Origin of the sequence: uncultured Parabacteroides sp. (assembly GCF_902493135.1) — a bacterium.
Lineage (GTDB): Bacteria > Bacteroidota > Bacteroidia > Bacteroidales > Tannerellaceae > Parabacteroides.
Window position 1 is genome coordinate 1 of the sequence record NZ_CABUOD010000029.1, and the last position, 55,053, is coordinate 55,053.

General features: G+C 46.9%; 33 protein-coding genes and 1 pseudogene. 25 read left to right on the forward strand and 9 right to left on the reverse strand.

The genetic code is table 11. The features are described 5' to 3' along the window. Nucleotides 1-290: 290 nt before the first annotated feature. The 7 genes from RDN79_RS13135 (at nucleotide 291) to RDN79_RS13165 (ending at nucleotide 14,605) form a co-directional block, all read left to right on the forward strand. On the forward strand, nucleotides 291-5,132 hold the full coding sequence (locus RDN79_RS13135; RefSeq protein ID WP_298552901.1) for a RecQ family ATP-dependent DNA helicase: 4,842 nt from the start codon (nucleotides 291-293) through the stop codon (nucleotides 5,130-5,132). Nucleotides 5,133-5,396: 264 nt separating this feature from the next. Further along, entirely contained in the window at nucleotides 5,397-7,292 is a 1,896-nt protein-coding gene (locus tag RDN79_RS13140) for an amidophosphoribosyltransferase (RefSeq protein WP_298552902.1), read from the forward strand. Nucleotides 7,293-7,294: 2 nt separating this feature from the next. Next, nucleotides 7,295-8,464 (forward strand): glutamine-hydrolyzing carbamoyl-phosphate synthase small subunit, encoded by a 1,170-nt coding sequence (gene carA, locus RDN79_RS13145; RefSeq protein WP_298552903.1) that lies wholly within the window; start codon nucleotides 7,295-7,297, stop codon nucleotides 8,462-8,464. A gap of 105 nt (nucleotides 8,465-8,569) precedes the next feature. Then, the gene (carB, locus tag RDN79_RS13150; protein WP_298552904.1) at nucleotides 8,570-11,809 is read left to right on the forward strand and encodes a carbamoyl-phosphate synthase (glutamine-hydrolyzing) large subunit; all 3,240 of its coding nucleotides are present in this window, start codon (nucleotides 8,570-8,572) and stop codon (nucleotides 11,807-11,809) included. 72 nt (nucleotides 11,810-11,881) lie between these two features. Next, nucleotides 11,882-12,622 carry a (Fe-S)-binding protein gene (locus RDN79_RS13155; protein WP_298552905.1) on the forward strand — a complete coding sequence of 247 codons (741 nt, stop codon included), beginning with the start codon at nucleotides 11,882-11,884 and terminating at the stop codon, nucleotides 12,620-12,622. Further along, complete coding sequence (locus RDN79_RS13160; protein WP_298552906.1) at nucleotides 12,619-13,986, forward strand: lactate utilization protein B; 1,368 nt, start codon at nucleotides 12,619-12,621, stop codon at nucleotides 13,984-13,986. The genes RDN79_RS13155 and RDN79_RS13160 overlap by 4 nt, the downstream gene beginning before the upstream one ends. A gap of 40 nt (nucleotides 13,987-14,026) precedes the next feature. Then, nucleotides 14,027-14,605, forward strand: a complete 579-nt coding sequence (locus tag RDN79_RS13165) for an LUD domain-containing protein (protein ID WP_298552907.1) — start codon at nucleotides 14,027-14,029, stop codon at nucleotides 14,603-14,605. Between the two features lie 92 nt (nucleotides 14,606-14,697). Here RDN79_RS13165 and RDN79_RS13170 read toward each other — a convergent pair whose 3' ends face one another. After that, the gene (locus tag RDN79_RS13170) at nucleotides 14,698-14,949 is read right to left on the reverse strand and encodes a GlsB/YeaQ/YmgE family stress response membrane protein (protein WP_298552908.1); all 252 of its coding nucleotides are present in this window, start codon (nucleotides 14,947-14,949) and stop codon (nucleotides 14,698-14,700) included. Nucleotides 14,950-15,217: 268 nt separating this feature from the next. On the opposite strand from RDN79_RS13170, the pseudogene RDN79_RS19080 reads away from it, so the two are divergent. Further along, nucleotides 15,218-15,429 (forward strand): annotated as a pseudogene (locus RDN79_RS19080) (ABC transporter ATP-binding protein); the annotation flags it as partial. Nucleotides 15,430-15,522: 93 nt separating this feature from the next. On the opposite strand, the gene RDN79_RS13175 reads toward RDN79_RS19080, so the two are convergent. Next, the gene (locus RDN79_RS13175) at nucleotides 15,523-16,521 is read right to left on the reverse strand and encodes a gliding motility protein GldB (protein ID WP_298552909.1); all 999 of its coding nucleotides are present in this window, start codon (nucleotides 16,519-16,521) and stop codon (nucleotides 15,523-15,525) included. 124 nt (nucleotides 16,522-16,645) lie between these two features. Between RDN79_RS13175 and RDN79_RS13180 the strand changes: the two genes are divergently transcribed. Then, nucleotides 16,646-17,968: an MATE family efflux transporter gene (locus RDN79_RS13180; RefSeq protein ID WP_298552911.1), complete on the forward strand. Its 1,323-nt coding sequence runs from the start codon at nucleotides 16,646-16,648 to the stop codon at nucleotides 17,966-17,968. Between the two features lie 15 nt (nucleotides 17,969-17,983). Here RDN79_RS13180 and RDN79_RS13185 read toward each other — a convergent pair whose 3' ends face one another. Beyond that, entirely contained in the window at nucleotides 17,984-19,108 is a 1,125-nt protein-coding gene (locus RDN79_RS13185; protein ID WP_298552912.1) for a DNA polymerase III subunit delta, read from the reverse strand. Between the two features lie 410 nt (nucleotides 19,109-19,518). Between RDN79_RS13185 and RDN79_RS13190 the strand changes: the two genes are divergently transcribed. Then, entirely contained in the window at nucleotides 19,519-20,562 is a 1,044-nt protein-coding gene (locus RDN79_RS13190; protein WP_298552913.1) for an asparaginase, read from the forward strand. A gap of 81 nt (nucleotides 20,563-20,643) precedes the next feature. Here RDN79_RS13190 and metF read toward each other — a convergent pair whose 3' ends face one another. Then, nucleotides 20,644-21,594 (reverse strand): methylenetetrahydrofolate reductase [NAD(P)H], encoded by a 951-nt coding sequence (gene metF, locus RDN79_RS13195; protein ID WP_298552914.1) that lies wholly within the window; start codon nucleotides 21,592-21,594, stop codon nucleotides 20,644-20,646. Nucleotides 21,595-22,094: 500 nt separating this feature from the next. Between metF and RDN79_RS13200 the strand changes: the two genes are divergently transcribed. The 4 genes from RDN79_RS13200 (at nucleotide 22,095) to RDN79_RS13215 (ending at nucleotide 28,907) form a co-directional block, all read left to right on the forward strand. Next, nucleotides 22,095-23,114: a branched-chain amino acid aminotransferase gene (locus RDN79_RS13200; RefSeq protein ID WP_298552915.1), complete on the forward strand. Its 1,020-nt coding sequence runs from the start codon at nucleotides 22,095-22,097 to the stop codon at nucleotides 23,112-23,114. Between the two features lie 159 nt (nucleotides 23,115-23,273). Beyond that, a complete protein-coding gene (locus RDN79_RS13205) occupies nucleotides 23,274-24,452 on the forward strand; it encodes an ATP-binding protein (protein ID WP_298552916.1) in 1,179 nt (392 codons plus the stop codon). Nucleotides 24,453-24,482: 30 nt separating this feature from the next. Continuing rightward, entirely contained in the window at nucleotides 24,483-28,034 is a 3,552-nt protein-coding gene (nifJ, locus tag RDN79_RS13210; protein WP_298552917.1) for a pyruvate:ferredoxin (flavodoxin) oxidoreductase, read from the forward strand. Between the two features lie 210 nt (nucleotides 28,035-28,244). Next, the gene (locus tag RDN79_RS13215; RefSeq protein WP_298552918.1) at nucleotides 28,245-28,907 is read left to right on the forward strand and encodes an HD domain-containing protein; all 663 of its coding nucleotides are present in this window, start codon (nucleotides 28,245-28,247) and stop codon (nucleotides 28,905-28,907) included. Nucleotides 28,908-28,919: 12 nt separating this feature from the next. On the opposite strand, the gene RDN79_RS13220 is transcribed toward RDN79_RS13215, so the two are convergent. Next, nucleotides 28,920-30,095 carry a porin gene (locus RDN79_RS13220; RefSeq protein ID WP_298552920.1) on the reverse strand — a complete coding sequence of 392 codons (1,176 nt, stop codon included), beginning with the start codon at nucleotides 30,093-30,095 and terminating at the stop codon, nucleotides 28,920-28,922. A gap of 111 nt (nucleotides 30,096-30,206) precedes the next feature. On the opposite strand from RDN79_RS13220, the gene RDN79_RS13225 reads away from it, so the two are divergent. From RDN79_RS13225 to RDN79_RS13240, 4 genes are all read left to right on the forward strand, one after another. Further along, nucleotides 30,207-30,983, forward strand: coding sequence for a Cof-type HAD-IIB family hydrolase (locus RDN79_RS13225; protein ID WP_298552921.1), 777 nt, complete (start codon nucleotides 30,207-30,209; stop codon nucleotides 30,981-30,983). A gap of 33 nt (nucleotides 30,984-31,016) precedes the next feature. Further along, nucleotides 31,017-31,559: a carbonic anhydrase gene (locus tag RDN79_RS13230; protein WP_298552922.1), complete on the forward strand. Its 543-nt coding sequence runs from the start codon at nucleotides 31,017-31,019 to the stop codon at nucleotides 31,557-31,559. A gap of 187 nt (nucleotides 31,560-31,746) precedes the next feature. Further along, a complete protein-coding gene (locus RDN79_RS13235) occupies nucleotides 31,747-31,905 on the forward strand; it encodes a hypothetical protein (protein ID WP_008157311.1) in 159 nt (52 codons plus the stop codon). A gap of 175 nt (nucleotides 31,906-32,080) precedes the next feature. Beyond that, nucleotides 32,081-33,079, forward strand: coding sequence for a M28 family metallopeptidase (locus tag RDN79_RS13240; RefSeq protein WP_298552923.1), 999 nt, complete (start codon nucleotides 32,081-32,083; stop codon nucleotides 33,077-33,079). A 299-nt stretch (nucleotides 33,080-33,378) separates the two neighbouring features. On the opposite strand, the gene RDN79_RS13245 is transcribed toward RDN79_RS13240, so the two are convergent. Together RDN79_RS13245 and RDN79_RS13250 are read right to left on the reverse strand one after the other, a co-directional pair. After that, entirely contained in the window at nucleotides 33,379-35,142 is a 1,764-nt protein-coding gene (locus RDN79_RS13245; protein ID WP_298552924.1) for a RagB/SusD family nutrient uptake outer membrane protein, read from the reverse strand. Nucleotides 35,143-35,154: 12 nt separating this feature from the next. After that, nucleotides 35,155-38,391 (reverse strand): TonB-dependent receptor, encoded by a 3,237-nt coding sequence (locus tag RDN79_RS13250; protein ID WP_298552925.1) that lies wholly within the window; start codon nucleotides 38,389-38,391, stop codon nucleotides 35,155-35,157. Between the two features lie 623 nt (nucleotides 38,392-39,014). Here RDN79_RS13250 and RDN79_RS13255 point away from each other — a divergent pair. The 4 genes from RDN79_RS13255 to RDN79_RS13270 all read left to right on the forward strand — a co-directional run bounded on the left by RDN79_RS13255 (nucleotide 39,015) and on the right by RDN79_RS13270 (nucleotide 49,737). Continuing rightward, entirely contained in the window at nucleotides 39,015-42,245 is a 3,231-nt protein-coding gene (locus RDN79_RS13255) for a TonB-dependent receptor (protein ID WP_298552927.1), read from the forward strand. A gap of 13 nt (nucleotides 42,246-42,258) precedes the next feature. After that, nucleotides 42,259-44,256 (forward strand): RagB/SusD family nutrient uptake outer membrane protein, encoded by a 1,998-nt coding sequence (locus RDN79_RS13260; RefSeq protein ID WP_298552935.1) that lies wholly within the window; start codon nucleotides 42,259-42,261, stop codon nucleotides 44,254-44,256. 312 nt (nucleotides 44,257-44,568) lie between these two features. After that, on the forward strand, nucleotides 44,569-47,742 hold the full coding sequence (locus tag RDN79_RS13265) for a SusC/RagA family TonB-linked outer membrane protein (protein WP_298552928.1): 3,174 nt from the start codon (nucleotides 44,569-44,571) through the stop codon (nucleotides 47,740-47,742). Nucleotides 47,743-47,817: 75 nt separating this feature from the next. Then, the gene (locus RDN79_RS13270; protein ID WP_298552929.1) at nucleotides 47,818-49,737 is read left to right on the forward strand and encodes a SusD/RagB family nutrient-binding outer membrane lipoprotein; all 1,920 of its coding nucleotides are present in this window, start codon (nucleotides 47,818-47,820) and stop codon (nucleotides 49,735-49,737) included. A gap of 102 nt (nucleotides 49,738-49,839) precedes the next feature. Here RDN79_RS13270 and fabD read toward each other — a convergent pair whose 3' ends face one another. Then, nucleotides 49,840-50,721 carry an ACP S-malonyltransferase gene (fabD, locus tag RDN79_RS13275; RefSeq protein WP_298552930.1) on the reverse strand — a complete coding sequence of 294 codons (882 nt, stop codon included), beginning with the start codon at nucleotides 50,719-50,721 and terminating at the stop codon, nucleotides 49,840-49,842. 141 nt (nucleotides 50,722-50,862) lie between these two features. Between fabD and RDN79_RS13280 the strand changes: the two genes are divergently transcribed. The 3 genes from RDN79_RS13280 (at nucleotide 50,863) to RDN79_RS13290 (ending at nucleotide 54,260) form a co-directional block, all read left to right on the forward strand. After that, nucleotides 50,863-51,057 (forward strand): twin-arginine translocase TatA/TatE family subunit, encoded by a 195-nt coding sequence (locus RDN79_RS13280; protein WP_075964325.1) that lies wholly within the window; start codon nucleotides 50,863-50,865, stop codon nucleotides 51,055-51,057. A 3-nt stretch (nucleotides 51,058-51,060) separates the two neighbouring features. Continuing rightward, nucleotides 51,061-51,939 (forward strand): twin-arginine translocase subunit TatC, encoded by an 879-nt coding sequence (gene tatC / locus RDN79_RS13285; RefSeq protein ID WP_298552931.1) that lies wholly within the window; start codon nucleotides 51,061-51,063, stop codon nucleotides 51,937-51,939. A gap of 98 nt (nucleotides 51,940-52,037) precedes the next feature. Further along, the gene (locus RDN79_RS13290; RefSeq protein WP_298552932.1) at nucleotides 52,038-54,260 is read left to right on the forward strand and encodes a GH92 family glycosyl hydrolase; all 2,223 of its coding nucleotides are present in this window, start codon (nucleotides 52,038-52,040) and stop codon (nucleotides 54,258-54,260) included. Nucleotides 54,261-54,574: 314 nt separating this feature from the next. Here RDN79_RS13290 and RDN79_RS13295 read toward each other — a convergent pair whose 3' ends face one another. Next, nucleotides 54,575-54,799 (reverse strand): hypothetical protein, encoded by a 225-nt coding sequence (locus RDN79_RS13295; RefSeq protein WP_298552933.1) that lies wholly within the window; start codon nucleotides 54,797-54,799, stop codon nucleotides 54,575-54,577. Between the last annotated feature and the right edge of the window lie 254 nt (nucleotides 54,800-55,053).

Consider the following 55,053-nt stretch of genomic DNA (forward strand, 5'->3'; position numbering starts at 1 on the left):
ACTTATAATATAGACTTTTATTTTTTAAGCTGTGCTCTTTTATTAATTAAATACACAAAAAGTAACCATACAGCAAAAGTGAACAAGACCCTTGGAAATTACCCGCAAGGGTAATATTTTTTAACATTCCATCTGATAGCAAAAACCCTTATTGGGTTATCAAAATGTTAATATGGAAAAAGATGGTCGGAGAAAGATTCTCTTGGTGCGGTTACCTTGAAGATAAAAGAAGAGGATATTGCCGGATAAAATAAAAAATGTATTTTTGCCACAAAACAAAAATATAGTCCATGAAAGACATCACCTTTGTTGATTTGGAAGTAACGCTGAACACCTGCCGGGTAGTGGATATCGGAGCTATCCGGTCCGACAGAACTCCTTTTCATGAAAATTCCTTTGAAAATCTGTTGCTTTTTTTGCATCGGGTACCTTATATAGGCGGACATAATATATTAAAACATGATCTTTTATATTTGAAACCTCAGTTTGAGAAAGCAGGCTGCTGGCAACCGAAAATAATTGATACGCTCTATTTATCCTCGTTGCTGTTCCCGGAAAACCAGCATCATCAACTATTGAAGGATGATAAGTTGCAGGCCGGCAAACCTAATAACCCGGTAAACGATTCGCTGAAATCGTTGGTGCTGTTCGAGGAAGAACAAAACGCTTTTGAGCACCTGGACAGTATGCGGAAAATGATCTATTACGGATTATTGCATGATACGGATGAGTTCGGCGGCTTTTTTGATTACATAGATTATGCGCCGGATATTCCGGATGATTTTCCGGGTAGCATCCTTGCGTGTTTCGATAAAGAAATATGTATATCTTCTCCCCTTGCTGAACTGATAGCCTCTTATCCGGTGGAATTAGCTTATTGCCTGTCTTTGATAGGTTGTTGGGATAGCCATTCCGCCATTCCGCTCTGGGTATTGCATAATTACCCGAAGGTAGGATGGGTGATGGATCGTTTGCGGGATACACCTTGTGAAAATAATAAATGTGCTTATTGCAAAGGAGCATTCAATAGTAAGGAAGGACTGAAATATTTTTTCAAGTATGATTCGTTCCGTACTTATGAAGGAGAAGATCTGCAGCAAAAAGCGGTGGAGGCTGCGATTAAAGAAGAATCTCTTTTGGCCGTTTTTCCGACAGGCGGAGGAAAATCCATCACCTTCCAGCTTCCGGCTTTGATGAGCGGTAAACGGATAAAAGGACTTACTGTCGTTATCTCTCCCTTGCAATCCCTGATGAAGGACCAGGTGGATAACCTGTGGAAGAATGAAATCATGGATGTTGTTACCATCAACGGGATGTTGGATCCGGTGGAACGTGCCCACGCCATCCAAAGAGTGGAAGAAGGATCGGTTTCCTTGTTGTATATATCGCCGGAGTCGCTTCGTTCGAAAACAATAGAGCGGTTGTTGGTCGGGCGCAAAGTGGTTCGTTTCGTTATTGACGAGGCGCACTGTTTCTCGGCTTGGGGACAGGATTTCCGCGTGGATTATCTGTATATAGGTGATTTTATACGTCTGTTACAGGAACAAAAAGGAGGGAAGCAAGCGATACCGGTGTCCTGTTTTACTGCCACTGCCAAGCAGAATGTAATAGAAGATATCAAAGACTATTTTTTCGAAAAGCTGAATATACGTTTTAAAACATTCTGTTCGGGGAGTACCCGTAAAAATCTAAAATACAAGGTTTTCAAGGTAAAAGATGAAGATGAGAAGTATGAACTGCTGCGGAGTATCGTTGAAGAACATGATTGTCCGGCTATCGTTTACGTATCCCGTACTCGTACGGCAGCCAAAGTAGCCATGCGCTTGCAGCTGGACGGTTTTTCGGCCGGCACTTTTCACGGGAAGATGGAGACCCGGATGAAAACATCCAGTCAGAATGATTTCATTGCCAATAAAATCCGGATAATGGTCGCTACTTCTGCTTTTGGGATGGGGGTCGACAAGAAAAATGTCGGTCTGGTGGTCCATTACGAGATCTCGGATTCGTTAGAGAATTATGTGCAGGAGGCTGGTAGAGCCGGACGTGACGAAGCAATCGAGGCGGATTGTTACGTTCTTTTCAACGAAGAGGATCTGGACAAGCACTTCTATCTGCTCAATCAGACCAAACTGCGTATTAAAGAGATACAGCAGGTTTGGAAAGCAATTAAAGAACTTACCGCTTCCAGGATTTCGTTGTCTGCTCTCGAACTTGCCCGCAAAGCCGGTTGGGATGAAAATATCCTGGACGTGGAAACGCGTGTTACCACTGCGATAGCCGCGCTTGAAGAAGCCGGTTATATCCGGCGGGGGCAAAACAATCCGTGTGTTTTTGCCGATAGCATCCTTGCGAAAACGGCTCAGGAGGCTATCGATAGGATAACGGCCTCTCCGCGTTTTAACGGCGCCCAGGAGGAAGAAGCCATACGCATCATCAAAAAATTGATTTCGACGAGAAGCCGCAAGCATGCCAATGGCGAGATCCCGGAATCCCGTATCGATTATATCTCGGACCATTTGGGAATATCCCGGCAAGAAGTGATGCTGATCATTCGCTTGTTGCGGGAAGAAAATATTCTGGCAGATGCTTGTGACCTGACAGCCTATATAAAAAAAGGTGAAAACAGCAATCGTTCGCTCGAAACAGTGCGTCTTTACAACCGTCTTGATGAATATCTCTTGTCTGTTTTTACCACTGAAGAACAATCTTTCAATCTGAAAGAGCTGCGGGAAGAAGCCGAGATCGAGACGAAAGAAAATATTTCGCCGGATAAGCTAAGCAGGCTCCTCAATTTTTGGTCTGAAAAGAACTGGATCAAACGGATATACCTGGATAATGCGCGGAACCATGTCACGATTGCCCGTACCGGATCGGTCCTCGATCTGGAAGAACTGACGGAAGGGAGGCATCTCTTGTCCGATTTCATCATTCGTTATTTGTTTGAGAAAACAAGACAGTCCGGCGAACAGGAACAGTCCGAAAATGTTTTGGTCGAGTTTTCCGTGCTTGAGTTGAAAGAGGCGTATGAGAAGGATGTCCGGAAACAATTGTTCGGCCATGTCATCCGGATGGAAGATATCGAAGATACCCTTCTGTATCTTTCGCGGATAGGAGCCTTGCAGATCGAAGGTGGCTTCTTGGTTTTATACAACCGGCTGCAGATAGACCGGTTGGTGCTGAATAATAAGATGCAATATAAACAGGATGATTATCATAAACTCGAACTGTTTTATGCCAATAAGATCCAGCAGATCAATATCGTCGGCGAATATGTACGGAAAATGCTTTCCGGTAATGGCGATGCATTGGAGTTTGTTGACGACTATTTCCAGCTGAATTATTCGTCATTCCTTCAAAAATATTTCCCCGGTAAACGGAGGAATGAGATTAACCGGAAAATGACGAATACCAAACTCCAGCGGTTATTGGGGGAATTGTCCGAAACACAGTTGGAGATTGTCAAGGATGACCGTCCCGGCTCTATAGTCGTCATGGCGGGACCCGGAAGCGGAAAGACACGTGTACTTGTTCATAAACTGGCTTACTTGTTGTTGGAGGAAGATGTCAAGCACGAACAGCTCTTGATGCTGACCTTCTCTCGTGCCGCTGCGAGTGAATTCAGACAAAGGTTACAGGAGTTGATAGGGGCTGCCGCCGGTTATGTCGAGATCAAGACTTTCCATTCTTATTGTTTCGACCTGTTGGGGCTGCAAGGTTCTTTGGATAAATCGTCTTCCGTAATTGCCGATGCCGTGGAGAAAATAGACAATGGGGAAGTAGAGATAAACCGCATTACAAAAACGGTTCTGGTGATCGATGAGGCGCAGGATATGACGGAAGACGAGTTTTCGCTGGTGGAGGCGCTTATTCGGAAAAACGAGGATCTGAAGGTGATCGCGGTAGGTGACGACGACCAGAATATTTACAGTTTCCGTCGTTCGGATTCCCGATATATGAGAAAGCTGGTCGATGAATACGGTGCCCGTACGCATGATTTGCTGGTCAATTTCCGGAGTAAGAAGCGTTTGGTCGAGTTTGCGAATCGTTTTTTGGAAACTATACCGGGAAGGATGAAGCAGTCACGGATCATTTCCCACGATCAGGATGAAGGTGAGATCCGTATCGTCCAGTACCAATCGCCGAATATGGTTATGCCATTGGTACAGGAAATTTGTGAAACTCCTTTGACCGGAACGACCTGCGTACTGACTCAGACAAACGAGGAAGCGATACAGGTCGCCTGTTTGCTGAAAGAAAAGCGTATGCCTGTCCATTTGATTCAGTCGAATGACGGTTTCCGTCTGTGCGATATGGATGAAATGCGTTTCTTCAACCGGATTTTAGGATTGCAAGAGAGGGTTCATCTGATAGATGAAGCACGTTGGATTGAGGCGAAACAAACTATTAAAAATGAATATTGTGAGGCGGCCTCTTGGGAGATTTGTCGGGGGATCATTCAGAATTTCGAACAGCTTTATCCCCGTAAGTATCGTTCGGATTGGGAAACGTATCTGTTTGAATCGAAGCTGGAAGATTTCTATGCCGTTCGGGGAGAAACTATCATTGTCTCTACGATTCATAAGGCAAAAGGGAAAGAGTTTGACAACGTCTTCCTGCTTTTAAACGATAATAGGAATTTATTGGAGGATAACCAGCCTGTCACGGATGAAAAGAAACGCGAGATTTATGTGGCTCTCACACGTGCCAAAAACCGGTTATCGATCCATTTGAATAGCTATTATCCTGAGATTTTCGGCAATGAGGAAGAGATTGTCCGGTTCGATAAGGATTATTATCCGACGCCGGAACGTTTGCCGTTCTTACTTACGCATCGCGATGTATGGTTGGACTTTTTCAAAGATGCAAGGAGACAGGAGTCGATTGGATATCTGAAAAGCGGCATGCCGTTGCGGTTGATGGAGGGCGGTTGTTACGATTCATCGGATAGGGAAATTGTCCGTTTCTCAAACAGTTTCAAAAACGAGATCGGGAAGTGGCAGGACAAAGGATATGAACCGAAGGAAGCACGCGTTAATTTCGTGGTGCATTGGAAGAAACTGGGAGAAGAAGAGATAAAAGTGCTTTTACCGGAAATAGTGTTGGTGAAGGCCCGCTTGTCCTGTTTGAAATAAAGGTCGGTTTCTTCGGAACAAAACTGCTCCGATAATGATTATAAAGGAAAAGCCCTTTGCTTTCTTACGATCCGTATGAGGGAAAAGGGCTTTTCCTTTTTATTTGATAGGTCTGTCGAAAGAATATTGTTTTATAAAATAATTTAACTAAATGGCAGATAAAATGATTATTTCTATTAATGTGTCAAATAAATTTCGTTTGTATGAACATTATGTAATATAATGTAAGTATCTTTGCAGTCGAAATAAACAAGATAGAACCAAATGGAAGTACTTAAACACGAGTGTGGAGTCGCCATGGTCCGGTTACTAAAGCCTTTGGAATATTATCATCAGAAGTATGGAACCTGGATGTATGGGCTCAATAAGCTCTATTTGTTGATGGAAAAGCAGCATAACCGCGGTCAGGAAGGAGCCGGTTTAGCATGCGTCAAGTTGGAAGCCAGCCCCGGCGAAGAATATATGTTTCGGGAAAGAGCATTAGGCACAGGAGCCATCACCGAGATATTCGCAGCCGTTCATGAGCATTACAAGGATTTGCCGCCCGGCAAACTGAACGATCCGCTTTTTGCTAAAACAAACCTTCCCTTTGCAGGAGAGCTTTATATGGGGCACCTGCGTTACAGTACAACCGGTAAGTCCGGTATTTCCTATGTCCATCCTTTTTTACGCCGTAACAACTGGAGAGCCAAGAACCTTGCTCTTTGCGGTAATTTCAATCTTACTAACGTACAGGATATTTTTGAAGAGATAACAGCCATCGGCCAGCATCCGCGTGCCTATGCCGACACTTTCATCATGCTGGAACAGGTGGGGCACCGTCTGGACCGTGAGGTCGAACGCCTGTACCGGAAGTACGAAGCCGAAGGGCTGAAAGGAATGGAGATCACCCATGCGATCGAAGCGAATGTCGATCTGTCGAATGTCCTGAAACGTTGTGCCCCGCAGTGGGACGGCGGTTTCGTGATCTGCGGACTGACCGGGAGTGGCGAGTCTTTCAGCGTGCGCGATCCATGGGGCATCCGTCCGGCGTTCTATTATGCCGATGACGAGATCGTGATCCTGGCAAGCGAACGCCCGGTGATCCAGACGGCCATGAACGTGCCTGCCGAAGAGGTACATGAACTGAAAAGGGGAGAGGCACTGATCATCAACAAGCAAGGTAATTGGCATACGTCGCAGATCGTAGAGCCGAAGGAAAATAAGGCCTGCTCGTTCGAGCGCATTTACTTCTCACGTGGAAGCGACCGGGATATTTACCGCGAACGGAAACGGTTGGGGGAAAATCTGGTGCCTGCCATCCTGAAAGCTGTGGACAATGACTTGAACCATACGGTCTTTTCCTTTATCCCGAATACGGCGGAGGTCGCCTACTTCGGATTGCAGGAGGGCATGAACGAATATTTGAACAAGAAGAAAAAGGAATGGATCGCCGATCGTAGCCACCTGCTTCAGGAGGAAGAGCTGGAACAAATCTTGTCCATGCGTGTCAGGTGCGAAAAAGTGGCGATCAAGGATATAAAATTGCGTACCTTTATTGCCGAGGGAAACAGCCGTAACGACTTGGCTGCCCATGTGTACGACATCACGTACGGAAGCATCGTGCCTTTCGAGGATAACCTGGTCGTGATCGACGACAGTATCGTGCGTGGTACGACACTCCGGCAGAGCATTATCGGCATCCTGGACCGCCTGAACCCGAAGAAGATCGTGGTGGTCAGCTCGTCTCCCCAGGTGCGTTATCCGGATTATTACGGCATCGATATGTCCCGCATGAGCGAGTTTATCGCCTTCAAGGCTGCCGTGGCGCTTTTAGTGGACAGGGGGATGGAATCCGTCCTGCTCGATGCTTATAAGAAAGCTAAGCGGCAGCAGGCCGTGCCGTGCGATACGATCGTGAACTATGTGAAGGAGATTTATGCGCCTTTCACCGACGAGGAAATCTCGGCCAAGATGGTTGAACTGCTTACCCCCGCCGGAACACGTGCGAAGGTGGAGATCGTCTACCAAACACTCGAAGGACTGCATGCCGCTTGTCCCGATCATCCGGGCGACTGGTACTTTTCCGGCGATTATCCGACACCGGGCGGCGCACGAATGGTGAACGAAGCACTTATCCACTTTGTGGAAATTGAATATGGAAAATTGAAAATTAAATAAGAATGACAAGAAAAACTGCAACATTGGTCTTAGACGACGGGAGCATGTTTCACGGCTTCTCTTTTGGTTTCGACAAGGCGGTGGCCGGCGAGGTGGTGTTCAATACCGCCATGACCGGTTATCCCGAAAGCCTTACCGATCCTTCGTATGCCGGGCAGCTGATGGTTCTGACTTATCCGCTGGTCGGAAACTACGGGGTGCCTCCTTTCTCTATCGAAGAGAATGGCTTGCCAACCTACATGGAGAGTGAGAAAATTCATGCAGAGGCGATTATAGTGAGTGATTATAGCGAAGAATATAGCCACTGGAATGCTGTCGAAAGCCTTGGCGACTGGCTGAAGCGTGAGATGATCCCCGGAATCACCGGTATCGATACCCGTGCGTTGACGAAGAAGATACGGGAGCACGGGGTGATGATGGGACGCATCGTTATCGGCGGTGCCGGTGAAACTGACAATGGACAATTGACAATTGACAATGAAGAAGGGATGCCGGATTATGGCAGCATCAATTATGTAGACCGTGTTTCTTGTAAAGACATCATTGTTTATCAGCCTGACGGTACGAGCCGGACCTACCCCTTGTCTGAAGTCGATAATTGCCAATTATCAATTGCCAATAGTCAATTGAAGCGTGTCGTGCTTCTCGATTGCGGGGTGAAAGCTAATATCATCCGTAACCTCTTGAAACGGAATGTGGCGGTGATCCGTGTTCCCTGGAACTATGATTTCAATCATCTGGAATATGACGGGCTTTTCCTTTCGAACGGTCCCGGCGATCCCGATACTTGCGATGCTGCTGTACGGAACATTCGCAAGGCTCTTGCAGGAGACAAACCTATCTGTGGCATTTGCATGGGAAACCAGTTGCTTGCAAAGGCCGGAGGCGCTTCGATCTATAAGCTGAAATACGGTCACCGCAGCCATAACCAGCCGGTGCGCATGGTGGGGACGGAGAAGTGCTTTATCACTTCCCAGAATCACGGCTATGCGGTGGATAATGATACGTTGGGGGCTGACTGGGAACCGCTCTTTGTCAATATGAACGACGGGACGAACGAAGGAATCCGGCATAAGACGAAGCCTTTCTTCTCTTCTCAGTTCCATCCTGAAGCATGTAGCGGACCGACTGATACGGAGTTTATCTTCGATAAGTTTGTAGAGCTGCTCTAAGCCCTTCTGCCCGGTGCTTTTCTCCGGGTGTAAGGAGAGCTGGCCTTCGGGCATACCCGGAGACACCCTGCCTAAAATATGTTAACGAATAAAAGAATCCGAAAAATGAAAGAAGATATAAAGAAAGTCCTGATACTCGGAAGCGGCGCCCTCAAGATCGGCGAAGCGGGCGAATTCGACTATTCAGGTAGCCAGGCACTGAAAGCCATCAAGGAGGAGGGAATCCGGACAGTGCTTATCAATCCGAACATCGCTACGGTACAGACTTCGGAAGGAGTGGCGGATACCGTTTATTTCCTCCCTGTCACCCCCTTTTTCGTCGAAAAGGTAATTGCCAAGGAACGTCCGGATGGCATCCTGCTTGCTTTCGGCGGCCAGACGGCGTTGAACTGCGGTGTGGCGCTTTACCAGAGCGGCGTGCTGGAAAAATATAACGTCCGTGTGCTTGGTACTCCGGTACAGGCGATTATGGATACGGAGGATCGTGAACTCTTCGTCCGCAAACTTGATGAGATCGGTGTGAAGACGATCAGGAGCGAAGCGGTGGAGAATGCCGAAGATGCCCGCCGGGCTGCTGCCGGGCTGGGCTATCCGGTGATTGTCCGTGCTGCTTATGCATTGGGCGGTCTTGGTTCCGGCTTCTGCGACAATGAAGAGGAACTGAACGTGTTGGTTGAGAAAGCCTTTTCTTTCTCTCCCCAGGTGTTGGTGGAAAAGAGTTTGAAGGGGTGGAAAGAGGTGGAATATGAAGTGGTGCGCGACCGTTTCGACAATTGTATCACGGTCTGTAACATGGAGAACTTCGACCCGTTAGGCATCCATACCGGCGAGAGCATCGTCATCGCCCCATCGCAGACGCTGACCAACAGCGAATATCATAAACTGCGCGAACTGGCTATCCGGATCATCCGCCATATCGGTATCGTGGGCGAATGTAACGTGCAGTATGCTTTCGATCCTGAAAGCGAAGACTACCGTGTGATCGAGGTGAACGCCCGTCTCTCCCGTTCTTCCGCGCTGGCCTCCAAGGCAACCGGCTATCCGCTGGCTTTCGTCGCTGCCAAGCTGGGGCTGGGCTACGGTCTTTTCGACTTGAAAAATTCGGTGACGAAGACGACAAGCGCTTTCTTCGAACCGGCTCTCGACTATGTGGTGTGCAAGATTCCGCGTTGGGACTTAGGCAAGTTTCACGGTGTGGCGCGTGAACTGGGTTCGAGCATGAAATCCGTCGGCGAAGTGATGGCGATCGGCCGTACTTTCGAAGAGGCGATCCAGAAAGGCCTGCGTATGATCGGGCAGGGCATGCACGGCTTCGTGGAAAACAAGGAGCTGGTGATCCCTGACATCGACAAGGCGCTCCATGAACCGACCGATACCCGTATCTTCGTTATCTCCAAAGCGTTCCGTGCCGGATATACCGTCGATCAGATACACGATTTGACGAAGATCGACCGTTGGTTCCTGCAAAAACTCTACGGGATCATGCAGACTTCGCAGGAGTTACACAATCAATTAAATCCGCTTTTATCCGCCCAATCCGCGTCATCCGCGTTCCTTGCTCTTCTAAAGCGTGCGAAGGTACAGGGGTTCTCTGATTTTCAGATTGCCCGTGCCCTCGGCTTCGAGGATGATATAGAAAAAGGCATGATGCAGGTCCGCCAGTTCCGTAAGGAGCACGGTATCGTCCCGGTCGTGAAGCAGATCGATACGTTGGCTGCCGAATATCCGGCGCAGACGAATTACCTGTATCTGACCTATAGCGGTACGGAAAATGATGTGCAGTATTTAGGCGACCACCGCTCCATCGTTGTGCTGGGTTCCGGTGCTTACCGGATCGGTAGCTCGGTTGAGTTCGACTGGTGCGGTGTGCAGGCGTTGGAAACGATCCGCAAGGAGGGCTGGCGTTCGGTGATGATCAACTACAATCCCGAAACGGTTTCGACCGACTATGATATGTGCGATCGCCTCTACTTCGACGAACTGACGTTCGAGCGGGTTATGGATATCCTCGAACTGGAAAATCCGCACGGCGTGATTGTCTCGACAGGCGGCCAGATCCCGAACAACTTGGCGATGCGTCTGGACGAGCAGCATGTCAATATATTAGGTACGTCCGCCAAGAGCATCGACAATGCCGAGGACCGCGAGAAGTTCTCCGCCATGCTGGACCGCATCGGGGTGGATCAGCCGCGCTGGAAAGAGCTTTCGTCGATGGACGATATCAATGCGTTTGTGGCCGAGGTCGGTTTCCCGGTCTTAGTCCGTCCGAGCTATGTGCTGAGCGGCGCCGCCATGAACGTCTGCTCCAACCAAGAGGAACTCGAACGCTTCCTGCAACTGGCGGCCAACGTGTCGAAGAAACATCCGGTCGTTGTCAGCCAGTTCATCGAGCATGCCAAGGAGGTGGAAATGGATGCGGTTGCCGATAAGGGCGAGATCGTCATGTATGCCATCTCCGAACATATCGAGTTTGCCGGTGTGCATTCTGGCGATGCGACCATCCAGTTCCCGGCACAGAAACTCTATGTCGAAACGGTACGTCGCATCAAGCGTATCAGTAAGCAGATCGCGAAAGAGTTGAATATCTCCGGCCCGTTCAACATCCAATATCTGGCGAAAGGCAACGAAATCAAGGTGATCGAATGTAACCTTCGCGCGAGTCGTTCCTTCCCGTTCGTCAGCAAAGTATTGAAGATAAACTTTATCGAACTGGCTACCCGTATCATGTTGGGCTTGCCTGTCGAAAAACCGAATAAGAATGAGTTCGACCTGGATTATGTAGGTATCAAAGCCTCCCAGTTCTCCTTCAACCGTTTGCAGAAAGCCGATCCCGTCCTGGGAGTCGATATGGCTTCGACGGGTGAGGTCGGCTGTATCGGTGACGATGTTTCCGAGGCGGTCCTGAAGAGCATGCTCTCTGTCGGTCTCCGCATCCCGGAAAAGAATATTCTGCTCTCGACGGGTACGCCAAAACAGAAAGTGGCCATGCTGGACGCCGCCAAAATGCTGGCTTCGAAAGGCTACAACCTCTTTGCCACAGGCGGGACGCATCGTTTTCTTGAAGAGAACGGCATCCCCAGCACGCAGGTTTACTGGCCGAGCGAGGAAGGCAAGGAACCGCAAGCACTCACCATGCTCCATGAAAGGAAAATCGACATGGTTGTGAATATTCCGCGCGACCTTTCCGCCGGTGAGTTGGATAATGGCTACAAGATCCGCCGTGCCGCCATTGACCTGAACATTCCGCTCATCACGAATGCCCGTCTGGCAAGCGCCTTTATCGAAGCGTTCTGTACCCTGGGCATGGATGATATTCAGATACGGAGTTGGCAAGAGTATAAGTGATCCGTTACTTTTGGATCAAGCCAAAAGTAACCAAAATAATTATTACATTTGTGGTAATTAAAATAAACCAATATGAAGATAGGATTATTTATCCCCTGCTATATCAATGCGGTATATCCGGAAGTTGGTGTTGCTTCCTATAAATTATTGAAAAGTCTCGGCTTGGATGTGGATTATCCGTTAGACCAGACTTGTTGCGGCCAGCCGATGGCAAATGCCGGGTTCGAGCATGAATCGGCGGGATTGGCGTTGCGGATGGAAGAACTGTTCCGTCCGTACGATTATGTGGTTGGTCCTTCCGCCAGTTGCGTCGCTTTCGTGAAAGAGAATCATCCCGGCATTCTGGAAAAGGCCGGGCATGCGTGTATGAACAGCAAGAAGATTTATGATATCTGCGAGTTCCTGCACGATATAGTGAAGGTCAAGGAACTGAAAGCCGAATTTCCCCACAAGGTGAGCATCCACAATAGCTGTCACGGCGTGCGCGAATTGCACCTCTCTTCGCCGAGCGAACGGAATATCCCGTATTACTCCAAGTTGCGCGATCTCCTTTCCTTGGTGAAAGGCATCGAGATATTCGAACCGAAACGTATCGACGAGTGTTGCGGTTTCGGTGGCATGTTTGCGGTTGAGGAACCCGAAGTGTCCGTTTGCATGGGACAAGATAAGGTGAAGGATCACATGAGTACGGGAGCCGAGTACATCACCGGTGCCGACAGTTCCTGCCTGATGCATATGGAAGGCGTGATCAGGCGTGATAACCTTCCGATCAAAACGATTCATATTGTTGAAATATTAGCTTCCGGATTATGAGCACGAAACATTCAAAAGCAGCTGCCCGCTTCATCGAGAACCGTAAGCAGGAAGCCTGGCACGACGAAACCCTCTGGATGGTGCGTGCCAAACGGGATAAAATGAGTCATTCGCTTCCCGAATGGGAACGTTTGCGCGAACTGGCCAGTGATATCAAACTCTATTCGAACAGTCATCTGGATACCCTTTTGGAGGAGTTCGAGAAGAACGCCACAGCCAACGGGGCGATCGTCCATTGGGCGAAAGATGCGGCGGAACATAATGCGATCGTCGATGAAATCCTGCAACAGCACAAGGCGCATACGCTGATAAAGAGCAAATCCATGTTGACCGAGGAGTGCGGCATGAACGATTACCTGTTTGGAAAAGGCTACGATATAATCGAGAGCGACCTCGGTGAACGTATCCTCCAATGGATGAAACTTCATCCCAGCCATATCGTGATGCCCGCTATCCACATCAAACGCCAGGAGGTAGGCGAGATGATGGAGCACGTGTTAGGTACGGAAAAAGGGAACTCCGACCCGACCTATCTGACGCATGCCGTCCGTAAGAATATGCGTGAGAAGTTCCTGACAGCCGATGTCGCCATGACGGGAGCTAACTTTGCAGTCGCTTCGACCGGCGAGATAGTGGTCTGCACCAACGAAGGAAATGCCGATATGGGAACCTCTTTCCCGAAAGTCCACATCGCGACGTTCGGCATGGAGAAGATCGTGCCGGACCGGGAGTCGCTTGGTGTCTTTACCCGCCTGTTGGCACGCTCCGGCACGGGGCAACCGATTACTTCCTATACTTCTCACTATTGTAAACCGAAAGAAGGGGGTGAGTTCCATATCATCATAGTCGATAACGGGCGGAGCGATATCCTGGCACGTCCCGATCATATCCGTACGCTGAACTGCATCCGTTGCGGCGAATGTATGAATACCTGTCCGGTCTATCGCCGTAGCGGCGGTTATTCCTATACCTATTTTATACCCGGCCCGATCGGGATCAACTTAGGGATGCTGAAAGATCCGGTGAAGTATTCGGACAATGTTTCCGCCTGCTCGCTATGCCTCTCTTGCTCCAATGTCTGTCCGGTCAAGATCGACCTCGGCGAACAGATCTACCGCTGGCGCCAGGACTTGGATAAGATCGGAAAAGCGAGTACGGAAAAAAAGATCATGTCCGGCGGCATGAAGTTCCTGATGGAACGTCCGAATCTGTTCAATACGGCTTTGAAGTTTGCTCCGATAGTCAATAAGATGCCTCGTTTTATGATCTACAACTCTCTGAATGCATGGGGCAAGGGCCGTGAACTGCCAGCCTTTGCCAAGCAGTCGTTCAACGAAATGTGGAAAAGTAACAAGATAAAATAATATAGGGGCGAGGTAGGCTTGCCCTTAAAATAATACGACAATGAGTAGCAAAAACGATATATTATCCGCTATACGCCGTCATACCGGCAAGCGTTATGAGATGCCGGAACTGGCACTGGATGCCATCACCTATGAAGATAAAGTCGCCCGGTTTGCCGAATCCCTGAATGCTGCCGGAGGAAAAGCAGTCCTGATGCAACCCGGTGACGATATCAACGATATTATCCGCCGGCATTTTCCCGATGCGACCCGTATCGCCTCCAATCTCCCCGGCATTGCCTGTGCCACTTTTAACCCGGACGACCTCGACGATCCCCGCGAGTTGGACAATACCGACCTTGCCGTCGTGGAAGGCCATTTCGGTGTAGCCGAGAACGGCGCTGTCTGGATTACCCGTCAGGTGAAACATAAGGCATTGTATTTCATCTCCAACAGCTTGGTCATGCTGATAGACCGAAGTTCGATCGTGAACAACATGCACGAGGCCTATAAACGGACGGAAAACATGACATACGATTTCGGCGCTTTCATCTCAGGTCCGTCCAAAACAGCCGATATCGAACAGGCGCTTGTATTGGGTGCGCATGGCCCGGTCGGGGTACTGGTGGTGTTGAAATAGGGATCTGTTCCCTATAAATAGCAAAAAAGAACAGGGCAACGCAAATCTCGCCGATTGAACGGATTTGCGTTGCCCTATATGTCCTGTTGTTACTAATCTACATTTCGTTTATTAAACAACGAAGCGATCCATAACACCAGAATGGCTCCGACCGTAGCCGTAATCAAACTGCCGATAATACCGGAAGCCGCAATTCCGAGTAATCCGAATACCCAGCCACCCAATACGCCTCCGACTATCCCCAAAATCAGATTGATTATTACTCCGAAGCCACCGCCCCGCATGATTTTACCGGCAAGGAAGCCGGCTACTATACCTATGATAATATACCATAAAAACCCCATAGCTTTTAAATTTTATGTTATTATTATATATATAACCGTTCATGGAGGCATGAAGTTTATTACAATAATGAATTCCTGTTTCAAAACGTCGGCGTTTTTTTGAAGGTGATACTTCGATAGAGAACTTTGCCTCCCTGAATGACGACTGGAATGTGGAGGAACGTTGCCTTTCGGCACTTACTTGCTGGGATTTGGATCATCTGCCGCTTTTCCGGCCGGTGTATTCGTTGAGTGGAGAGGAAAAGAAAAAGGTATTCCTTTCCGGTATTGCCTTATAATCGGAAATAATGCACCGAATGTATTTATTTTAGACGAACCGACGAACAATCCGGACATCCAAAGTGTTGAAATAATAACAGCGGCTATAAAGAGTTATAGAGGAACGGTGTTGTCGATCTCGCACGATCATTATTTGTGAAAGAAATAAAAATAAACCGCTCCGTTAAACTTTTTGATTCCGATCCTGTTATTAAGATATAGTGTTTTTCATGGTATTAGAATTAAGTTAGATTAGGTTATCCGTCCAGTTCGCGAGAATAGGACGGTTTTCTTTTTTATATACCCTGTTAGTCTTTAGGGCTTGTATTTCGATTCGGTCAGGATGGCCTGGCTATCGTTGTTTTGCATCAGGGCTTCCGGAGTCGAATTCGTTTCCCGCATATATTTGTCGATAATCTGCCAGCCGAGCCAACTGCCGAGATTTCCCGGAGCATCGCTTGACAGGAATGTGCTGGGGACATTATCGAAATATTTACCTGTCGTCATCTGGTCGGGCGTATAAAGATGCTTGCGCTCTATGATAGCCTTCCACAGGTTGGATTCATTCTCCTTGCACCAGTTATAGGAAGTTTCCGTGTAGCCCATGAGTGCTTCGGGAGCCAGTTCGGGAAATGCCTGGTGAATCAGATATTTTATTTTACCTTCATAGATCATCCGGTCGAGCAGTACGTTTTCTTTTCCTTCAAACGGATACTCGGACATCAGCCAACCGGCAAGGTAATCGGGGACGATATGTTCAGGTGTCATCAACCGGCGCTGGAAATCATAGAAGAAATCCTGGTACAAGGGATATCCCTCGCCTAAATATTTATCTATCGAGATAGACAACAGGCTGTCGCCGACCAGTACATTCTGGTTGAAGCCGGAAACGTGCATATAGACGGCCGGGATCTGCATCGATGGAAAGCAGGTCTTCAGCCATGCGAAACCGTTGCCGAGCGCTTGCTCGATCCGGGATACATCTTCATATTGACGGACAGCATCGGCGTATAGCCCCTTCAAAGTCGGTTCGGAATAATAGTTGACCAATTTGTCGAAGAAACCGGGCATTGCCGGAGACTTCATGTTCAGGATGCCTTTTCCCAATACGTCGAGCATTTGCGGGTATTCGCGGGCAAGCACGGCTTGCAGGGCAGAGTCGTTCGTTTCGACCAGCTTCAAAAGCTCCTTGTCGAAACGGTTGATCTTGACCGGAGCGGCCGAAGTGACAGCTGCCGGGATATGGGAATTCTGTCCGTTACAACTGAAGAGGTAAAATGACAGAGAGAATATCAGCAATAATTTCGCTTTCATAGAAATTTCATTATAAATTATACGGGCCATCATGCCGGTTCATTTTTGTAAAAACGAATGTCGCCCGGTTATATTGTGCAATCCATTCTTATTATTATCTTTGCACCCCTTTTTATCAAGCAATATGCAATTCACGAACAAACAAATTCTGCAAATAACATTCCCCGTTTTGATGAGTCTCCTGATGGAGCACATGATCGGGTTGACCGATACCGCCTACTTGGGGCGGGTGGGGGAAATCGAGTTGGGAGCGTCGGCATTGGCGGGAGTCTATTACCTTGTGATTTATATGCTCGGCTTCGGTTTCAGTATCGGTGCGCAGGTATTGATAGCCCGACGAAACGGTGCACAGGAGTATAAACGGATCGGGCCGGTCTTCCTACAAGGAACGTTTTTCCTGTTGCTGCTTGCCGCGTTGCTGTTCACGGCTTCGCATCTGTATTCGCCTCTCTTCCTTCGCAAACTGATCGGTTCCGATGGTGTCTACCAAGCTACGATGAAGTATGTGGACTGGCGTGTCTATGGCTTTTTCTTCTCCTTTGTGGCCGTTATGTTCAGGGCTTTTTATGTCGGTATCACAAAGACAAGGATCCTGACCATAAACTCGGTCGTGATGGTGTTGACCAATGTAATGCTGAACTATGTCCTGATATTCGGAAAGTTCGGATTACCGGCATTGGGAATTGCCGGAGCCGCGATCGCTTCATCGGTCTCGGAGGCTGTTTCGGTACTGTTCTTCATTCTTTATACATGGAAGAAAGTCGATTATGAGAAATACGGGTTGTTTAAGTATTCGGGTTTGGATTTCCGGATGTTGAAGCAAATATTGGGTGTCTCTATCTGGATTATGATTCAGCACGGGATTGCTTTTTTAGGCTGGTTCGTGTTCTTTGTCGTGATGGAGCATCAAGGAGAGCGGCCATTGGCGATTACGAATGTGGTGCGAAGCATTTCTTCGTTTCTGTTTATGTTTGTCAATGCTTTTGCTTCGACTTCCAGTTCGCTGGTCAGCAATCTGATCGGTGCGGGAAAGTCGGAACAGGTGATGGGATTGTGCGGACGTATGATACGGATTTGCTATTACTTCGTTTTGCCGCTCGGTATCCTGATCGCCCTGTTTCCGGAACTGGTATTGCGCATCTACACGGATAATCCGGATCTGATTGCCGGTTCCGTGTCGTCACTCTGGGTGATGCTTTCCTCTTATCTGATTGCGGTTCCGGCCTTTATCTTCTTTTTCAGCGTGTCGGGAACGGGAAATACGCAAACGGCATTGCTGATTGATATGGCAAGTATCTTTGTCTATGTTCTCTATGCACTTTGGGTCGGTATCCGGATGCATGCGGATGTGGCGGCCTGCTGGACAACGGAGCACGTCTACGATTTGATGATCCTGTCCGCTTTCTTCTATCTCTGGAAAGGGAACTGGCGGAATAAAAAGTTGTGACCGCTGATCCGGTGATTACCGTTTTATCAATACGGTAAGCCGTAGGGAAAGATCGAAAAAGACCATCTTCGCATTCACATTTTGCGTCACGTGCCGTTCCGCTTTTGCCAGTTCATCCATGATGTCGATCACGTTCCGTTCATTGATGAAAGGGGCGAACTTCACGGCAAATCCGGCTTCGTCCATATTCATATAATTGAGTTCCGGCGACTGGAACCGATACATGAAGTTCTCGCGTATCAGATGCTGGCAATAAGCAAAGAAGTTCTTCTGCCGTTCACGCCCGATACTTGCCAACACGTCTGCCATGTCTTTCATGCCTCTGACATTACGCGCCCAGGAGTTGCGCATCATGCCTTTGAACTGTTCCAGGTAGAACTTGTTCTCTTCTCCCAGGCTGATAGCCTCGACCGCTTTCAGATAACTCCCGTTCGCCAGATGGGCGACATGCTTGGCATCTTCGGGAGTCAGGTTGAACCGGGAAATCATGGAGGCGGCGATATCTTCCGGATGAATCCCGCGCACGTTGATACGTTGCGCACGGGACAGGATCGTTCCTAAAACCAGATCGGGAAGTTCCGAGACCATCAGGATCACCGTGTTCCGGGGAGGTTCTTCGATTATCTTCAGGAGTTTGTTGGCACAGGTCGGGTGGAGTTTTTCCGGTAGCCAGACCAACAGGATGCGGTAAGTCGCTTCGTATATCTTGAGGCTCAGTTTCCGGATAATCTCGTCGCTCTCTTTCGAGTAGATCAGAGCTTGCGAGTTGCCGGCATCGATATAATCCAGCCAGCCGTCTATGTCGAAATAGGGGCGGTCTTTCAGGAAGCCTCTCCATTCGGTGAGGTAATCGTCGCAGACGTCCTTTTTCTTCTCCTTCTTGGAAACGATCGGGAACACGAAGTGAAGGTCCGGGTGGGCCAACTCGTCATACTTCAGGCATGACGGGCAATGCCCGCATGAGTCCGTCTCCGTCCGGTTCGTGCAGTTCAGATAACGTGCGTAAGCCAGTGCAAGAGGAAAAGCGCCTGCGCCGCCCTGTTCCGTGAATAGCTGGGCGTGCGGGACGACACCTGTCTGTGCCGAATGTATAAGTCGTCTTTTTATTTCTTCCTGACCGATAATATCCTTGAAGTACATGTTGCTCCTTATTGAGTTGATAGAGCAAAGGTACGAATAATCGGGGAAATAAGAAACCTCATCTTAATGCGCGATCTGTATTTTCTCTTTTATGCATTTACCGATAAAAAGCACAAGCAAAAAAGGATATAACGCCAAATCCATTGCGATAAACAGTATGTATTTCATCTTCGTAAAATTTATTCTTCCGTCGATAAGACTAAGATACTTGTAAAAACCCCTATCCAATAACAAACTTTTTTTCATTTTTGTTGTGCGGTTGACAAAATGTAATGTTTTTACTTGTATATATTCTTATTGTGGTGGCTTTTGGATAAATTTAAATTATCTTATCTTGGTATTTGATTTCAAAATGATAGTTATTATCTTTGCGCCGTAAAAAAGGAAATCACATAAATACGGATTGTATTATGAATGTATGCAAGGAAGACGCTTCTATTCTGATTATATATACGGGAGGCACTATCGGTATGATAGAAAATCCTGAGACAGGTTCTTTGGAGGCCTTTAACTTCGAACATTTGGAGGAGCATGTCCCCGAACTGAAAAATCTCGGATATAAAATATCGTCTATCCAGTTCGACCCGCCGATGGATTCATCGGAGATGGGACCGGATTCATGGATGAAGATCGTGCATGTCATTGCGGAGCACTATCATGATTACGACGGTTTTGTCGTTCTGCATGGGACCGATACGATGGCATTTACCGCTTCCGCTTTGAGCTTTATGCTGGAAAACCTGAGCAAGCCGGTGATCCTGACCGGTTCACAGCTTCCGATCGGCATGCTTCGTACGGATGGAAAGGAAAACCTGATTACGGCGATAGAGATTGCCGCTGCCCGTGAAAACGACATGCCGCTGGTTCCTGAAGTCTGTATTTTCTTTGAGAACGACCTGTTGCGCGGCAACCGTACCAGCAAGACGAATGCGGATAATTTCAATGCGTTCCGTTCCTATAATTATCCCCCGCTGGCACATGCCGGCATTTCGATTAAGTATGATATCCCCCAGATTTACCATCCGGTATCCAGGAAACCGCTGAAACCGCATTACCTGTTGGACCGGAATATTGCTATCCTGAAAATATTTCCCGGAATTTCCCCTCTGGTCGTGGAAAGCATATTGAATATCCCCGGCTTGAAAGGCGTCGTGATGGAAACATTCGGTAGCGGGAATGCGCCCGGATATGACTGGTTGTTGGAAATGTTGAAGGATGCGGTCGAACGAGGGATCGTCATTGTCAATGTTACCCAATGCCTTGCCGGAAGTGTGGAAATGCACCGCTATGAAACCGGCCGCAAATTGTTGCAAGCCGGCGTGGTGAGCGGTTACGACAGCACGACCGAATGTGCGGTTGCCAAGTTGATGTTCCTGTTCGGGCACGGTATGACGCCGGATGAGGTAAAGGAACATCTGAATTGTTCGCTGATCGGGGAGATTACGATTGCTTGAAATATAGTTTCTTCGGCATGGAAACATAGTTTCATGGGCAGGAAAATATAGTTTCATGCCCATGAAATGAAATTTTCGTGTTTAATACACCTCTTTTGCCACCTTGTAAACGCTATCCGATGCCATCATCGTATAGAAGTGCAGGCTCGGAACGCCGTGTGCGATCAGGTCTTTGCATTGCTGGATGCACCATTCGACACCCACGGCTTTAGCTTCATCGTCCGTCTTGCATTTGCGAAGTTCCGTTGCAAACGGTTCGGGGATGTCCGAACGGAATATCTTGGGCAGCACGGTAAGCTGGTTCTTGAATACGATCGGTTTGATACCCGGAATGATGGGGACCGTAATGCCTTCCGCCCGGCAACGGTCTACGAATGCATAATATTTCTCGTTGTCGAAAAACATCTGTGTCACTAAGTAGTCCGCCCCGTTTTTTACCTTCTCTTTCAGATAGAAAATATCCGATTCCATATTGGGCGCCTCTTCATGCTTTTCCGGATAGCAAGCCATTCCGTAGGAGAACGGGGTTTCATTGGCTTCGAAAGTGGAACCGTCTATGGCGATGCCTTTGTTGAAGTCATTCACCTGCTGCTGGAGGTCGGTCGCATGTTCGTGGTATATGTCCGTTTTTTGTCCGGCTTCCAGCGTTTTTACATCCCCGCGGAGCAACAACAGGTCGTAAACACCTAAAAAGTTCAGGTCGATCAGTGCATATTCCGTTTCATCCTTTGTAAATCCTTTACATATAATATGAGGAACAGCCGTCACGCCATATTTATTCTGGATGGCCGAAGCGATGGCGACCGATCCGGGACGTTTGCGGATGTTTACCTTCTGGAAGCTGCCGTCCGGCAAGGTCTTATAGATATATTCGCTATGATGAGACGTTATATTAATGTATTTGGGATCGAACTCGACCAGTTTGTCTATCACGTTATATACTTTCTGTATGCTGTTCCCTTTCAAGGGAGGAAGTATTTCAAATGAGAAAGCGGTGTTCTTGCTGCTGTTGATCAGATCGATTACTTTCATGCTATTGTTTTTATTTCGGGTGACAAATGTACATAAAAAAACAGTAAAGTTTGTCACTTTGCTTTGTTTATTCGAATATTGCCTTGAATTCCATGTTGTTCTTCTTTATTATGGAGAAAAGAAATTTACCGGTTTTACCGGATGGCAAGGAGGTTGAAAAATACAATATCCCCCCCCCTTGAAATGTGATTTGTTGTAAGTTGTTGATATTTAATCTTGTGTGAAAATGACCGTTTATTAAAAAATATTACCCTTGCGGGTAATTCGGATTATATGGGGTAGAAAATCGAATTATATGGGGTAGTAGTTTCGATTTGGACCAATGGTTTTTGTGGCATGAAATACAATAAGGTGGAAATGTGGCAATATACTTGGCGCATGACACGCATACCGCGACAACCTGCGCGATTATTTTCCTGCAGGATTAAATAAGGCGGCGGCTGCTGTTTTTCATTTTTTATTAATACCTTTGCCTGTCAATAATCTAATTACGATAAGAGATGGAAAATATTAATTGGTCTGATCTGTCATTCGGTTATATGAAGACAGACTATAATGTAAGGTGTTACTATCGGGACGGTAAATGGGGCGAACTGGAAGTAAGTTCTTCCGAGATCATCAATATTCATATGGCTGCCACATGTTTGCATTACGGACAGGAGTCGTTTGAAGGATTGAAGGCGTTCAAAGGGAAGGACGGCAAGATCCGTGTGTTCCGTATGGATGAGAACGGCAAACGTATGCAATCTTCCAGCCGTGGTATCAAAATGGCCGAGCTGCCCGTTGAGAAGTTTGAAGAAGCTGTCCGCAAGGTCGTAAAACTGAACGAACGTTTTGTGCCGCCTTATGAAAGCGGGGCTGCTTTATATATCCGTCCGTTGATGATCGGTTTGGGCGCCCAGGTGGGTGTGAAGCCGGCTCCCGAATATATGTTCATGGTGTTTGTAACGCCGGTGGGACCGTACTTCAAGGGAGGTTTCAAACCCTCCAAAGTATGTATCATGCGCGATTACGACCGTGCCGCCCCTCAGGGAACCGGTACGATCAAGGTCGGTGGTAACTATGCCGCCAGCCTCGTTGCGGGCGAAAAGGCTCATGAGTTGGGCTATGCCGCTGTCTTATATCTGGATCCGAAAGAAAAGAAATATCTGGACGAATGCGGTCCGGCCAACTTCTTCGGAATCCGTGGTAACAGCTATATCACTCCGCAATCCCATTCTATCCTGCCTTCCATCACGAACAAGAGTTTGCAGCAGTTGGCAACCGACATGGGCCTGACGGTAGAACGCCGTCCTGTTCCGGTCGAAGAGATCGCGACATTCGACGAAGCTGCCGAATGCGGAACAGCCGCAGTTATCGCTCCGATTTCACAGATCGACGACTTGGATATCGATAAATCTTATGTGATAGCAAAAGACGGCAAGCCGGGTCCTGTTTGTGAAAAGCTATACAATAAACTGCGTGCTATCCAGTATGGCGATGAACCCGACACCTATGGATGGGTAACGGTAATCGAGTAATCCGGATCTTTGTGAAGTTGGCAATTGTAAAGGCGAATGTAAACATTTGATATGACAACTGCCAACTTTAAATTATCAACTATAAATAAAATTGCTATCTCGGTATTGCAAAACATAGAATATTTTCTAACTTTGCCACCGATATAGCAATAAATATAGGTGGAAGCATTCTTTAAAACACATAAATACCTGGTAGAACACTTGTATTCGCCGGTTCGCAGAGGACTGATGGATGAGATCGACTGGAATGACCGGTTGATCGGCATTAAGGGTTCTCGCGGAGTGGGAAAGACGACTTTTCTGCTGGATTATGCCCGTGAGCATTTTGGCGCGGACAATAAGGAGTGTCTTTACATAAATCTGAATCATTTTTATTTTACGGAACGTACATTGGTCGATTTTGCTTCTGAGTTCAGGGCAAAAGGGGGAAAAGTGCTGCTGATCGATCAAGTGTTCAAATATTCGGGATGGTCGAAAGAACTCCGCTATTGTTACGATAACTTCACTGACTTGAAGATCATCTTTTCGGGTTCTTCCGTCATGCGGTTGAAAGAGGAGAATCCCGACCTGTCGGGCAAGGTGGTTTCGTATAACCTGCGAGGTTTTTCATTTCGGGAATTTTTTAATCTGATGTCCGGAAACCGTTTCCCGGCTTATACATTTGAAGAAATATTGGCGGGCCATCAGGAGATCGCGAAAGGTATCTGCTCGGTGGGAAAACCGATGGCATACTTTCAGGACTATCTGCATCATGGTTTCTATCCCTTCTTTCTGGAGAAACGCAATTTCTCGGAGAATCTGTTGAAGACCATGAATATGATGTTGGAAGTAGACGTGTTATACATAAAACAAATCGAACAGAGCTATCTGCCGAAACTGCGCAAGCTGCTTTACCTGTTGGCGACAAGCGCCCCTTGTACGCCCAACGTGAGCCAGTTGAGCAAAGATATAGAGACTTCGCGGGCCACCGTGATGAACTATATCAAATATCTGGCCGATGCTCGTTTGATGAATATGCTTTATCCGGTGGGAGAGGCGTTCCCCAAGAAACCGTCTAAAGTATATATGTACAACTCCAATCTGATGTATCCTATCCGGCCGATGGAAGTGAATATGCAGTCTGTCCGCGAATCATTCTTTTACAACCAGCTCCTGAAGGACAATAAATTGAATGAGGGGGGGAAGAACGCACATTTCCTGGTCAATGGAATGTATAACTTCAGGATTGAAGAAAACATGAAAGTGAAGAACAATCCTGATCTGTATTATGCAATCGATAAGGTCGAAGTGGGAGAGGACAACATGATTCCGCTTTGGCTTTTCGGCTTTTTATATTGAAATCTTTTTAAATACTAATAGTAAGAGTCTATGACAAAACAGAAGAAATTTTTAACCTGTGATGGTAACCAGGCTGCTGCACATATCTCCTATATGTTCAGTGAAGTTGCTGCGATTTACCCCATCACTCCGTCATCTACAATGGCAGAATATGTAGATGAATGGGCTGCTGCCGGACGTAAGAATATTTTCGGCGAAACTGTAATGGTGCAGGAAATGCAATCTGAAGGCGGTGCTGCCGGTGCAGTTCACGGTTCATTGCAGGCTGGTGCACTGACTACGACTTACACGGCTTCTCAGGGTTTGTTGCTGATGATCCCGAACATGTACAAGATCGCAGGTGAATTGCTGCCTTGCGTATTCCATGTATCTGCCCGTACATTGGCTTCTCATGCACTGTGTATCTTCGGTGACCATCAGGACGTAATGTCTGCCCGTCAGACCGGTTTCGCCATGTTGGCTGAAGGTTCTGTACAGGAAGTGATGGATTTGGCCGGTGTTGCCCACTTGGCTACGATCAAATCCCGCGTTCCGTTCATGAACTTCTTCGACGGTTTCCGTACATCTCACGAAATCCAGAAGATCGAAGCATTGGAAAATGAAGACCTGGCTCCGCTGATCGACCAGAAGGCGCTGGCCGAATTCCGCGCACGCGCCTTGAACCCGAAAACTCCGGTTGCACGCGGTATGGCTGAAAACCCGGATCACTTCTTCCAGCACAGAGAATCAAGCAACTCTTACTATGATGCAGTTCCTGCTATCGTAGAAGAATATATGAACGAAATCTCCAAGATCACAGGCCGCAAATACGGTTTGTTCGATTATTACGGAGCAGAAGATGCAGAACGTGTCATCATTGCAATGGGTTCTGTAACGGAAGCTGCACGCGAAGCTATCGACCATTTGACGGCTAAGGGTGAAAAAGTTGGTTTGGTTTCCGTTCATTTGTATCGTCCGTTCTCGGCCAAACACTTCCTGGCTGCTGTTCCTAAGACTGCTAAGCGTATTGCCGTTTTGGACCGTACAAAAGAACCGGGTGCAGTAGGCGAACCTCTGTATCTGGATGTAAAAGACTGTTTCTATGGACAGGAAGATGCTCCGGTCATCGTAGGTGGCCGTTATGGTCTGGGATCCAAAGATACAACGCCTGCCCAGATTCTTTCCGTATATGAAAACCTGGCATTGCCGATGCCGAAGAACCAGTTCACGATCGGTATCGTGGATGACGTAACCTTCACATCCCTGCCTCAGAAAGAGGAAATCGCATTGGGTGGCGAAGGCATGTTCGAAGCTAAGTTCTACGGTTTGGGCGCAGACGGTACTGTCGGTGCCAACAAGAACTCTGTCAAGATCATCGGTGACAATACAAATAAATATTGCCAGGCTTATTTCTCTTACGACTCTAAGAAATCCGGCGGTTTCACTTGTTCTCACCTGCGCTTCGGTGATCATCCGATCCGTTCTACCTATTTGGTAAACACTCCGAACTTCGTAGCTTGCCACGTTCAGGCTTACCTGCGTATGTACGATGTGACTCGCGGTTTGCGTGAGAACGGTACATTCTTGCTGAACACAGTATGGAATGGCGAAGAATTGGCAAAACACCTGCCTAACCGTGTAAAACGTTATTTCGCTCAGAAAAATATTACGGTTTATTATATCAACGCTACACAGATCGCATTGGAAATCGGTTTGGGTAACCGTACCAATACCATCCTGCAGTCTGCATTCTTCCGTATCACAGGTGTAATTCCTGTTGATCTGGCTATCGAACAGATGAAGAAATTCATCGTGAAGTCTTATGGCAAGAAGGGTGAAGATGTTGTAAACAAGAACTATGCTGCCGTTGACCGTGGTGGCGAATACAACCAGTTGACTGTCGATCCTGCATGGGCTAACCTGCCGGATGATGAAGTGGTTGTAAACAACGATCCTGCATTCATCAACGAAGTGGTTCGTCCTATCAATGCACAGGATGGCGACCTGTTGAAGGTTTCTGCTTTCAAGGGGATCGAAGACGGTACATGGCATCAGGGTACTGCAAAATATGAAAAACGTGGTGTCGCTGCATTTGTTCCGGTTTGGAATGAGGCAAATTGTATCCAGTGTAACCAGTGTGCTTATGTTTGTCCTCATGCTTCTATCCGTCCGTTCGTTCTGAATGACGAAGAACAGAAGGGTGCAAACTTCCCGATGTTGGATGTGAAAGCTCCGGCTACTATGAAGGGCATGAAGTTCCGTATGCAGGTTGACGTCCTCGACTGTCTGGGCTGCGGTAACTGTGCCGATATCTGTCCGGGATTCAAGGGCAACAAGGCGTTGTCTATGGCTCCGCTGGAAGGCCAGTTGGCTGAAGCTGACAACTGGACATACTGTGTGGCTAACGTAAGCTCTAAGCAGAGTCTGGTAGACATCAAGTCTAACGTGAAGAATTCTCAGTTCGCTACTCCGTTGTTCGAGTTCTCCGGTGCTTGTTCCGGTTGTGGTGAAACTCCGTATGTAAAACTGATTTCCCAATTGTTCGGTGACCGTGAAATGGTTGCTAACGCTACGGGATGTTCTTCTATCTATTCAGGTTCTGTTCCTTCTACTCCTTACACGACGAACGAAAAGGGTGAAGGTCCTGCATGGGCTAACTCTCTGTTCGAAGACTTCTGTGAATTCGGTCTGGGTATGGAACTGGCTAATGAAAAGATGCGTGCACGTTTGACAGGTTTGATGAACCAGCTCGCTGCCGGCGAACATGCTCCTGCTGAAGCTAAGGAAGCTGCTGCTGCATGGGTTGCCAACCAAAACGATGCCGATAAGACAAAGGAATTGGCTCCTCAGATCCTTGCTTTCGTTGAAGAAGGTATCGCTGCCGGTTGTCCGGTTTGCGCTCAGATCAAGGAATTGTCCCACTTCCTGGTAAAACGTTCACAGTGGATTATCGGTGGTGACGGTGCTTCTTACGATATCGGTTACGGTGGTCTGGACCATGTGATCGCTTCCGGTAAGAACGTGAATATCTTGGTTCTGGACACTGAAGTTTATTCAAACACAGGTGGTCAGTCTTCTAAGGCTACTCCGGTCGGTGCAATCGCCAAGTTTGCTGCTGCCGGTAAGAGAGTCCGTAAGAAAGACCTGGGTATGATGGCTACGACTTACGGCTACGTTTATGTAGCCCAGATCGCTATGGGTGCCGACCAGGCCCAGACCTTGAAGGCTATCCGCGAAGCTGAAGCTTATGACGGTCCTTCTTTGATTATCGCTTATGCTCCTTGTATCAACCACGGTTTGAAGAAAGGTATGGGTAAATCTCAGGCTGAAGAAAAAGAAGCTGTTGCATGTGGTTACTGGCACTTGTGGCGCTACAATCCTGCTCTGGAAGCTGAAGGCAAGAACCCGTTCACGCTGGATTCCAAAGAACCGGATTGGAGCAAGTTCCAGGACTTCCTGAAAGGTGAAGTTCGTTTCGCATCTGTTGCAAAACAGTATCCGGCTGAAGCTGCCGAATTGTTTGCTGCCGCTGAAGAAAACGCCAAATGGCGTCTGCGTAGCTACAAACGTATGGCTGCTGAAAATTGGAGCGTAGAAGAATAATTTGATTTTGATCATCTAAGGGTGGAAATCCTTTTTCACCCGGATAAAACAGAAAGCGGAGTCTCGTGATGGGATTCCGCTTTTTTATTCTTCCTAAAAAGCTCGGTAAAAGGCTTTTGAAACATGAAATTCATGCTCTTCTGGTTTTCCGGCAGAACAAAATGGAATATGCTTGTGTTTAATTGATGTATATAGAGTAAAGATAAAAATATGAATGTAACATATGAAGAGGTCCGCAATTCCGAAGAGATCCGGACTTATATCAAACAAGCGGACGAGTCGTTGAAAGCAATCGGCTACACGGAGCATAGTTTTGCCCATTGCACGAAGGTGGCGAAAGTCGCAGGGGATTTATTGGAGAAGTTAGGATATGATGCGCATGAGGTGGAATTGGCTCGTATTGCCGGTTTCATGCACGATATAGGCAATGTGGTGAACCGCATCGACCACGCCCAAAGCGGGGCTATGATGGCTTTTCGTATTCTGGATAAGATGGGGATGCCGCCTGAAGATGTGGCAGCCGTCATTACTGCTATCGGAAACCATGACGAACAGACGGCTGCTGCCGTAAATGCCGTTGCTGCCGCTTTGATAATCGCTGATAAGACGGATGTACGCCGTAGCCGTGTCCGTAACCGTTCCACGATTAATTTCGATATCCATGATCGGGTTAATTATGCAGCCGAGAAGTCGGAAGTCATTCTGGAACCGGACTTGAAGACGATTACCCTCGATTTGAAAATCAACACCGAAATCTGTGCCGTGATGGACTATTTCGAGATTTTTACCGGCCGGATGCTACTTTGCAGGAAAGCTGCTGAGTTTCTCGGTCTGCAATTCAAACTGGATATAAATGATGTCTATTTATTGTAATTTAGAAACAACCTAAAATACCGGAATCGAATAGACCAGTCCCAACGAGATACGGTGCGTGTCGGGATCGATTGCTCCCATATCCAAGGCCGCTTTTTCGAGCTTCACTCCGCGATATGTGTAAAGAAGGAAGATGAAAAGATCGCTGTTCTTGATCGGGAAAAATTCGAGGCTGCTTTGTGCATTCCAGGAACGGCGGTACATGCCTTTGGCGAACGGCCCGTTCGCCTTGTAGACCCTTCCGGTTTCATAAGCGCCTTTCACGTAGACATTCCAGCGCGGGTGAATCCGGTAGTCGACATCGGCGATGACCGATAGATACTCGGTGTTGCAGGCGGTCCGGGCTGTCTCCGGCAGGCGGCTGATAACGCCGTGCTGGTCCAATCCTTGCCGGGTGTACATGATGTCCAGATAGGTCAGCAGAGGCCCTTTCTCGATCGTGTTGCCGCAGGTGAAGTAATAAGAATAACGTTTTTGGGTCTGTTGTCCCACGGAAGCGGCGTAGCGGAGTTGCAGGACACGGTCGAAATAGTAGCTGTTCCAGTTTACCGTGTACATGAAAGGTACTTTAGCTTCCCGTGTGTTCTCCGGCAATCCGGTCGCATAGATTTCATCATCTTGTCCGCTTCGGTTGTTCACGATCTGGAAACAAAGTTCATGGTCCGGATTGATCTGCCAGTTGCCTGAAATACCTGCCTGATAGCAGGTCAGCAGGTTGTTGAACTCGCTGAACTCACGGACTTTTATCGAATTGACAAAATATTCGTATCCTCCGAAATTGACAAACTGTTTACCGATCGTAAAACCGAACTTGTCATGTACTTTCAGGTTGACATAAGCCAGTTCGAGCGAGGACGAAAGGTTGTCCAGCGAATAAGGGTCCGAATATTTATTGAACGACTGCCGGTAATGATAGGAAAGGTTTTTCCATACATCCCCTTTTATTTCCAACCGGACACGATTCAGCTTGAAGTTCATGCCGTCGAAATCGGAACCGGTGAAATTCGCGTTCGCCGAAGTAAAAAGTTGGAAATTCATTTCTGCGCTTTCAATCACTTTTTTTCCTCCCGTAAGTCGTTCGACCAGAGTCGGCTCTTGTCCGGGGACGGTTTCTTTTTCGACTTCCTGTGCAAAGACGGATGGAACGGATATGAATAGTATTGTCGATAAGTAGAGATGTGCTTTCATGTTTGCAAATAAAATGTTTCAGCGTCCAAATATACAAATTTTATATGATCTTTGGAAATCCGTAATTATTCTTACCTTTGTTGAGGTTTTAAAAGGTAATGAGTTCAGGTTATGATTAAAGCAGTATTTTTTGATATCGATGGAACATTGGTCAGCTTTAAAACACATGTTGTCCCGAAATCCACCCTTCATGCGATCGAGTTGTTGAAGAAGAAAGGAATAAAAATATTTATAGCAACCGGTCGCCATCGCCGTTCGATTAACAATCTGGGCGATCTTGAGTTCGATGGTTATGTGACTTTGAATGGCGGCTATGTGTTTGCCGGAAAGAACGATGTGATTTATAAGCACAGCATTCCCGATAAGGATATCGAAGCCTTGGTGCGTTACCAGGAAAAGGAAGGCGAGTTCCCTTGTGCCTTCGTGCAGGAAGACGAGATTTTCATGAACTATACGGATAAAGCGGTAAACGATGTATTTCATCTGTTGGACTTTCCGGCTCCTCCCATCCGTCCGATCGAGGATATCTATGGAAAGACGGTCTACCAGTTGATCGCTTTTTTTACGGCAGAGCAGGAGAAACGTATTATGAAGGTCTTGTCCCATTGTGAGTCCACGCGGTGGAATCCTCTTTTCACGGATGTCGTGCCGCTTGGTAGCAGTAAACGGGTCGGGATTGACAAGATGCTCGAACATTTCCATATCGGTCTGGACGAATGTATGGCTTTTGGCGATGGTGGCAATGATATCCAGATGCTTGGCCATGTAGGGATCGGGGTCGCTATGGGAAATGCGGCCGAAGATGTGATGAGTGCAGCCGGTTATGTGACGACTTCTGTCGACGAGAACGGCGTATACAATGCGTTGAAACATTTCAACATTATTTGATTTTGAACTGTTACATATATAAATAGATAGGGCATGATAGACGAGTTATTGAAATTTAATCGTGAATTTGTAAAGAATAAAGGATACGAACGGTTTATCACCAATAAATATCCTGATAAGAAAATTGCGATTGTGTCTTGTATGGATACGCGCCTTACGGAGTTGCTGCCGGCAGCTTTGGGCATAAAGAACGGTGATGTCAAGATCATCAAGAATGCAGGGGCGATTATTTCCCATCCTTTCGGAAGTGTGATCCGGAGTCTGCTGGTTGCCATTTACGAATTAGGAGTGGAGGAAGTCATGATTATCGGTCATACCGATTGCGGTGCCAAGCATATGGACAGCGAACAGATGATCGAGGTGATGAAAAAGCGAGGCATTCCTTCGGAACATATCGATATGATGCGTTACTGCGGTATTGATTTCAAATCGTGGTTGCGCGGATTCGACACTCCGGAAGGTTCCGTTCGCGAAACAGTGGCCCAAGTACAAAAACATCCGCTGATTCCGAAAGACATAACGGTCCGGGGCTTTGTAATCGACTCGACTACAGGAGAATTGACTACTGTCGTTTAGATAAATCGAGGCAAAAAGTATTTAATCAAAACCTAAATGTGGTTAAATGACAAATATTATGTATGTTTTACAGCATAAATTCGAATAAAATACTTATCTTTGCACTGTAAACAAAAAGAAAAAGAAAGTTTAGGTTTAGTTATTATTAATCGTTCTCCAAGCGTGGAGAACTTAAATGAGTAAAATTATGATGATGAGAGAAAACGAAAAAAGTATGCGTACTTTAGCGATGTTGCGTTATCAGGCTGATCGTTATCAGTCAGTAGGAAATGGTTCAATGTGTCAGCGAGTAAATGCTGAGATCCGCAGATTGATGAGCCAAATGAGCGAAAGCTCTAAAAATTGAGTAGTAAACAGTAAATAATTTTGTAGATGTAGTCTCTTCACCGTAGTCTTTAGAAAGACGGGTGAGAGATAAATGTAGGAGGCATTCGACGCTTATGTGATAGCGGAGTTTGGCCTTTTTTTATTTATCTTTGTCCGGATAAGAAAAACTATAATCTGTAAAACACAATATCGAAATGAGAAAAACGGGATTATTCTTAGTCTCTATTGCACTAAGTGCTGCGTTGTGGGCCGAGTCGCCCGAAAAGAAAGGGCTGGATGTCATTAACAAGGCAAATGCCGAGGCCTATATCGGCTTTCTGGCAAGCGATGCTCTGGAAGGTCGTGAAGCCGGTTTCCGTGGTGGGCGTATTGCCGGTGAATATATTGTATCTAATTTGAAAACGATGGGGATCGAGCCTCTGTTCGAATCCTATTACCAACCTTTCGAGGCCTATAATAAGGAACGGCAGAAGAAAGGCCGTTTCCAGGTCCATCCGGATTCGGTCGCGAAGCTGAAACAAGGTGTCCACCAAAAGCTGTCGATGAACAACATCCTGGGAAAGATCGAGGGTAAGAACCCGAACGAATATGTGATTATCGGCGCCCATTACGATCATCTCGGCTTTGACCCGATGCTGGACAGCGACGGGATCTATAACGGGGCCGACGACAATGCTTCGGGGGTTTCGGCTGTCCTGCAGGTCGCTAAGGCGTTTTTAGCTACAGGTGTCCGACCGGAGCGGACCGTTATTTTCGCTTTCTGGGATGGCGAAGAGAAAGGTTTGTTAGGCTCCAAATATTTCGTGCAGACATTCCCGGAGATGGATAAGGTGAAAGGATATCTGAATTATGACATGATAGGCCGTAATAATGACGAGTCCAGACCGACGCATGTCGTTTATTTCTATACGGAAGCGCATCCTGTGTTTGGCGACTGGCTGAAAAACGATATCAAGAAATATGGCTTGGATTTAGCACCTGATTATCGTCCGTGGGATAAACCGGTAGGAGGGAGCGATAACGCTTCGTTCGCTCTCCTGGATATCCCGGTCATCTGGTATCATACGGACGGCCATCCTGACTATCATATGCCGGGCGACCATGTGGAAAAGATCAACTGGGATAAGATTGTCGACATAACAAAAGCCTCTTTTCTGAATATGTGGAATCTGGCGAATGAGAAAGACTATTGACGTGATCGACGATGCTTTCCGGTTGTGAAAAGAGTCGTTATTCGTTTAGAAAAAGGTGGTAGTCTTCTGTTATATGTCTGCTGATTGCTGTGAACCCTGTGAACTTGGGAGAGCCGGACTTAAAAAAACGGTTCCAAGTTCACAGGGTTTACGACAAATCGTTGTATATAAATTGTTTATAAGGTGTGAAGGCAGACTTTGAAAAACCTGATTAGGGAGGTGTAATCCACCAACAAAGAAGGCCCATTCTTCACAACAGAAGGATGGGCCTTCCGGAAATATTCAGTATGGAAATGGTCTTATAGTTCCCACCCCGGATTCTGTACCAGATTCGGATTCAAACCGATTTCATCTGTCGGAATAGAGAACAGATAGTTTTTAGGTTCGATGAAATTCGGAACCGGATTGGTTACGCGCTTGGTGTAAATATCAAGTGCTCCATTGACAAAACCTAATTGGGTTTCAAGAGTCTTATACTCTTCTTCCGTGTAGGCTGTCGGATCGTCGCTGTTTGTCGCTTTATCTGGGATAATACCTAATTTCGGTTCGTTCAGGCGCAGACCGCAAGCCCAACGCATCAAGTCTGAATAGCGATAACCTTCGGCCATCAGTTCTACACGGCGTTCACGACGGATTTCACGGATCAGGTTTGCATTCGAACCTTTGATAGTCGGATATTCTTTCACCAATTTCGGGTCCTGTTCAGGATTGGCTGTCAAATGATGAGTGAAACCAACACGGTCGCGCAAGGCATTGACCGTTTTGTTCAATTCCGGATCTAAGCCCAATTCGGCACCGGCTTCGGCACGAATCAGCAAGATTTCTGCGTAACGGAACAAAGGAGCATCGAGCGTGCCCTGATGGTGGACAGTCGAGTATTCCGCCGGATTGAAGAATTTAGCAACTGCATAACCGGTGGATGAATTGTAAAGTCCCGGCAGCAGAGAGCTGATACCTGCACGTTTGCCATTCAGCAGATAGCTATGTTCTCCCGCTTCCGGAGAGTCGACAGTCTGAAGCAGGCGCGGGTCGCGGTTGTTGAGTTCGGCTACCAGCGTCGTATGGGTCGTATGGCCTTCGCATCCGCAAAGTGTGATCGGTTTTCCTGTTTTTGCGCATAGGTAATCTTCGACAGCGTCACGGCTGAATCCGATAGGAGTTTCACCTACGCCTATCATGCGGGAAACGTTGTTTGCTCCGCCCAGTGCCGGGTCGTATTCACGTGAAAGAATGATTTCCGGGTTATTTTCATAATCAGCCTGGATGAATAACTCGTGGTATGCCTGGCTGGGGCTGGAACCTTGGAACAGAGAATAGCCGTATTCCGGTTTCATCAGTTCGCCGGCAGCGTCGTAAGCGGCTTGCAGGAATTCCGTGTCTCCCTCGATGTTGTGGTAACGGCGGTAAGTCCCTTCAAACAAGCACATGCGAGCTTTCAATGCCAAAGCGGCATCTTTGCTGACGCGACTGACGCCTGTTGTTGCTTTGGTCGGCAGCCAAGCGATGGCTTGGTTGATGTCTTTCAATACGTTGGCCATAACAACCGTACGCGAATCCCGTGCCTTATACAAGTCTTCATCACCGGGAATCAGAACATGGTCATACCAAGGTACATCACCGAAACGGCGCACTTTGTTGAAATAATCCATACATTTGAAAAATAGAACTTCACCGGCATAGTGTTGTTTGATGCTTTCGGCAACCGGAGCAAGCTCATAATATTCAAGGTATGCATTGCAGGCACGAATGATTTCCCATTTCCACTGGTCATCTTTTGTGGAAATTGAATGTTGGCTGAATGCTACGCTGTTAGGACTCCACGGCAGAATATTGTCTGATTGGAAATCTCCTTCCAGCATTCCGAAACTGTATCCGTTGAAGGCTCCATGTCCGCTGAGCAAGTCGGGATATAAGTTGTTGCAATAGGATTGCAGCGTTTCTTCGGTGGCGTTTGCGAAAGTTTCTTCCGTACTGACGAATTCGACAGGATCTTTATCCAGTACGTCACAACTTTGTGCTGCGAAGAACAGCAAGCCACACAGTGATATAATTGACTTTTTCATGTTCTTTGTTTTTTAAAATGTTACATTAATACCGAATGAATAGGAGCGGGTAAACGGATAAACACGTCCGCCGGCTTCTGTTGCCAAACTTCCGACTGTTGTGGTGCTGCCGTTCTTTGTCGTTGAAGTGTTACGGCTTCCGACAACGTCCGGATCCAGATATTTATACAATCCGGTTGCTTCCCAAAGATTTTGGCCGCTGACATATACTTTCAGTTGCTGGATACCGATTCGGCTGGTCAATGTTTTCGGGATTGTATAACTTAACGTCACATCTTTCAAACGGATGTAAGCGCCGTTCTGGAGATATTTGGTTTGCACTTTTTTGCTTCTGTTATTGAATAAAGGTACAGGATAATAAGCATTTGTGTTGGTTTCAGACCAAGAGTTGTCAACATGGTAGTCGTTCAGGCAGGATGACCATACGCCATCGTATCCCCAGAAGATCGGGCTGTCCAACCAAATGTCGCGTTTCATAGTTCCCTGGAAGAAGAGACGAAGGTCGAATCCTTTCCATGAGCCGCCTAAATTGAGGTTGAAGTTATAACGCGGAGTATTGTTACCGATGATTTTGCGGTCACCGGAGTCGCCGACGCGATTATTACCCTGATTGATCTTACCGTCACCATTCAGGTCGGCATATTTGATGTCACCCGGAATCCAGGTCGTAGAAATGAATGACTGGCGATCTGCCATTTCTGCGGCTTCGGCAGCATTTTGGATGAAACCTTCTGTCTCATATCCCCAGATTTCACCTATCTTCATGCCTTTGTAGTAAGTTTCGTTCAAACTCATTGTCGGGTTGTCATAGCGGGTGATCTCGGATGTGTTATCGGAGATACCGACACCAATGGAATAGTTCAATGGGCTGCCGGCTACATTCTCGATATTATCATTCCAGGTGATGGACAATTCCATACCTTTCGTACGCATGTCGGCAAGATTTTCCTTACCTCCGGTTGTTCCTAATACGGCCGGATATGTACGGCGTACTACCATGTCTTTCGTGTCGCGGATGTAATAGTCGAATGACCCTGTCAAGCGTCCGTTCAGCATAGTCCAGTCTAAACCGACATTGGTCGTGTAAACTTTTTCCCATGTGATGTTCGAACTTGCCAATGTCGGAGCTGTCAGAGCACCGGCCATTTGTCCGTTAATCAGGTAACTTAATGTTTTACTGTTCAGATAACTCAGGTATTGGAAGTTCCCGTCCGTCACTTGGTTGCCCAAGCCACCATAAGAAGCTCTCAACTTCAAATTGTCGAAGAGGTTACGCGCCGGTTCGAAGAACGGTTCTTCGGAGATACGCCAACCGGCCGATACGGAAGGGAAGAATCCCCAGCGGTCTCCGCTTGCATATTTGGACGAACCGTCATAACGACCGTTCACTTCAAGCAGGTAACGTTGCTTATAGTCGTAATTCAAACGGAAGAATGCACCTTGTACAGCCCAGATCGTTCCGGAGAAAGTCGGTAGACGGGATGTATTGGCAAGGTCGATGATAGGCTTGTCGTTGTTGAACAGGCTTTGTGTCATCACGGACAGGTTATTTGTCTTTTTGCTTTCCTGGTTGTAACCGACCATTAGGCCGAAATTGTGTACATCGTTGAATGACTTTTTGTAATCGGCATAGATGTTGAGTGCCTGATATGTTGTGTTATATCTTGCCTCTGTCATCTTGTTCGGACTTCCGGCAACCGAGCTTTGGCTTCCGTCAGGATTGGTTTGATAGAGAGTCTTAACGTTGTTTGTCTGATTTTCGTAATACTTGTTGCCTGTATAATCACCCTTGATGGATAAACCTGCAATCGGGGTAAGGTTAAATGCTGCAGTGTACCACATATCGTCCGAATTCATTTTGTCTCGTCCTGCAAGAGCCATACGGCCTACATAGTTGTAGTTGAATCCGCTACCTCCGATACCGGCCCAGTCGCCATTGGCTGTGTACATCGGAACCCAAGGCATTGAACGGTAGACTTCATAGTGGGCGGATTCACCCATGTAATCTTTGACGTCCGGAGTATTGGATGTATTGCGGTTGTATTTCGTACGGAAAGTCAGTTCCAACCATTTGGTAACTTGGGTAGAATAGTTGAACGTCATGTTGATACGTCTGTATTCGTCTGTTCCGTGACGTAAAAGGCCGTCCTGCCCTTTGTAGCCGATAGAACCGTAGTAAGTGCTCTTTTCAGAACCTCCGCTGATGCTTGCATTATGCTGTTGCATGAATGAAGGCTGGTACATCTCTTCAAACCAGTCTGTATTACCGGCATAAGCCCATTCACCGACTGCTGTGATTTGCCCGTCTGTTGCCGGGAAAGAAGAAGGGCCTGTGCCTGCTATGTAGGCATCGACTGCGTTGATCAATTCATCAGACCATGTCATCGCATTTGAGTTTTTACCGGCTACGTTCATGGTTCTCAGCCATTTGTCAGAAGAAATGCCGTCCGGCAGGCGGGAGGCTTTTGACCAGGAGAGGTTGTTGTTGTAATTAACCTGAACCTTTTGTGCCTTTTTCCCTTTTTTTGTCGTGATCAATACTACACCGAATGCTGCACGTGCACCGTAAATAGATGCGGATGCTGCATCTTTCAATACGGATACACTTTCGATATCCTGCGGGTTAAGCAATGATAAATCTTCTGTTTCCACACCGTCAACCAGCAATAAGGCTGAACCACCGTTCAAGGACGTCGTACCACGAATATTAAATGTGGTGCTTGCTGTCGGATCACCGCTGGCAAAGTCGATGTTCAAGTTGGGTACAACACCTTGTAAACCTTGCGCGATGTTACCGATCGGGCGGTCTTCCAAAACATCGCCGTCTGCGATCCCTACGGCACCGGTCAGGTTTACCTTCTTTTGTACACCATAACCAACGACTACGACTTCTTCCAATTTCTGGGTGTCTTCCGCTAATTTGATTTGAAGAGTGGATTGTCCGGTATATTTGATCTCCTGAGTAGTGTAACCAATGAAAGAGATCTGAATAATATCTCCATTTTTTACACCTTCCAATGTGAAATTACCATCCATGTCGGTGATGTTTCCATTGGTTGTTCCTTTCACTACGACTGATGCTCCGGCAACGGGGCCCAGATCATCTTCCACAGTGCCCGTAACTTTCCCGCTTTGCTGGGAAATGTTCATGCTTTGCTTGGCTGGCATTGTTTCTGCAAATATACTTGCAGGGAAACAAGTGGCACCTGCCAGCAAGATTAAGCTGATAGGTTTAAAATTTTTCAACATAATTTGTGTCTTATATTTAATTGAAAGAATGCTCTTTTAATTAAAAAAATGGCGCTTGTTATCGCTTTTCTACATCATGTATACAAAACGTTAGAGTTTTTTAGCTTTTGCGTATAGTGTTTATCTGTGTTTGTATTTAGTTCTAAAAGAACTCCGCTCATTTCATATCGGTGTCAAAGATATAAAATTTTTCAGTTACACTGTTATTTTTCTTAAAATAATACGTAGAAGTCTCTTTTTTAACATTCTGTCCTTTTGAGCTTATACGGATATTTCCCTGTTTATCAATATAATATCTCTATCGAAAATACGTGGCTTCATAAAAATAGATAAATAAAAAAACAGGGTCGAACTGCAGTTAATTTGTCAACAAAAGTAAATTAAAAAGACGTATGCATTTTAAGTAATTATCACATAATAGATCTGCAATCATCGCAATATGCTAATATTCAAAATCTTACTAATATAAGATTGAAGCGTATCAAGGCAAAAAATACCAGAGTTCTTTTAGAACTAATATCATTTTGAACACAAAACGCAAAGACGTGATGAACCTGCTTATTTCATTAAAGAAGTTATTATGAAGATCATAGTAATACTTTCAATTTAATAAAACACAAATTATGTTTAAAAGAATCAGACCTATCAGCTTAATCTTGTTGGCTGGAGCGTTTTCTTTCCCTAAAAGCGCTTGGGCCGAACCGACTATAGTCGGAGAAAGCACGAACATTTCCCAACAGAGTGGAAAATGTTCAGGTATTGTAGAAGATGATTTCGGACCTGTTGCCGGAGCGTCTGTGATTGTAAAAGGAACCACCAATGGCATTATGACCGACATGGATGGTAATTTTACATTGGAAGGTGTAAAAAAAGGGGATATCATCGTGATTTCTTTCATCGGTTACACGACTCAGGAAATCCCCTTTACCGGACAATCTTCTCTTCGTGTTAAATTAGCAGAAGATACTCAAAAATTGGATGAAGTTGTTGTCGTCGGTTTCGGTACTCAGAAAAAAGTTAATTTGACAGGTGCTGTCGGAACAGTCAATTCGGAAGCGTTGGAATCCCGTCCTGTACAGAACGCAACACAAGCCTTGCAAGGATTGGTACCGGGCTTGCAAATATCATCTTCCGGTGGTGCTCTTGATAAGACTGCGGATATCAATATTCGTGGTACGGCAACTATTGGCGAAGGCTCTTCCGGTGGACCGTTAATATTGATCGATGGAATGGAAGGAGATATCAATACGATCAATCCTCAGGACATTGAGAATATTTCAGTACTGAAGGATGCGGCAGCCTCTTCCATTTATGGTTCTCGAGCTCCGTTCGGTGTGATTTTGGTTACAACCAAGAGCGGTAAGTCTGGTAAACCGGTGATTAACTATAATAATAGTTTCCGTTGGAATGATCCGGTGAAAACTCCTAACCAGATGGATTCTTATACGTTTGCCACTTATTATAATGATGCGGCTATCAATGCAGGGCAGAACCCGCATTTCGATGCTGAGCATTTGCAGCGTATTAAAGACTATCAGACAGGAAAGATAACAAGTCCTATTCCTGCGAATGGAAAATATTGGGCGGACGGGTATAACGAAGGTAATGCCAACACAGACTGGTATGACGCCTTATATCGTAGTTGGGCTTTTTCACAGGAGCATAATTTCAGTATAAGCGGCGGTGCCGAAAAGATCAGTTATTACGCGTCTTTAAACTATTTGGATCAAAATGGTTTGATGAAATTTAACGAGGATACGTATGACCGTTATACCGCGACAGGTAAGATTAATATGACGATGACCGATTGGGCTAAGTTGAGCTACAGTACTCGTTTTACACGTACTGATTTTGCCCGTCCGGCAGATTTGACAGACGATTTGTATTATAATCTGGCTCGTCAAGGATGGCCTACGCTGCCATTGTATGATGAGAACGGATATTTGTATTCTTCTCCTTCTCCGGCATTGGGGTTACGGGATGGTGGACGTGACAAAACGCAAGCAGATAACTTATATCAGCAGGCGACTTTGATTTTGGAACCGATCAAGAACTGGATTACGCATGTAGATTTTAATTATCGTATCAGATCTGAAAACCGTCATTGGGATGCACAATATACATATAATCACGATGTGGATGGAAATCCTGTGATTTATGATACCGGATCGAATGTCCATGAGGATTATTTGAAGGAGAATTATATGAATATCAATGCTTATACCGAATATACCTATAACATGGATTCCGGTCATAATTTTAAAGGAATGGTCGGTTTCCAGAGTGAACGTATGTCACAGACAAAGTTCGGTCTGCAACGTGATGGTATCATTGTCCCTTCCTTGCCGGAAGTAGATATTACAAGCGGTTTAAATTATAACGGCGGGTTGGTGACACCTTCTGTCAACGGTTCTCGTTACCGTTGGACAACGGCCGGTTTCTTCGGACGTATCAACTATGATTATCAGGGACGCTATCTGGCTGAAGTAAACCTGCGTTATGACGGAACTTCCCGTTTCCGTGAAGATCAGCGATGGAATTGGTTCCCCTCTTTTTCCGTGGGTTGGAATATTGCACGCGAAAGCTTCTGGAATGATTGGGCTGAATATGTCGGAACACTGAAACTACGTGGCTCATACGGTGAACTGGGTAACCAGAATACAACAGAATGGTATCCTACTTACCGCGTCTTGAAAGTAACGGCAAGTGGTGGCGATTGGTTGCAGAATAATGCGAAGCCGAATATTGCGACTGTACCGGCCTTGATCAGTTCCACACTGGGATGGGAGCGTGTCCGTAACTGGAATATCGGTTTTGATTTTGGAGCTTTGAACAATCGTTTGACCGGTTCTTTCGATTATTATTCCCGTAAAACATTGAATATGGTTGGACCGGCTCCCGAACTTCCTGCTATTTTAGGATTGGATGTCCCGAAAACGAATAATACCGACTTGAAGACTTATGGTTTCGACTTGAATATTTCTTGGCAGGACCGGTTGAAAAATGGTTTAGGGTATGGTGTGAAGTTTATTTTATCCGATGCACAGACGGAAATTACACGTTATCCGAACCCGACAGGTACACTGGACAAATATAATGCCGGGCGTAAGATGGGTGAGATTTGGGGATATGAAACGATCGGTATTGCAAAAACTCAGGATGAAATGAACCAACATCTCGCGACATTACCTAACGGCGGACAGAATGCGATCGGTTCGGGTTCGAACTGGGGAGCCGGTGACATCATGTACAAGGATCTGAATGGAGATGGCAAGATTGATAACGGTGGCAATAAACTGGATGATCATGGTGATATGAAGGTGATCGGTAACGACATGCCTCGTTTTCAGTTCGGTTTGGATTTGAATGCCGATTGGAAAGGTTTCGACATTCGTGCTTTCTTCCAGGGTGTGATGAAGCGTGATTACTGGCAAGGTAGCGCTTACTTCTGGGGAGTCGGCGGTACGGGCATCTGGCACTCAACCGGATTCGTAGAACATGCGGACTATTTCAGGGCCGAAGCTTCCAATGATTTGGCGGTAAATACGGATTCTTATTATCCGCGTCCTGTTTTTGACGATTCTAAAAACACGCAAAAACAGACTCGTTATTTGCAAAATGCGGCTTATATCCGTCTGAAAAACGTTCAATTGGGATATACATTGCCTTCAACATTGACAAATAAAATTTATCTGAATAAGGTCCGTTTCTTCATCTCTGGTGAAAACCTGTGGACGGGTACTTCTTTGGCTAATATGTTTGATCCTGAAACGGTTAGTGGTGGAAAGGATAAGAATGGTAATGCTTATCCTTTGTCTAAAACAGTTTCTTTTGGTTTGAGTGTAACTTTATAAATTAGGAATAATGATGAAACAGATAAATATATTAAAACAGATTGCAGGTGTCGCTATATTGGGCTTGTTTTGCTCCTGCAACGACTATTTGGACCAGACTCCGATGTCCACTATTTCACCGGAGAACTATCTGAACGAAGAGTCACAGCTGGAGGCTTATGCAAATGGTTTGTATAAAGATGTTTTGCCTTCACATGGGAACTGGAGTTACGGTACGTTCGGAGACGACCAGCATACGGATAATCAGGCTTATGTGAATTATAACAACCGCTTTTTGCCGGGACAATGGAAGACTTTGCAGAGCCAGAAGACTGATGATGATCCCTACAAATTCAAGTTCATCTATAGTTGCAATTATTTCCTTGAAAATGTTTTGGGAAAGACTATTGTCGGTAATGCTGCAAATATAAACCAGTATATCGGGGAAATTTATTTCTTGCGTGCTTATGAGTACTTCAAGCGTTATCAGACTTATGGCGATTTCCCGATTGTGCGTAATACATTGCCGGACCAGATGGAACCCCTGATAGCCGCAAGCCAGCGTGCTCCGCGCAATGAGGTGGCTCGGTTTATAATATCCGATTTGGATTCCGCTATTATGCTGATGGGTAACAGTTCAGGAAAGAGAACTCGTATATCTAAAGAAGTTGCTTTGCTGGTCAAGTCTCGCGTTGCTTTGTTCGAAGGTACTTGGCTGAAATACTTTAAAAATACGGCTTTTGTCCCGAACGGACCCGAATGGCCTGGAAAAGCAAAATCCTATAATGCAAATTATCAGTATCCTTCGGGCGATATCGACAAAGAGATCGAGTATTTTCTGAATTTAGCAGTCGATGCAGCCAAACAGGTTGCCGACGGAATTACGTTGGTTGAAAATACGGGCAAGGTACAGCAGGATGCTTCGGAACCTGCCAATCCTTATATGGATATGTTTTCGGCAGAGGATATGTCAACTTATCCGGAAGTCATGTTATGGCGTCAATATAACCAAGGACTGGGGATTGTCCATTGCGTGGTCGTAGGTGCCCAGCGTGGTGATTATGGGGTTGGTGTGACTCGAGGCATGGTCGAAGGGTTCCTGATGGCTAATGGTCTGCCTATTTATGCACCCGGCAGCGGCTATCATGGCGATGAAACAATTGCCGATGTCCGTAAAGACCGTGATTCCCGTTTGACAATCTTCCTGAAAGAACCGGGACAGAAAAATATCTTATATGAAGCTGTAGAGGGTACTCATGCCGAGCCTATCGAGACTGTTCCGAATGTTTTGGCTGGTGACGCAGCGAAGGCATATTCTACCGGTTATGCGTTGCGTAAGGGGGGTAGCTTCGATCAGAAGCAATGTGGCAATGGTACTAATTATACCGGATCCATCACTTTCCGTGGAGTGGAAGCCATGTTGAATTATATGGAAGCTTATTATGAATTGCATGGAACATTGGATGCTGTCGCACAAGGGTATTGGAGAGTTATCCGTGAACGTGCATTAGTCGATCCGGATTTCAATAAAACTATTGCCGCAACAGATGTTTCGAAGGAAGCATTAAACGACTGGGGTGCATATTCTGCCGGACAATTGGTTAATCCGACATTATATAATATCCGCCGTGAACGTCGGTGTGAATTGATGGCCGAAGGACTACGCTATATGGATCTGCGTCGTTGGAGATCCATGGATCAGATGATCAGTACGCCTTATCATATCGAAGGAATGAAGATCTGGGGAAGTATGCAGAATTGGTATATCGACCCGACGACAAATCAGTCTTTGATCGTGTACGGTCTTGATAATCCAAAATCAAATATGTCTTCTCCGGATGTCAGCAAATATATTCGTCCATATGAAAAATTGGCTAATTCGCTGGCGAAGGATGGATATAAATGGGCGATGGCACATTATCTGACTCCGATCAACATTCAGCATTTCGATATAACGGGCGGCGGCACGGAATCTCCGTTGTATCAAAATCCGTATTGGCCGACAGTCCCCAATATGCCTGCTGAAAAGTAGCAATTAAGTTAACATAGAGTATTTTTGCAGCCTCTTGTTCCTGCCGAAGGGAATGAGAGGCTGCTTTTTTATTTTTTGTTTTTAACGCTTAAATACTGTTATATCTAAAACAGCTGTTCTTTTTATCCATCCACTTATCCGGTATTGTTTTTAATACGCCCTATGCGAGAAATAGTTTTAAAGATAGAAAAGAAGTCTCTTTTTTGAAAAGTTAAATACAAAACAACTTCTCTTTTTTTGTGTTACATATATCAAAAAAGACGTTGGTTTCAGCCAAGACATGTATCATAAATTAAACAAAAAACATCAGTTATGTTGAAAAGAATTAAGCCTGTCAGCATGGTTTTGCTTGCGAGCTCGTTATGTTTCTCCGGGAATATATACGCAGCTTCAAGTGCAGGTAATCCGAACACTGACATTTCCCAGCAAAATGCAAAAGTAACGGGAGTCGTCGAAGATGCTTTAGGACCGGTTGCCGGCGCGTCTGTTGTCATAAAAGGAACCACCAACGGGACAATGACCGATATGGATGGTAACTTCACGCTTGATGGGGTAAAAAAAGGAGACATTATCCAAATATCCTTTATCGGTTACGCCACACAGGAAATCCCTTATACAGGACAAGCCTCATTGTCCGTACATCTTGAAGAAGACACGCAGAAACTGGATGAAGTAGTCGTGACTGCTTTGGGCATGAAGCGTGACAAGAAAGCGTTGGGCTATGCCATGCAGGAATTGAAGGGAGACGAGTTGTTGTCTTCCCGCGAACCGAATCTGGCCAATTCGCTGTCCGGCAAAGTTTCCGGTTTGCAGATCGTCCGCTCCAGCAACGGGGTGGGAGGTTCTTCGAAGATCGTGCTCCGTGGTAACAGTTCGTTGACCGGCAGCAATCAGCCGCTGATTGTGGTGGACGGTACGCCGATGGATAACTTCACAGGCGGTGTGGACGATGTCTGGGGGAATTCCGGAGCCGATATGGGGAACGGGCTTTCCGATATCAACCCCGAAGACATCGAATCGATGACGGTCCTGAAAGGCGCCTCGGCTGCCGCTCTTTACGGTTCTCGTGCCGGTAACGGCGTGATTCTGATCACGACCAAATCTGGACGGAAAAACGAAGGTCTGGGGATTACGGTGAATGCCGGTATCACGGCCGAATCTATTTTCCTGAAACCGGATATGCAAAACAGCTTCGGACAAGGTTCGGTCGGCGTTTACGACAACCAGTCCCGCTTGAGCTGGGGGCCGAAAGCGGAAGGACAGACGGTGACGGACTGGCTCGGACGCCAGGTGCCTCTTCGGACATATGACAATATCGATGCCTTCTTCCATACCGGGACCTCTTTTAACGAAGGCGTCAGTTTCCAGCAGAATATCAACGGGACTTCCGTCTTTGCTTCTATCAATCGTTCGGATGATGCCGGCATCACACCGGAGTCGAAGCTGAATAAGACGAACATCACGTTGCGTGCCACCACGTTCCTCGATAAGGAGGAGAAATGGAAGGTGGATGCCAAGGTGAACTATATCAATATGAATGCCCACAATCGCCCGATCCAGGGTGTGAACCCGTCGAATGCGTTCAGTACGATCTACGGCCTGCCTCGCTCCCTGAATGTCAAGGAATTTAAGAACAGTGTGGACGAAGAAGGCAATATGATCTGGTGGGACGCGTCCAAGAACCCGCAGGAAAACCCGTACTGGGTGACCAAATACCGCCAGAATAACGATACCCGTAACCGTCTTTTGGGAAATGTATCGTTGAAGTATGCGCCGACCGATTGGTTCGATATCGAACTGCGGGGCGGCACCGACTATTATACGACAACCAAGAACGAGAAGGTCTATGCCGGTGGTAACACCTCGCCACGCGGCCTGTATAACGAAGGTTCCGAAACTTTCTACGAAAACAACTACAGTTTCCTGGCCACCGCACGCAAAGACAACCTGCTGGACCGCCTGGGTGGTTTCGTGACATTCGGTGGTAACCTGATGATGCAGCAAAGAAACAAGATGAACGCTTCGGCCGGCGAATTGCTGGTCCCGAACCTTTTCTCCCTGAACAACGGTATTAATAAACCGACCGTAACCTCCGAGCTGATCCGGCGGAAGATGAACTCCCTTTACGGATCGTTGCAGCTGAACTGGGACGGCTACCTGTTCCTGGATGTGACAGCCCGTAACGACTGGTCGTCCACGATGTCTAAAGCCAACCGCTCTTATTTCTATCCTTCGGTCAGCCTCTCCGGCGTGATCTCGGACATGCTGCCCAAGATCGGCGGAAGCATGCCGGAATGGTTCACCTTTGCGAAGGTGAGAGCTTCTTATGCGGAAGTCGGTAATGATCTCGATCCGTATCAGCTGTACAACAATTACACGGTGGGAAAGGACGAAAACGGCAACACGACGGCTGCTCCCGGACAGATCCTGTTTGACTCGAGTGTACGAAGCGAGTTGATCAAATCCTGGGAAGCCGGCTTCGACGTGCGTTTCCTGCAGAACCGCTTGGGGCTGGATTTCGCCTGGTATAAGACGAATGCGACCCGCCAGTTGCTGAACCTGCCGCTCGACCCGTTTGCCGGGTATAGTTCCCGCAAGGTGAACGCCGGTAATATCCAGAACGAAGGTCTGGAAATATCGCTGAACGGCGCCATCTTCCAGAGCCACGACCCGCAGGGATTCAACTGGAATGCGACAGCCCAGTTCTCCTTGAACCGCAATAAGATCATCGACCTGTATCCGGGCGTGACGCTTTATGACATCAAGACATTGGATGCGATCCAGATCGTGGCGGCGCAGGGCAGTTATTACGGTGATATATACGGACAGACCTTCCTGCGTGTGACGGACAAGGACAGTCCGCATTATGGCAAGGTGATTGTGGGAGACGACGGTCTGCCGCTGATCTCGACCGAAAAGAGCAAGGTGGGGAACCAAAGTCCGGACTGGATGCTGGGTTTGACGAACAGTTTTTCATATAAAGGGTTTAACCTGAGTTTTCTGGTCGACTTCCGTATCGGCGGCGACATCTATTCGGCAACAGCTTCCAGCTTGTTTGTCCGGGGGAATGCAGCCGGAACGGTTGTGAACGGCGAACGTCAGGATTTTGTCGTGCCTAACACGGTGGTCCGGAAAGACGGGGGATATGTGGAAAACAATGTCCCGGTCACCCACCAGAACTATTGGGAACGGATCGGGTCGACCGGCAATTACGGTTTGCCGGAAGTCTTCACGTATGACGCGACTAATATACGTCTGCGTAACATCACCTTAGGATATACGTTCAACAAAGCTATGCTGAAAAAGACGCCGTTCCAGCGTCTGAATCTGTCTGCTACCTGCAACAATGTATGGATGATCCATTACAACCTGCCGGGCATCGACCCCGAATCTGTTTCGGCAACCAACACGAATGCGACCGGTTTCGAAAACGGAGCCGCTCCGACAAGCCGTTCGTTCACGTTCAATGTGACGGTCGGCTTCTAAAAAGCTTACAGAACGTGTCCGGCTTTTGATAATTTGCAATCATTTTGTAAACGATATAAAGAGAAACAACATAATATGAATACAAAAAATAAAATATTAGCAGGCCTATTCTCTATGGCGGCATTGTTTTCTTCCTGTAACGATTTTCAGGAGATAAATGAAGATCCTAACCAGGTAGACGAAAGCAAGGTGAAGCCTGAATGGTTCCTGAACGCCTCGATCATCGGCGACCAGATGAATCCGGAGATCGCCGAACGTATGTTTATCCTGACCTGGAACCGGGCGTCCCGTTTCAACCGGGGAAGCGGTTTCACGATCGGTACGGATAATAATGATTATATCACGCGCTACCTGAGCAACGACTACGCCGTGAAATGGTTGAACCAGGCGACTAAAGCCGTTCAGCTGGGCGAAAAGAAAGTGGCCGATGGCGAAGCCGATCTCTATCCGTATTATAAGAATGTGATCCAGATGGCGCGTATCTGGCGGGCTTACCTGAACTCGGAGGTCTCTGACGGATTCGGGCCGATTCCGGCGTTGGATGCTTTTTCGGGCGTTCCGGGCGAGTACGACAGTGTAGAAGCGATCTATACCTTTATTCTCAAAGAACTGAAGGAAGCAGAGGCGGCGCTCGACCCGTCGATCGACATGTCGCCGATGTCGGCTGAAGACGCTTTCTATGCCGGAAATGTGAATATGTGGAAAAAATATGCCAATTCCCTGCGTATGCGTCTGGCTATGCGTATCGTGAATGCCAATCCGCAACTGGCCGAGAGTGAGTTTGAAGATGCAGCCTCGAAAGGGTATATTTCTTCACTCTCCGAACTTGCCGGTGTACAGGAAAAGGACGGATGGAGCGACCTGACCAGCGTCATGTCCCGTACTTGGAATGCACAAGCGATGTCCGTTACATTCAAGAATCTCGTGGTCGGCTTGGGAAACAACGAATTCCCGCTGCCTGATTCGTTGAAGACGCATCTGAAGGATCCGCATACATATATGGGCTTGTATCTCTATAAGCATTTCCCGTTGACGACGAACGATCCGTGCGCCGGATTCTATTTCGACGGTGTTCCGCAATATGTCGATCCGCGTGCACCGAAGCTGTTCAGCGTGGTCGGATGGAACGACGGCGTGGTCTATTCCGACTATATCGGGGCGGCCAGCGAAGTGAAGCCGGTCTCCCTCTTCGATCCGAACGATAACACGAAGCCGATGCTGACCATCGACCCTAAATATACCTGGGGCACATGGGTGGCCGGCGAATGGGATGTGAAAGGCGGTTTGGCTACCGAACTGACCGGAAAGAACTACAACTATCCGTCCATATCCAAGCAATACCGTATGAGCACTCAGAAACGTGTCTATTTCGGGCCGTGGGAAAGCTATTTTCTGCTTGCCGAAGCCGGCGTGCGTGGTTGGAATGTTCCGGGTTCTCCCAAATCGAACTATGAGGACGGAGTGACTGCCAGTTTCGAATATCACGGCTTGTTGAGTGAAGTAGGGGCGTATCTGTCTTCCACCGAGTATAACCGGATCGGGACATCCGTCAATTTCGACCATACGACGGAGGCAAAGCCTTATGCCGTAAATTATGTCGATCCTTATACGAAAGAGAACAAGACGATGACGTACACTTATCCCAAAAACTCCATCTACCGGGGCGGCGCCTATAACAACGACGCGATGACGAAGATCTTCACGCAGAAATATATTGCCCAGGTTCCCTGGTTGCCCGAAGAAGTTTGGAGCGATCATCGCCGTATCGGCTTGCCTTTCTTCGAGAACCAGGCTGTCGAAAAAGATTACAACCCGCTGAACCAGGTTCCGCTGACGGTTGCCACTTCGAAGGAATGCCGTCTGGAATTTTATCCGAAGCGTTACCGCTACCCGGCCAATATCCAGACGAACAACCTTGATGGTTATAACAAAGCTCTCGAACTGCTCGGCGGACCGGATGTGGTCGGTACTGCCTTGTGGTGGAATCTGAAGTAAAACGGCATATACATCCCATATCGGATAAATCAAAAAGGTTGGCAGGATAGTTCCGGATCGAACATCTGCCAACCTTTTTATTATGAATAGGATACTGACTGCTTATTGCATGCCTTCAGTAGTCACCTCCTTGTTGATCTTCTTCACCAATCCCTGAAGTACGGCACCCGGACCGAGTTCGATGAAATGATCGGCGCCGTCGGCGATCATGTTCTGAACGCTCTGTGTCCAACGAACCGGCGCCGTCAACTGGGCGATCAGGTTAGCCTTGATTGTTTCAGGACAAGTTTCACCTTTTGTACTTACATTCTGGTAAACTGGGCAAACCGGTTTGTGGATCGGAGTCGCTTCGATAGCGGCAGCCAGTTCGGCACGGGCCGGTTCCATCAGGGGGGAGTGGAAAGCACCGCCCACTTTCAGTTTCAGTGCACGCTTTGCTCCGGCAGCCAGCATCTTTTCGCAAGCAGCGTCGATACCCGGTACCGAACCGGAGATGACAAGCTGTCCCGGACAGTTGTAGTTTGCACATACGACTACTTCGCCTTCGATGCTCCGGCAGATCTCTTCTACTTTTTCGTCCGGCAATGCCAGAACGGCAGCCATTGTCGAGGGAGTGGCTTCGCAGGCTTTCTGCATCGCCATAGCACGTTTGGATACCAGGACAAGTCCGTCTTCGAAAGACAATGCTCCGGCTGCAACAAGCGCGGAGAATTCTCCCAAAGAGTGTCCGGCCGTCATATCCGGTTTGAACTGGTCACCTAATGTTTTTGCAAGAATGACTGAGTGTAAGAAAATGGCAGGCTGTGTTACTTTTGTCTGACGCAGATCTTCGTCTGTTCCGGCGAACATCAGATCCGTGATGCGGAAACCGAGGATTTCGTTGGCCTTCTCGAACATCTCTTTTGCAAGAGGATTGTTTTCATAAAGGTCTTTTCCCATTCCGACAAACTGTGCACCCTGACCGGGAAATACATACGCTTTCATTTTTTCTAATCTTTTTCTAATTTCAGTTTTTTAAGATGGCGCAAAGGTAATAAATTTAGAATAATTGGGGTACTATTCATTACAAATTGTATCTTTGCCCCATCGATAACAGGAATATTAACGACTAATTTATACAATATCATGGATCAATTATTATTTCTTGGAAACTTAGGTACAGGCGAAATTGTCATTATCGCCATTGTTGTGTTGTTGCTTTTCGGCGGTAAAAAAATACCTGAACTGATGAAAGGTATCGGTAAAGGTGTGAAGAACTTCAAAGACGGTGTAAAAGGATTAGAAGACGACATTAAGCTGGACGATACGGATAAGAAGTAAAAGATGGCAGAATTAGAACAAGAAGAAATGTCGTTCTGGGATCACCTGGAAGCACTTCGTTGGACTCTATTCCGTTCTTTTTTAGCGCTCTTTGTTTTTGCTATAGTCAGTTTTGCCTTTATGCGGGGGGAAAATGGTATATTCCACCGTGTGATAGAGGCTCCTTGTTCATCTGATTTTATCTTTTACAGATGGCTTTGCGGGTTGAACCAGTGGTTGATGAATATCAGTCCGTGGTTTGATGTATTGCCGGACTTCTGTAATGATAATTTTCATGTGCAGATTTTTAATATCAAACTGGCTTCTCAGTTCTTTACTCACATGACCACCTCGTTCTGGCTGGCTCTTGTGCTTACATTCCCTTATCTGATGTGGGAAATCTGGAAATTTATCAGTCCGGCTTTGTATGAGAATGAGAAGAAAAATGTCAGATGGGTATTTCTCTTAGGAACGATCATGTTCTTTATCGGATGTGCTGTCGGATATTTTATGGTATTTCCAATGACACTGCGTTTTTTAGCAACGTATGAATTGAGCTCTAATATCATAGAACAGGTATCTCTGGATTCGTATATGGATAATTTCCTGATGCTGATCTTTGTGATGGGAATTGTCTTTGAAATGCCGTTGGTTTCGTGGCTGCTGTCGCAGATCGGTTTGCTGAAGCGCTCGTTCTTCCATAAGTATAGACGGCATGCAATTGTCGGACTGCTTGTTGCGGCTGCATTCATTACTCCGAGCAGCGATCCGTTCACATTAAGTATCGTGTTCTTCCCGTTGTACGGACTGTTCGAGCTGAGCGCCCTCTTTGTGAAGAAGGCTCCGCCCGAAGATGATCTTGACGATGAGGATGAAGATAGTACGGAAATCGCACCGGCCTAAAACTACGGGCATCGTAAAATAGTTATAGAAGAGACGTACAGTTTTTATTGTGCGTCTCTTTTTTTGTATCTTTGGCAAGACTAAAACATTATGTAAACATGAGGCACATATCCTTATTGGCGGTCTCCTTGCTGGCTTTAGCAGCCTGCACGCCGGAAAAACAACAGGAGGCGGATGATTATACACAATATGTAAATCCTTTTATCGGAACAGACTTTACCGGTAATACCTATCCGGGGGCGCAAGTCCCTTTCGGAATGGTTCAGTTGAGCCCGGACAACGGGCTTCCCGGTTGGGACCGTATTTCCGGTTATTTCTATCCCGACACGACTATCGCCGGCTTCAGCCATACCCATTTGTCTGGGACAGGTGCGGGCGATTTGTACGATATCTCTTTCATGCCGGTGACACGCCCGTATAAGGAAGCGCCTGCTCCCTTGGGCATCTATTCGACTTTCTCGCATAACGACGAGGCGGCTTCGGCTGGCTATTACCGTGTATTGTTGCAGGACTACAATATTAATGTCGAGTTGACCGCGACCGAACGTTGCGGCATTCAGCGTTATACGTTCCCCAAAGCGGAGGCATCCGTATTTTTGAACCTCAAAAAGGCGATGAACTGGGATTTCACGTTGGATTCGCGTATAGAGGTGGTCGATTCGATGACGATCCGGGGATATCGCTTCTCGCAGGGCTGGTCTCCTTTGCAGCATGTTTATTTTGAGACTCGTTTCTCGAAACCTTTCGCGGCTTATCATCTGGACACGACTTCCATTTCGACGAAAGATCGCGGCTGGATCGGTACGGCCTATATCGCCCGTTTCGATTTCAATACGGAGAAAGATGAGGAGATCCTGGTGACGACCGGCATATCCGGTGTCAGTATGGAAGGAGCAGGCAAGAACCTGCGTGCGGAGGTTCCGAAAGACGATTTCGATTATTATCAGGCGCAGGCTGCCAAGTCATGGAACAAGCAGCTTTCCAAGATAGAGGTGAAGAGTCCGGATACCGATGACCTGGTGAAGTTCTACACTGCTTTGTACCATTCCATGATCGCCCCGACTATCTACAGTGATGTGGACGGTTCCTATTACGGTCCGGATCAGCAGATCCATAAGGCGGACGGATGGACGAACTATTCCACTTTCTCGCTGTGGGACACCTATCGCGCTTCCCATCCGCTGTTTACCTATACCGAACCGGAACGCGCAAACGATATGATCAAAGGCTTCCTGAAATTCTATGAACAGAAGGGGGCTTTGCCATTATGGAATTTGTATGGTTGGGAAACCGATATGATGATCGGCTATCATGCCGTTCCCGTAATTGTGGATGCTTATCTGAAAGGCATCGGTAATTTCGATCCGGAAAAAGCGCTTGAGGCCTGCATCGCGACGGCCAACCGTGACGATTACCGGGGAATCGGCGATTACAAGAAGTTAGGATACGTTCCGGCCGACAGTGACCCGAAGAAATGGGAGAACTGGTCGCTGTCCAAGACATTGGAGTATGCCTACGATGATTATTGTATTGCCACGATGGCGGAGAAGATGGGCAAGAAAGAGATTGCCGATGAGTTCTACAAGCGTGCTCAGAACTACCGGAATGTTTACAATCCGGCTACTTCTTTCATGCAGCCGCGTGACGAGAAAGGGAACTTCGCCGCAAACTTCAGTCCCGACGATTATACCGAAGATATCTGTGAAAGCAATGGCTGGCAATATTTCTGGTCTGTCCCCCAGGATCTGGACGGCTTGATCGGCCTGGTCGGAAGCAAGGAACGTTTCGCTGAGAAACTGGACAGTATGTTCACCTATGTTCCGAAATCGAATGAAGACCTGCCGATCTTCAGTACCGGTATGATCGGGCAATACGCGCATGGCAACGAACCGAGCCATCATGTGATTTATTTGTATAATAAAGTAGGGCAGCCCTGGAAGACGCAGAAGTATGTGGCTGAGGTCCTGCACGACCTGTACCAGAATGCTCCGGACGGTATTTGTGGGAATGAAGACTGCGGACAGATGTCGGCCTGGTTCGTATTCAGTTCGATGGGCTTCTATCCGGTCGATCCGATCAGTGGCAAGTATGAGATCGGAACTCCGATATTCCCGGAAGTGAAGATGCATCTGGCAAACGGCAAGACTTTCACGGTCCTGGCTCCGGCGGTAAGCCGTGAAAATATCTATATCCAGTCTGTGAAGTTGAACGGCCAACCGTATGACAAGAGCTATATTACCCATGAGCAGATTATGAATGGTGAGACATTGGAGTTTGAAATGGGCAACCGGCCGGGGCCGGTATGGTATAATAATAGGTAATTGCCATGACGAAGAATCCATGATATTCATAAATCTCTGTCACTCTATCACACTTTTACGTGTGTGCCTTGTTAATTAAGGCGTGAGATGTGTGATAGATGGCGTTTTCATCTATCACACATCTATCACTATCTATCACAAAACCGAATAAGCTATTTGTGACAGATAAGTACCTTATTAGTAGTGAAGTAGTAGGATCTCCGGCTGAACACCCGGATGTATGGGACCTGAACATCCGGGTCTATGGAGTGGCTACACCCGGATGTAGAAGGCCGCAAGATGTGGATGCATGCAAACACTTTTGCTTTTGTTTATTAGTTTGTTTGCTGTCCTGTTGTAACCGGATGAGGAAACTGGACTATTTTTACATCCTTGTCATTGTCGAATGAATCCGCTTTTTTGAAATCCGGTGATTGCAGGTATGGCTGCGGGACGTTTTCCATCAAAACAACTTCGCATGCATCTATTACCGTCCTTATAATATTCGTTTCCAAAGATGTCTTATCGGCTATAGCCTGAATTAATTCTGCCTTGTTCATGTTGTAAATATTGAGTCGTTTATTTTCGTAAATGCAAAGGAAAAGAAGTTGTCGGCGATGTGCAAATGTTTCCGTAGGCAACATGTCTCATTTTGTCATACCTTTGCGACAAATAGTCTCTGTAAAAAGGATTCATGCGCTGTTTGACAAGTTCGGAGACGGATGAAAACGATAAGATAAACGCGAGGAGGTACACGGCTCTTTCATTTAACTGAAAAATAGAGATATAGTTCCCTTACCCGGTTCGGATAGAA

What these genes read in the sequence shown, in the direction of transcription:
- RDN79_RS13190 (WP_298552913.1), top strand. Translation starts at nt 19,519, where the DNA reads ATGAATGTATGCAAGGAAGACGCTTCTATTCTGATTATATATACGGGA.
- RDN79_RS13175 (WP_298552909.1), bottom strand. Translation starts at nt 16,521, where the DNA reads ATGAAAGCGAAATTATTGCTGATATTCTCTCTGTCATTTTACCTCTTC.
- RDN79_RS13230 (WP_298552922.1), top strand. Translation starts at nt 31,017, where the DNA reads ATGATAGACGAGTTATTGAAATTTAATCGTGAATTTGTAAAGAATAAA.
- RDN79_RS13255 (WP_298552927.1), top strand. Translation starts at nt 39,015, where the DNA reads ATGTTTAAAAGAATCAGACCTATCAGCTTAATCTTGTTGGCTGGAGCG.
- RDN79_RS13250 (WP_298552925.1), bottom strand. Translation starts at nt 38,391, where the DNA reads ATGTTGAAAAATTTTAAACCTATCAGCTTAATCTTGCTGGCAGGTGCC.
- RDN79_RS13215 (WP_298552918.1), top strand. Translation starts at nt 28,245, where the DNA reads ATGAATGTAACATATGAAGAGGTCCGCAATTCCGAAGAGATCCGGACT.
- carA (WP_298552903.1), top strand. Translation starts at nt 7,295, where the DNA reads ATGACAAGAAAAACTGCAACATTGGTCTTAGACGACGGGAGCATGTTT.
- RDN79_RS13240 (WP_298552923.1), top strand. Translation starts at nt 32,081, where the DNA reads ATGAGAAAAACGGGATTATTCTTAGTCTCTATTGCACTAAGTGCTGCG.
- metF (WP_298552914.1), bottom strand. Translation starts at nt 21,594, where the DNA reads ATGAAAGTAATCGATCTGATCAACAGCAGCAAGAACACCGCTTTCTCA.
- fabD (WP_298552930.1), bottom strand. Translation starts at nt 50,721, where the DNA reads ATGAAAGCGTATGTATTTCCCGGTCAGGGTGCACAGTTTGTCGGAATG.
- RDN79_RS13170 (WP_298552908.1), bottom strand. Translation starts at nt 14,949, where the DNA reads ATGGGGTTTTTATGGTATATTATCATAGGTATAGTAGCCGGCTTCCTT.
- RDN79_RS13270 (WP_298552929.1), top strand. Translation starts at nt 47,818, where the DNA reads ATGAATACAAAAAATAAAATATTAGCAGGCCTATTCTCTATGGCGGCA.
- RDN79_RS13200 (WP_298552915.1), top strand. Translation starts at nt 22,095, where the DNA reads ATGGAAAATATTAATTGGTCTGATCTGTCATTCGGTTATATGAAGACA.
- RDN79_RS13245 (WP_298552924.1), bottom strand. Translation starts at nt 35,142, where the DNA reads ATGAAAAAGTCAATTATATCACTGTGTGGCTTGCTGTTCTTCGCAGCA.
- RDN79_RS13265 (WP_298552928.1), top strand. Translation starts at nt 44,569, where the DNA reads ATGTTGAAAAGAATTAAGCCTGTCAGCATGGTTTTGCTTGCGAGCTCG.
- RDN79_RS13180 (WP_298552911.1), top strand. Translation starts at nt 16,646, where the DNA reads ATGCAATTCACGAACAAACAAATTCTGCAAATAACATTCCCCGTTTTG.
- RDN79_RS13140 (WP_298552902.1), top strand. Translation starts at nt 5,397, where the DNA reads ATGGAAGTACTTAAACACGAGTGTGGAGTCGCCATGGTCCGGTTACTA.
- RDN79_RS13165 (WP_298552907.1), top strand. Translation starts at nt 14,027, where the DNA reads ATGAGTAGCAAAAACGATATATTATCCGCTATACGCCGTCATACCGGC.
- RDN79_RS13220 (WP_298552920.1), bottom strand. Translation starts at nt 30,095, where the DNA reads ATGAAAGCACATCTCTACTTATCGACAATACTATTCATATCCGTTCCA.
- RDN79_RS13260 (WP_298552935.1), top strand. Translation starts at nt 42,259, where the DNA reads ATGAAACAGATAAATATATTAAAACAGATTGCAGGTGTCGCTATATTG.
- RDN79_RS13235 (WP_008157311.1), top strand. Translation starts at nt 31,747, where the DNA reads ATGATGATGAGAGAAAACGAAAAAAGTATGCGTACTTTAGCGATGTTG.
- RDN79_RS13135 (WP_298552901.1), top strand. Translation starts at nt 291, where the DNA reads ATGAAAGACATCACCTTTGTTGATTTGGAAGTAACGCTGAACACCTGC.
- RDN79_RS13280 (WP_075964325.1), top strand. Translation starts at nt 50,863, where the DNA reads ATGGATCAATTATTATTTCTTGGAAACTTAGGTACAGGCGAAATTGTC.
- carB (WP_298552904.1), top strand. Translation starts at nt 8,570, where the DNA reads ATGAAAGAAGATATAAAGAAAGTCCTGATACTCGGAAGCGGCGCCCTC.
- RDN79_RS13290 (WP_298552932.1), top strand. Translation starts at nt 52,038, where the DNA reads ATGAGGCACATATCCTTATTGGCGGTCTCCTTGCTGGCTTTAGCAGCC.
- RDN79_RS13155 (WP_298552905.1), top strand. Translation starts at nt 11,882, where the DNA reads ATGAAGATAGGATTATTTATCCCCTGCTATATCAATGCGGTATATCCG.
- RDN79_RS13225 (WP_298552921.1), top strand. Translation starts at nt 30,207, where the DNA reads ATGATTAAAGCAGTATTTTTTGATATCGATGGAACATTGGTCAGCTTT.
- nifJ (WP_298552917.1), top strand. Translation starts at nt 24,483, where the DNA reads ATGACAAAACAGAAGAAATTTTTAACCTGTGATGGTAACCAGGCTGCT.
- RDN79_RS13295 (WP_298552933.1), bottom strand. Translation starts at nt 54,799, where the DNA reads ATGAACAAGGCAGAATTAATTCAGGCTATAGCCGATAAGACATCTTTG.
- RDN79_RS13160 (WP_298552906.1), top strand. Translation starts at nt 12,619, where the DNA reads ATGAGCACGAAACATTCAAAAGCAGCTGCCCGCTTCATCGAGAACCGT.
- RDN79_RS13185 (WP_298552912.1), bottom strand. Translation starts at nt 19,108, where the DNA reads ATGTACTTCAAGGATATTATCGGTCAGGAAGAAATAAAAAGACGACTT.
- tatC (WP_298552931.1), top strand. Translation starts at nt 51,061, where the DNA reads ATGGCAGAATTAGAACAAGAAGAAATGTCGTTCTGGGATCACCTGGAA.